Genomic DNA, 57,671 nt, shown 5'->3' with positions numbered 1-57,671 from the left:
CGATAGGTGCATTCAGCAACGCGTTTCACGGCATGAGTCTCGGGGCGCTCGCGGCCAGCGGCAACGCCGACAAACGTGCTGGCGCGGGTATGCCGCTCGGCAATGTCACCTTCTTCCCGTACGACGGCTATATGGGGCCGAACGTGGACACCGTCGAATATATCGAACGCCAGCTCAACGACCCGTCCAGTGGTATCGCCAAGCCGGCGGCCTTCATTGTGGAAACCGTGCAGGGCGAAGGAGGCATCAACATCGCGTCCTTTGAATGGCTGAGGCGTCTGTGCGCGATGGCGCGCCGCAATGACATTCTGGTGATCGTCGATGACATCCAGGCGGGTTGCGGCCGGACCGGGCGCTTTTTCAGCTTCGAAGTGGCGGAAATCAAGCCCGACATCGTCTGCCTGTCCAAGTCGCTCGGCGGCTACGGCCTGCCGCTATCGCTAGTGCTGATTGCACCGGAGCTGGATATCTGGAAACCCGGACAACACAACGGCACGTTTCGTGGCAACAACCTCGGATTCGTAGCTGCCACCACGGCGCTTTCCTTCTGGAGCGACGAGACATTCAAGGCGTCGCTGCAGCAGCGCGTGTCGCAACTTCATGCATGGCTGGAATCGCAGGTGCGGCGGTACGGCAAGGAGCGCGTCAGGGTGCGCGCCAGGGGACTCATCGCCGGGATCGAGTTTCATCGGGACGACATCGCCGCGGCTGTTTCAGCGGAAGCGTTCGAGCGCCGTGTAATCGTAGAGACATGCGGCGCACGGGATCAGGTGCTCAAGTTTCTGCCGCCGTTGACGATCGAGTCGGACATTTTCGAAGAAGGACTCGACCGCGTCGCCTACGCGATCGACAAGATCATCAGCAAAACAGGCAACTAAAAATACACGAATAGAAAATGAAACAGATCTTTGATGTAGTAGGTGTCGGTTTTGGTCCCGCGAATATTGCACTCGCAATCGCCCTCGAAGAGCTTCGCCCGGAACTCAAATGCATTTTTCTTGAGCGGAACGAGGAAGTCGTCTGGCAAAAAAATATGCTTTTCGAAAATGCGCTGGACGTTCACTCGAATATCCAGAATATTCCCCACCGGGATCTGGTGACGCCGCGCAACCCCCGCAGCCGCTACACTTTTCTGAATTACCTCCATGAAAATGGTTTGTTGTTCAAGCATTTGAACATGGACCTGATGTTGCCAATGCGTCCGGAATATGCCCGCTATATCAGTTGGGTTGCCAGGGAGCTGTCCAGCGTTTTTCGCGGCAGCGCGGCGGTTTCGTCGATCGCGGTCAGTGAGGACGAAACCGTCTACGAGGTTCGACTCGCGGACGGCGAGACCATCAGCGCGCGTAACGTCGTGCTTGGCACGGGCCGGCAAGCACGGATCCCAGAGATTTTCCGCAACCTCGGTTCGTCGAACGTGGTTCACTTCACACAATATCTGTCGGCGATCGAGCGTCTCGTGAACGAGGGTGCGCAAGCGGTTGCTGTGGTGGGCAGCAGCCAGACCGCCGCCGAACTGATGTTGCATCTGACCAAGCAATATCCGCAACTGAAGGTTGACGGGATCATGCGGCGCTTTGCGTTTCCGCTCAAGGACACGTCGCCGTTCATGAGCGAAATCTACTTTCCCGAGTTCACGGACGCCTACTACAAGGCCAGCCCGGCGCTCAAGAAACGCTTCGACCGGGATGTCTATCGCACCAACTATGGCGCGGCGGACATGGATGTGATCGAGGAAATCTACAAGCAGATTTATCACGATTCGCTCAGCGGTCGAAACCAGTTGACGCTGCATCGTATGACCGATATCTCGCAGGCTGCGATTGCGGACGGCAAGATCAGGTTGACGCTCGAGCATCATCTGGAATCGGCGACTCGAGACCACCACTATGACGGCGTGATTCTCGCAACCGGTTTTGTGAATTTCGGTTCGGGCGACGATGAAATCAAGGTGCCGGCGCTACTCAACAACGTGCGGGATTATCTGTCGCTCGAAGCGGGAGCCGTCGCCGTCAATCGGGATTACTCGGTGAGCACCTCGGCCGCGGCTCCGGGCCGCATCTTCCTGAATGGTTTGTCCGAAGCGATGCACGGAATGGGCGATGCCGGCTCGTTGAGTCTCTCGTCGATCCGTGCGAAGGATATCGTCGACGCGCTGACAACGCGCGTGCCGGCATAAACCGCGGCGACCTATGAACCTCCCAACTGCAACACCGGACATCGCTCGCGTGGTCGATTCTCTCCTTGCGGAGGCAATTCAGACCTGCGCGTGTCGTGGAGTCATCGCCCCCTCGCGCTCCCGGGATATCGAGCCGTTGATCAACGGAGTCGGCTCGCTCGGCATTTTTTACGTGAACGGTGACGAGCCGATCGTCATAAAAATTGGCTTGACCAGGATACTCGCGGATGAGGTCGCATTCTATGAAGCGGCAGAACGTCATTTTGGCGAGTTGCCCTCATGCAGTCTTCCGAAAGTGCTATGCCATGCATTCGGCGACGAATTCGCATGGTTCGCCATCGAGGGCGGTCTGAAAGCGACGCTGGAGAACCTGATTTACGCCGAGCCCACGGCCACTACGCTGAAGCCCGACTGGCGAGACGCGATGTGCGGCGTGCTGGACTCGATGGCGCCGGTCTATGGAACCACCATGGTGAAGGGAGGCTGGCCGCTCGAGCGCTACCATTTTCACGGCCGGCTCGATGAGCTGATTCGCGGCGACGAGATCGCGAGGTCGGCCGCGCACTTCCTCGGTGAAACGATCGCGCTCGAGCAACTACTACGTAGCGAACTCGTTATCAACGACCGGTGCTACCCGAGTCTGGACGAGATGCTGGCTGTCGCGGCCGCGGTCTATCCGGACCTTGCGCAGACGCACACGTCGTTCATCCACGGCGATCTGCAGATTCGCAATGTGATTCCGGGCGAACGCGGCAAAGGCTATCTGTTCGTCGATCCGAGAACCCGCTGGGAAAACCGCACGGTCGAACCGCTCGGACTGGGCTCGCCGCTCTACGACGCGGCCAACCTGCTGCATAGCGTGGCGGGCATGTCCACCATCCTCGCGCACGCGGACTGCGGCGAGCAGGATCGACTGTGCCGCCAGATCCACGTTCGTAGCGGCTCCATGGGGCTGTGGATGAACGAGCCGTTCCTGCTGCAAACCGATACGGCGATGACCCAGATGCGCGATCTGGTCGCGCAGCGACTCGCTCCCGAGTTTCTTGCGCGCGGTTGGGAGGCCCATCTGTTCGCTTATGCCGCGAACTCCACGATCGGATGGCTCAAGAGCATTCCCACCGTGCGAACGGCAAGGACATGGCTGAGCATCTACGCGAACGGAGTAAGGCTGTTGCACCACGCGTTGACGGCTATTCCGCCATCGATGAAGACGTTCCACCCAGGCCGCCGGCAAACCGGTGCCACCCTGCAACTCCTTGACGCAGTGAATGCATGATGAAACATCTCGTTTTTGTCGACGGCAACGGTCAGATTTTCAATGCGTTGAAAGCGGCGCTCGACTGCGGTTATCGGGTCTCGTTCGTGCAATCCGCCGAGTTCCAATACTATGAGCAGTCCGCCCAAAGTGCTGCCCTGCTGCAGCAACTCAACGCGGTGATCGTACTGCCTCGCACTACCGACGCAGAACTCGTCTACGGAGCGTTGCGCACGCTGCATCTGAGCCACCCCGTCGACGCGGTGTTCAGCTTGCTCGATCTGCCGATCGTCGCCGTTTCGCACGCGTGTCACCGCATGGGGGTTCGTTTCGCCGATGCCGCGGCGCTCGCCAGAGCCCGCGACAAGCATACGATGCGCGAGACCTTGCACGCATCGGGCATTCCGTCAGCCAGGTCCGCGCGCGTGACCGATCTCGACGCTGCACTGAGCGCCGCGCGGGAGATCGGCTATCCGGTCATTCTCAAGCCTGTCTCCGGTCTCGCAAGCATCGCGGCAACCTGTGTCGTCGACGACGCGCATTTGCGGCGAGCATGGGAGAGTGCCGAGGCTCGCATCAGCGCGTTTCCGGAGGACGTTCGACGCAATCTCGGCGGCGGCCTGCTGATCGAAGAACGTCTGAGCGGCCGGATGTTCTCGGTCGAACTCGCGCGCCGCGGCAGCGAACAGTTCCTGTTCATGCTCTCGGGCCGCGACCGCAATGCATTCGACGAAACCGACGTGCTCGGCATCACGATGCCCGCGTTGCTCGACCCACAGCAGAGCCGCGAGGCGGTTGCGTATGCGAATAGCGTGCTCGACGCGCTCGGCTTCGAGTTTGGATTCTTTCATATCGAAATGATGTGGACGAAAAACGGCCCCCGGCTGATTGAAGTGAATCCGCGCCCGATGGGCGGCAACATGCCGAAGCTTTACGAGCAGCTCACCGGCAAAAGCATTTTTCCGGCACTGTTCGCGCTGCATCTCGACGAACCGGTGGATCACGGCATCGACCCAAACTGGGGCGTGGTGGCATCGTGGCGGATGCGCACCGCGGCTCCCACCTTGGGGCCGGTGAAAGTCGACTGGCGCACTCTGCTCAATAACGATCCCGACATCGTCAACGTCACGTGGGATCCGCTTGCCGCGACCGACGGCGCGATCCAGGATCAGGCGCTGTTGGGCCGTTTCCAGATCCGCCGTCGCGACGGCGCAACCGCCGTCGCCGACGCGCGTCGACTCCTTGCCGAAGTGGAACGCCAGGCCGGCATCGAACTTTGCTACCCCAGCGATCGTTTTCTGCCAGCCGACCGCCCTCTCACGCCCGCATAAGGCGTTCGCGCGTTATCTGGAACACCACCATGCAAGTCGAAACTGTCGCTGTCCCTTCCTCGTTGCTGCGCGAGCGCAACTACGTGCTGCTCTCGATGTCCGCGTTCTCCGCGAACTTCGGCAGTGTCGCACTGCTGATGAGCCTGTCGCTGAAAGCCTTCGCGCAAACCGGATCGAGCCTGCTGGCGGGTGCCATCTATGGCAGCCAGTGGCTCATCCCGCTGTTCTTTCTACCGATGATCGGCTGGCTCGCGAACCGCTATCCGCTGCGTCGGCTGATGTCCGTTACGCTGGTCCTGTCGGTCGCGGTCACGGTCGTAGTCTGCCAGTGCTACCCGCATTACCTGTTGCCGTTCTTCGGCTTGATGGCGGTTCGCGGCGTGCTCGAGAATGTCTCCAAATCGGCGGCCGCGGTTGCCTTAAAGGTGTACATGCCGGGGCGGTTGCTCGAACGGGCATCGTCGTTTTACGATACCAATCGCTATGTCTCTTCGGCTACGGCGTCTTTAGTCGGTGTGCTCTTTCTCAACCGGATTTCGATTGCGCAGGTGGCTTTGCTCAGCAGCTCGGCTTTCGTGATCGCCGCGTGTTGCTATGCGGCGCTGCCGTACGTACCGGCGGTGAAACCGGATCAGCCGCGTCCCGACTTTTCATACTGGCGCGAGACGTGGCGGATTCTCGAAAGAAAACCCCTATTGCGGCGCTGCTTCGTCAATCTCAGCCTGATCACCGGCGTGTTTCAGGGCTTCTACTACATTGCCAGAAGCACGTTGCCGATCGGGCAGTTGGGATTGTCGATCAATGCGGCCGCCTTCGTACAGGCATTGATCAGCCTGACGTTTACCGCCGGCGCGATGTTCGTGGCCCGTTTCATGCCAGTCGGCGCACCGCCGCTGCGCTGGTTGTCTCCGCTCGTTCAGACCGTGGCCGCGGCGTTTTTCATGGCGGGTTCCGTGCTGACCCGGCAACCCGTATTCGGCATTGCCAGTTTTCTCGCCTGCCTGTTTTTCTACGAGGTCTATTACACTTTCACGAATAACCAGATCATGCTGACGTGCACTCCGGAGGAGATCAGCTATATTTCCTCCGCCAAGTACGGCGCGCTCACGTTTTGCATGCTCGTTGTTATCGTCGCGGGAGGCGCGGCGGCCGACGCGATCGGCTTCGCATCCATGACACTGGTACTCGCATGGAGCGTGGTGATCGGCTTTTATATCTTCAACAACCGTCTTTTGCCCGAATCTTCCGAGGTCGTCTGAATCGTGCTTTCGCTCATTATCGGTAACAAGAATTACTCGTCGTGGTCGATGCGTCCATGGGTTTTGATGAAAGAACTGGCGATTCCGTTTCGCGAGGAAGTACGCAACTTTCAGGAAGGATCGAGCCTTAGCGCCTTCCGTGCATTCTCTCCGAGCGGCATGGTGCCGTGCCTGCTCGACGGTGACGAGACCGTCTGGGACTCTCTGGCGATCGTCGAACATCTGGCGCAGAACAACCCGCGTGTCTGGCCCATCAAAGGACGCTCGTGGGCGCGTTCGGTCGCTGCGGAAGTTCACTCCGGCTTTGCCGCGCTTCGTCGCGGTTGTCCAATGAGTGTCGGCGTCCGGGTCGAGCTCGAGAATCCACCACCCTCGGTGGCAACAGATCTTGAGCGCCTCGTGGCCATCATCGAAACCGGCATTGGCCGGTTCGGCGGTCCATTCGTTTGCGGTGCCGAATTTACCGCGTGTGACGCATTTCTTGCGCCATTCGCGTTCCGCGCGCAGACGTATGGACTTGTCGTCGGCAAGACCACCCAGCAATATTTCGCGCATCTACTCGAACTGGCTTCGATGCAGAACTGGCAGCGCGACGCGATCGCCGACCCGTGGCGCGAATCGGGACATGAAGCAGAGGTCGCCGCTCTTGGACGCGTGACTGCGGACTACCGCCGCACTTAACGTCGATTGCCTCGCGGCGATTACCGGAAGTACGCCGCAGAGCCATTAAAACCAGAAGCCCGAACCACAATCATGCAAAACCTCGAAGCTGTCGTTTTCGATCTCGACGACGTTCTTTGCAACTACGACCGTCATGCGATGGCGACAAACCTCGCCAGGCATTCGGGATGCCAGGCGCAGGAAGTCTATGACGCGATCTGGAACTCCGGGCTCGATTCACGCAGCGACCGCGGCGACATCACGGCTGACGCTTTTCTCGCCGAGCTTGGCAAATCGATCGGGTTTCGCGTGACAGTCGACGCGTGGGTAGAGGCCAGGACTGCCGGAACTCGCATCGATGAAGCGGTATTGGAGATCGCCAGCACTTTGAACCGCTCGTACGAACTCGCAGTACTGACGAACAACAGCTCGCTCGTCGCCACGCATATGGAATCAATCTGCCCGCCAGTCGCGCGTCGGTTTGCCGGGCGCATTTATGCATCTGCCGCGCTCGGAGGAGCAAAGCCAGCGCGCCGCGCTTACCTCGGTTGTACCGAAGCCCTCGGCATCGATCCCGCGAACGTATTGTTCATCGACGATCTGCAGAAGAACGTCGAAGGCGCGAGACAGGCGGGCTTGCGTGCACTGCTGTTCCGCGGCGCAGCGCAGTTACGGGACGATCTGGCCGGGTTGGGCGTGCTGGACGAAGCGCCGTCGCGTGTTCAATAGCACGCAGGCTGACGCCGCTCATCATCCGAATTCCGCGCATCAAACCGTCATACACACGTACGTGATCAGCGGCTCAACTGGGATACGACGACCGATAGCCGCGATCGGTGAACATCGACAACTCGTACAGCGAATGATTTCCGACGTTAAAGTACACGTTCAAATAACGGAGCTACCCCGAGGGATTCATGCACTGGCCATCAGCCTTTAGCGGATCAAAGATCGCACTCTTCCTCGCGAGGTCTTTGAAGAGTTCGGAATAAGCATACCCGCCAATCGAATCAGCCGCTTGAGCCGACCAGGACCGCGACCTATCCGATTACAGGTCAAAGTTCCCCTACCGCCTCGCCGCCCCCCTCTCCCCAAGCCTCCCCTCAAGCAGCTTCACAAAGCTCGTCGCCGCTAGCGAAAGACTCGCATTCTCACGCCGAATCAGCGAAAGCGTTCGCGTCGTCTGTTCGCGTCTGACGAACGGAATCAGCCGAATTCCAGCGCGCGCGCAGAAGTCGTATGTGTACTCCGGCGCGAACGCAATGCCGGCGCCCGCCTTCACGAGCCCAACCACGGAACTCATCGCGCCGACCTCGATGACCGATGACATCGTCACGTTGCTCCGCGCGAGCGATGACTGCATGATCTTGCCGAGATTGTGGTCGTCGCGAAGCATAACGATCGCTTCGTCGCGAAGATCCTTCCACGACACCTGCCGCTTTTCCGCCAGCCGATGATGTGCCGGGCAGGCAAGATAAATGTGATCGGTATAGATCGGCTCGGCGATGAGTTTCGGTTCCACCTCGTCCAGCGCAACGACGCCCACGTCGACCTTGCCGTTTATCACGTACTCGATGGCGAGGTCGGTCGAGATTTCGAAGCCCTCGATGCGCACGTCCGGGTGCAGGCTGTGAAACTCGGCGATCACATCGCACAGCAGGCCATAAAAAATCAGCGGTGCCGCCGCGACGCTGATCGTTCCTTTCTGCAAGCTGCGCAAATCCGCGAGACTTCGCGAGGCGGCGGCCAGTGTGCCTAGCATTTCGGTCGCGAATGCATGGAAATCCGCGGCGCCGTCCATCGGTTCGACCCGACGTGTGGAGCGTTGAAAGAGCGGAAAACCCACCTCGCTTTCCAGTTCCTGACAGAGTTTGCTCACCGCGGATTGCGTCATATTCAGCGCCTGCGCGGTGGCCGTGAAGCTCCTCAGTTCGAACAGCTTCACAAAGACCTTGAGTTGCCGGAAGGTGACGTTCATCGTGAATCCCGGGAAAAAATTGGTGAACAACGGAGCGCGCGATTCGCAGCTGCGCCATGAACTTATTCTAGATCATGATGAATTCATAACAATAATTCCATTGTTGGAATAAGCATTCGAGGGCCATCATGCTGGCGAATGCGGACGTATGGAAGCGCACGAGACCTCTGCGCTATCGCGTACCGCACCGATTCAGGAGACAGCGACTTGGCACAAGCCAATACCCCATCATTCACCGACGCCACGTCGACGCAACCGCGCAGCGGCCCGCTCGCGGGCGTGAGAATCGTCGACCTGACCTCCGTCGGCATGGGCCCCTACGCGACGCAGATATTCGGCGACATGGGCGCGGAAGTCATCAAGGTCGAGGCGCCGGAAGGCGACGTGTTCCGGCAGCCGGCACCGGCGCGAACGCCGGGCATGAGCGCGATCTTTCTCAATCTGAACCGCAACAAGAAGTGCGTCACGCTCGATCTGAAACAGGCCGACGATCTCGCGACGCTCAAGGCGCTGATCGATACCGCCGACGTGTTCATCTCGAACGTACGGCCGAAAGCGCTAAAAAAACTCGGGCTCGACTACGAATTGCTCGCCATGACTCATCCTCGGCTGATTTACTGCGCGGCGGTCGGCTTCGGGCAAAGCGGTCCCTATGCGGCCAAACCCGCATTCGACGACATCATCCAGGCGATGAGCGGACTCGCCGCGTTGCAGGGCGCAGCGACCGGCACGCCGTCGTATATCAACACGATCATCGCCGACAAGGTGACGGGACTCACGCTCGCGTACGCGGTGCCAATGGCGCTGTACGAGCGCGAGAAGTCGGGCCGCGGCCAGGCGATCGAAGTGCCGATGTTCGAGACCCTCGTGTCGTTCTCGATGATCGAGCACATGGGCGGCCGCACGTTCGAGCCTGCCGAAGGCGGGATGGGTTATAGCCGCGTGCTGTCCGCGCATCGTCGTCCTTATCGCACCGCCGATGGATTCATCGGCCTGCTTCCCTACACGGATGGCCAATGGCAGCGCTTCTTCGACATCGCCGGTCGCGCGGACCTTGCTACTGATCCGCGCTTCGGTTCGGCACAACGACGAAGCGAGCACTACGACGTGCTCTACGAGGAACTCGCGGCCATCGTGCTCACGAGGACGACCGACGATTGGCTCGTGCAATTGGAAGCGGCGGACATTCCCGTCGCGCGCGTGATGGAGCTGGACGATCTGCTCGACGATCCGCATCTACAGGCGACGGGCTTTTTCGTGGAACGCGACCACCCGACTGAAGGCCGTGTGCGTCAGATGAACGTGCCGGTCTCGTTCTCGCGGACGCCGGGGCGAATCGACACGCTCGCCGAACGGCAGGGTACGAGTCAGCACGACGTGTTGCGCGAACTGCCCTCTCCACGAGTCGCCACCGAAGAACAGTAATCGCGGCGAATTTGCCGGACCCGGCGCATCGCGCCGCCTAACCCATGGACGGATTTCATTCATGACCGAAGCTACTCATCACGCGGATGCTGCGGAGCGTGCCTTCACGTTGTCGATCGACGATCGCGGCGTCGCAACGCTCGCGCTGCACATCGGCAAAATCAACGTATTGCATTCGAAGGTCGCGGCCGATCTGGTCAGCTGCCTCGCCGGGCTTTCACAAGACTCGCGCGTGCGCTGTCTGATTCTGCGCGGCAACGAGCGCGCGTTTATCGGCGGTGCGGATATCAACGAAATGGTTGCGCTCGATTCCGCGGCGGCGTGCGAGTTTATCGCGGGCCTTTATCACGTGTGCGAAGCCGTCCACAACGCGCCGTTCCCGGTGATCGCGCGCATCCATGGCTGGTGTTTCGGCGTCGGTGCGGAACTGGCCGCGGCCTGCGATATCCGCGTCGCGTCGCAGGAGTCGTGGTACGCGATGCCGGAAGTGAAGATCGGCATTCCGTCGGTTATTCAGGCTTCGCTGCTGCCGACTTTGATCGGCGCGGGCCGCGCGCGCTACTGGCTCATCACGGGCAGACGGATCGATGCGCGCACGGCCTTCGAATGGGGACTCGTGAACGAGGTGGTGTCGGTCGACGAACTCGACGATGCGGTGAACGCAGTCGTGCAGGACATCTGCGAATGCCCGCCGAACGCGATCCGTTTGCAGAAGCAGTTGTGCAACAGCTGGGAGTCAGCGTTCCCCGACGACGCCGCGCGTGCCAGCATCGATACATTTGGGGATGCTTACGAAACCAGCGAGCCCGCCGTCGCGATGCGCCATTTCCTCGATTCGCGCAAACGTAGATAAGACGGGCAGCGCATGTCGGATCGACTATCCGCATAGCCGCCGCATAGCAGGTGCAGTGCAGAAAGGACTGGAAATACAGGAGGAGACAGCATGGACAATACCTACAGCGAAACAACCGAAACATCGTCGCGAGAGACGGTCAGGATCATTGCCGCCTCGACGGCAGGCACGCTTTTCGAGTGGTACGATTTTTTTCTCTATGGCGCGCTGGCCAGCGTAATGGCGGAGCAGTTCTTTTCCGCGCTGAACGAAGAGACCAAATTTATCTTCGCGCTACTCGCGTTCGGCGTGGGCTTTGCGTTTCGTCCGTTGGGCGCGTTGCTGTTCGGTCGTCTCGGCGACATGATGGGACGCAAATACACGTTTCTGTTCACGCTCGTGCTGATGGGCGGTGCCACGTTCTGCGTGGGCCTGCTGCCGAGCTACAAGGAATGGGGCATGTGGGCGCCGGCCGTTCTGATCGCGCTGCGTATCGTGCAGGGCATCGGTATCGGCGGCGAGTATGGTGGGGCCGCGGTGTTCGTCGCCGAGCATGCGCCGGCCGGCAAACGTGGCGAGCACACGAGCTGGATTCAGGCGACGGGCGCGCTCGGCATGGTGCTGTCGCTCATCGTCGTGTTCGCGGCGCGGCAAATCGCGGGCGATTCGTTCGATACGTGGGGCTGGCGCATTCCGTTCCTGCTGTCCGGTCTGCTGTTGCTGATCTCGCTTTATATCCGCGCATCGATCAGCGAGTCGCCGTTGTTCGTGAAGATGAAAGCAGAAGGCAAGACCTCACGCGCGCCGATTCGCGAAACGCTTGGACAGTGGCGCAATCTGAAGGTCGTGCTGATCGCGCTGTTTGGGCTGATCACGGGCACGACGACCGTTATCTACACCGGTCAGGTGTATTCCTTCTTCTTCCTGTCGCACACGTTGCGTGTCGATGCGGGCATCGCCGGCGTGTACGTGGCGATTGCACTGGTCTTGTCGATGCCGCTTTTCTGGGTGTTTGGCCGCCTGTCGGATCGCATCGGTCGACGTCCGGTGATTCTCACCGGCTGCCTGCTTGCCGCGTTGACCTATTTCCCGCTCTTTCACGCGTTGACTCATTTCGCGAATCCGGCGCTCGAAGCGGCGATCGCCAACGCGCCGGTGCAAGTCATCGGCGATCCGTCGACGTGCGCGTTCCAGTTCGACATCCTCGGCAACCGGCAATTCACGAGCGACTGCGACAAGGCGAAAGGCCTGCTGGCCAGAAGCGGCGTGCCGTACAGTTTCGCGGCGAGCAAATCGGCAAACGAGGCGGCAGCGACGACGGTCGCGATCGGCAGCGCGCGCTTCGCGGCAACGGACGCCGACGGCATCAGAAAAGCGCTTGTGCAGGCGGGTTATCCGTCCAAAGCCGACCCGGCGCGCACTAACGGCGCGATGGTGGTGCTGCTGATCTGGGTGATGAGCGTGTATCTGGCGATGGTGTTCGCGCCGCTCGCGGCCATCCTCGTCGAGATGTTTCCGACGCGTATCAGACTCACGGCGCTGTCGTTTCCGTATCACCTCGGCAATGGCATTTTCGGCGGCTTTTTCCCGACGATCGCGTTCGCGGTGGTGGCACACACGGGCGACATCTATGCGGGGCTCTGGTATCCGGTCGTGTTCGCATTGCTGACGGTTGTTGTGGGTGGGCTGTTTTTGCGGCGGCAGGTCATCACGGGCAATGATGCGGAGCTGGATGGTTGACGATGCGCGGCGCGCTGCTCTCCAACCGCGTGTCGTAGCGAGGCGCGGTTGGGGCGAAGCGGCGCCGCCTTCGCACCTGCCCTGCTCGACCGCACACTGCCTGCCCCACCTCACACCAACGCCTGCCCCCGCGTCTCCCGCATAAAGAAAAACACAATCAACGCAGCCAGCAGAAAGAACCCCGCCGTCGCGCCCAGCGCGGTGGCCACGCTGCCGTTGCGCGACAGCAGACCCACAGCGGCCGGCGCGAGCGCACTCGTGGCTCGCCCCGTGTTGTAGATAAACCCTTGCGCGGTCGCGCGAACGTGAGTTGGAAACATCTCAGCGAAGGTCGGCGCGAAACCGCTATAGAAGCCCGTGCCGAATAGCGCGACGATCGGACCGAATACGAGCAGCAGCACCGGCGACGCAATCGATACATACAGCGGCACCGACACCGCGGACAGCAGAAAAAACAGCAGAAACGCGAGCCGCCGTCCAATGCGATCGGCCAGATAGCCGAAGCAGATGAAGCCCACCGCGGCGCCCGCCTGCATCACGACGATCCACGTCGTCGAATGCAGCATGTCGAAGCCGCGGCCGCCCTGCGCGACCGGCGTCGACAGATACGTCGGAATCCACGTGAACAAGCCCCAGTAGCCGCACATCGCCGCGGCCGTGAACGCGAGCCCGACGATCGTGTTGCGCGCGTACGGCCCGAACAGCGTCGCCAGCGTTTGGGGCAGCGACAGCCGTTCGCGCTGCTCGCGCCAGATCTGCGGTTCCTCGACATGGCTGCGCACCCAGACCGCGAGCAGCGTCGGCACGAGCCCCACCGCGAACACCCAGCGCCAGCCGAAGTGCGGCAGCACCAGCGCGGCGGCGACGGCGGCCGCCGCGTAACCCACCGCGAACGAACTCTGCGCCCAGGCCATGACCTTCGCGCGATGTTTGGCCGGCCACGTTTCGGTGATCAGCGCGGCGCCTGCCGACCACTCGCCGCCGATGCCGAGCCCGAGCAGCAGACGGAACGCGAGCAGTTGCCAGACCGAGGTCGAGAACCCGCACAGCGCTGTGCCGATCGAGTAGCAAAGAATGCTGAGGATCAGCGAACGCGTGCGTCCGATGCGATCCGCCAGATAACCGAAGATGAGCCCACCAAACGCGGTGGACACCAGCGTGAGCGAAGCAATCATGCCGGCCACGCCCTTGTCGAAATGCAGGTCGACGCTGATTTCGCGGATCACCATCGCGAACAGCATCAGATCCATGATGTCGAGCATCCAGCCGATATAGGCCGAGCCGAACGCGCGCCACTGTGCGCGGGTCGCGCCTCGATACCACGGTTGCCTGTCCGGGGCCGCCGCCCTGTTAAGGGTCGCCGCTCTTTCCATTCGCTGTCTCCTTCCCCAGTTTGCTGAGTATTCGTGTGTCGTATCGATGATCGATACGATCAAACATGTTTGTAGCGCCAATATTAACAGTGCATTTTTATGCGTAGGCTCGTGGTAAACCATAAATAGATCATCGCGTATCGATAATCGATACTGCTCGACATGATCCATTCGTATTCCTTGTCGAGGAGGTTTGTTCCGTGAAGCACTACCAACTGCGTCTGTACGAAGACGTCATTGCTCCGAACCACGCGCCGGTCTATCTGGCGGCCGCGCGTCGCGCGCTGTACGTCGTTTCCGGCGACGTCACAATCGAATATGGCGAAGGCGCGCAGCATCAGCGCGCCGACGGCGCCTGGCTCGGCGACGACGATCTCGCGCTGCTCGCCGGCGCGGAAGGCGTGAAGCTGTGGCGTTGGGAGCTGATATCGGCTGGGGCGTCCGGCGAGACGCTGTCTGCTGGCGAAATCAGCGCGGCGCCGGGCGCCCGCTCGACCCTGAAAATCGATGCGCCCATCGAGCTGGAGCCGCGCCAGCGCTGGCTGATGCGTTGCGACAAGGTACAATTTCCGCCCGGCGGCGTCGCACATACGCACGTCCACCAGGGGCCGGGCGTGCGCTGCACGCTGGAGGGCGAAATCACCATCGAAACGTTGGGTGACTCGCACACGCACGGTCCCGGTTCCGCCTGGCTGGAGCTCGGTCATGCGCCGGTGCTCGCGCCCACCACCGAGGCGTGCGCGACGACGTTCATCCGCTGCTTTATCCTGCCGCGCACATGCCGTGGACGCAGCTCGATCCGCTACGTGCATCCCGAGGACGCCAGCAAGAACAAGCCGCAGCGTTACCACGTCTTCGGCGAGCGCTTCATCACGCTCGACTGATCGACGCACAGCACGCCGCGGCCGCCAACGAGAGGACTGCAAGTGAAACGAACAAGTCGCGAAACACGCGACGAAACCGCCCTGGCCGACGAAGCGCGGCCACACGTCAACGGCGCGCTGGGCGACGAGCTCAACACGTCGTCGACGTCCGTGATTTCGCTGCGCATCCTCGAACTGCTCGCCGAGCGCGACGCCGAATGCGGCGTCACGCATCTGGCCGAAGCGCTCGGCGTACCGAAGGCGCGCGTGCACCGGCATCTGACCTCGTTGCGTCAGGAAGGCTACGTGGTGCAGAACGCGCGCACGAGCCGCTATCGGATCGGCTGGCGGCTCTTTCTGCTGGGGCAAAAGCTCGTGCGTCAGTTCGACGTGATCAGCCTCGCGCGTCCCATCATGGAGGAGCTACGCGACGCGGTCGGCCAGACCATCGTCATCAGTTCATTCACGGATAGCGACGTCGTCGTGCTCGACATCGTGCGCGGTCGCAGTCCGCTGGAGATCCTGCTGCATCCGGGCACGCAGTTCCGACTGCATACCGTCGCGCAGGGCAAGATCGCGCTCGCCTACGGCGCGGCCGAACGGCGCGAGGCCGCCCTCGCCGCCCCCCTCGAAGCGTGCACCCCGCATACGATCACCGACCCGATGCGTCTGTCGCACGAACTCGCGCTGGTGCGCGAGCGCGGCTGGGCCGACGCGCCCGAGGAAGTCTTTCTCGGCGTCAACGCGCTGGCGGCGCCGATCCAGCAAGGTGACGGCTCGCTGTTTGGCGCGCTGGCCATCGTCGGTTCGATTCATTATTTGCCGGCCCATGCGAATCCGCAGACCGTCGCGGCGCTGACCGAGGCGGCCAAGAAGGTGTCGCAACTGCTCGGTGGCGCGCAGGCAGCCTGAGCGTGCCGCGGCGCGCGATCACAACGAATGGGTGTCAGCGGGAAAAGTCATGAATGCGTTTCCCCCGATCGGGATCGGCCTGCGCGGCGCGCACTATCGCGCGATGCTCGATACCCGGCCACGTATCGACTGGCTCGAAGCGCACACTGAAAACTATCTGGCCGACGGCGGCTGGGATCTGCATGTGCTGCAGACGCTGCGCGCCGACTATCCGATCGCGTTGCACGGCGTGGGGCTCGGCATCGGTTCGGTGCACGGATTCTCGACGGAGCATGTCGAACGCATTGCCGCGCTCGCCGAACGGATCGAACCGCTCTTCATCTCCGAACACCTGTGCTGGGGCGCGACCGCCGCGGGCGTGCTGAACGAACTGCTGCCGCTGCCGCTGAACGCGGCGACCTTCGCACTCGTGGCGGAGCGCGTCGAACGTATTCAGGACCGGCTCGCGCGCCCGATCCTGCTCGAGAACGTGTCGACCTATCTGCGCTTTCACGGCGATACATTCAGCGAGACGGAGTTGCTGGCCGAGTTGGCGCGGCGCACGGGTTGCGGCGTGCTGCTCGACGTCAACAATCTGTACGTGAACCAATGCAACCACGGCGAAGACGCGTGGCGGGCACTCGATGCGTTCGCGCCCGGGATGGTTCGCGAGTTGCATCTCGCCGGGCATGAAGTCGATGGAGATGTTGTCGTCGATCATCACGGCGCGGCGGTTGCCGAGCCGGTGTGGGCACTGTACGCGCAGGCGCTGCGCCGGTTCGGGCCGGTACCGACGCTGATCGAATGGGACACGAATTTGCCGCCGCTCGACACGCTTCTCGACGAGGCGCGCAAGGCCCGCGACGTGGCCGGGGAGATAGGCGTTGACGGCTGAAGAACTCGCGCGTCTGCAGACGCTGTTCGGCACGCAACTCGCGCAGCGCACCGCGTCGCTGGAGGCACTGGCACCCTGGCTTGCTAACGACGACGCCACCGCGCGCCGCCTCGCGCGCTACCAGGCGTCGCTGCGTTATCACCATGCGCGCTCGCTGACGCTGATTTATCCGGTCCTGCAGTCGCTGGTCGGCGATGCGTTCTTTCGTACGTTGGCGTATGCGTACGGCGACGCGCACGGGTCGCGCGACGGCGACCTGCGACGCTTCGGTGCCGAGCTTCCCGCCTTCGTCGCGCAATTGCCGTCCGCGAACGATTACCCCTATTTCACCGATGTCGCGCGACTCGAATGGGCGCTGCACGAAGCGAATTACGCGGCCGATGCGCCGACGCTCCGCCTTGACGATCTCGCGGCTGCAGGTGTTGATGAGGCGCAAACGTGGCCGCTCGAACTACATCCCGCGGCAACACTGCACGCTTCGGCCTGGCAGATCGCGGCGATCTGGCTCGCGCATCGGCCGGACGGGCACGCGATACCGGCTTCGATCGACGCGCCGAGCCGCACGCTCGTCTATCGCGATGGCTGGACGCCGATGCTGCGCGAAATCGATGCATCGGAATGGGCTGCGCTGACGGCGCTCGCGCGCGGTGCGACGCTCGGCGATGCGTTGGTCGCCGGCATGACGCAGCAATCAGCGGACGACGACGTGCGCGGCACGCCGCCGTTTGATCTGATGGCGGCGTTGCGGCGCTGGTTTGCCGACGGGCTGCTGGTGCGTCGGCTCGTTCGATAACGGTCGTTGTCGGCGAAGGGGCCTCAAGAAACGGATTTTTCGTATGCCAAGACGGTCCATTCGACTTTCTGCCGCGTAGCAGCCGGAATTGCCCGTTGGCGACGCGTTTGCTGGCATGCCGTACATAGTCGCCGGTCAGGTCGATATGGTTTCAGCCGGGCGCACGACATCAGCGAAACGGTCGTCATCGTGCATTGCCTGATCGATACGGCCAAGCGACTCTGTTCTGCCCTGTTGTGAGCCCACGAGCGCGACCGCATCACGCCCAGGCACCGCCCAGGCGTCGCTATGAACCGTCTATCCCGGCAAGCCGCTGGCGGCCCAGCACACCGGCTGCTGCCCGCAGCCTCAGGCGCGCTGAGCGCCAGTCCGACTCGCTACGCACGCGCTCCTGCTGCGCATCCGCAAGCGCCGATTGGGCATTGAGGACTTCGAGAATATCGGCCACGCCGTAATCATAACGTCGGCGCGAAGACGTCAACGCGAGCTGGGCCGAGTCAAGCAGCGTGCGCGACGCATCCAGTTCGCCGAGCGAGGCGACAGCGTCAGCGTGTGCCTTCACCACGTCGCCCAGTACCTGCCGTTCCGTGTCCTGCATACGGGCTTCGTCCTGTTCCGCCTGGGCCTGCGCCTCCCGGACCTTGTAAGTCCGAGCAAACCCCTCGAACAGCGGAATCGTGAGTGTGACGCCGATGATCGTCGTATTCGAACGTGCCGTCTGGAGGCCTTGGTTCGGATAGCCGTTCTGGTAAAAGCTGACCCCGAGGTCCACTGTCGGCATCCCCTGCGAACGGACGCTCGCAATCCGGCTGCGCGTCGCCTGCCACTGCTTCTCGGCGGCGATGATTGCCGGGTGCCGCCGTTTCGCCTCGTCGAGCCAGGCGGCGAGGTCATCGACACCTTGTGCGGTTGGCGCAGGAGTGTCCTCCGGCAGCAAGAGTCGGGTTCCCGCCGCAATACCGAGCGTGTAGACAAGCGTGGCCATGGTTTTGTCCGCCTCGCCTGCCGCTCGCTCAGCAGCCAGCCGCGCACGCGCGAATGCCGTCTGCGCCTGCAGCGTGTCGTTGCGTCCGGTGGCTCCTTTCTCTTCACGGCGTTGCGCTGCCGCCAGCGTTTCGCCCGCCAGGCGCGACGCCTCGGTGCGGGCGCGACTCGCGCCCTGCGCCGTCACGGCATCGAACCAGGCTTGCACGGTGGTCCCGAGCGTTTTCTGGAGTGCGGCATCATAGCTGGCAAGCGCCGCGTCCAGCATGTCGTTTGCCGCCTTGCGGTTCGCTGCGCGCTCACCGAAGTCGAACAGCCGCCAGTTCAGCGCGGCATAGCTGGTGTGGCCGTTCACATGGCTGTCTGAGCCGGGAAAGGCCGGATAGCTCGTGTCGTTGCGCATGCCTGTGACCGACGCATTTAGCGTCGGCAGATACGCCGCGCGGGCCTCCCCTACCGTGGCGGACTGGAGCTTGATGTTGGCCCAGGCGAGCATCACACCGGGATCACTGCACAGTGCGACGTCAATAGCGTCCGCGAGCGAAAGCGGCGCCGCGAGGTTCACACCTGACGGACACGACGTGCGCTCGCGATCACCCGGCAGGGCGACGCCCGTATCAAGCACAGGCGGACGAGCCAGTAGTGGATCGGCCACCAGATCCGGCAGTCCCGTCACCTCAGGCAGAACATCGGACGCTTTCACATCGTGTGTCGTGAGCAGGACGGCGGTGGCCGCCAGCACCACCAGCGCCATTTGCCTTGCCTTCCCTGCACGGTCACTCACGCAGCGCATTTCCATGTATAGGTCAGCGCTCATGCAGGCTCTCCCGGGCATGCTGGAGCAATGGCGAAAGCACATACTGGATGACCCGACGCGTGCCGGTGCGAATCTCGACGCTCCCCGACATGCCTGGCGTGAGCGGCACCATGCGGCCATCCACCATCAGTTCAGGCTTGTCGAGTACGACCTTGACCGAATACCGCAGACCCTTCTTTTCATCCTCGATCGCGTCGCGCGAGACGTGGCTTACCACGGCGGGCACCGTGCCATAACGCGTGTACTCGAAGGCATCAATTTTCACGGCCGCACGCTGGCCTTCGCGTACGAAGCCCACATCCCGGTCCTCGATGAACGCCTCAAATTCCACGTTCGAATCGTGCGGCACGATCTGCATCAACGGCTGCGCCGCGGGCACCACGCCGCCCACCGTATGCACGGCGAGCTGTTGAACCGTGCCGTTCACGGGCGAGGTCAGCTTCAGCAACGAACCGTGTGCGCTCGCACGCTGCGCGTCCTGTGCAGAGGTCACCAGCAGCCGGTTGGCTTCCGCGAGCCTGTCCTGCGCGGCCTTGCGCGTATCGGCGGTGAGTTCCGCCTGCTGGTTGCGCGCGCTCGCAAGTTGCCCCGCGATCTCGATGCGAGCCTGCTGCTTCTGGAGCCACGCATCGGTCGATACATCGTGCGTCCTTGCCAGTTCCGCGTAGTCGGCCTCCTGACGGGTCGCCAGCGGCAACGCCGCGCCGTAGCGCGCGATGTCACCCGCAAGCCGCGCACGCTTGGCGACGTAGTCGCCCCACTGGTCATCCAGATAACCCGCTCCCGTCTGCCAGCGCTCGGGGCTCACGTCGGGCAGCGGGGCGAGATGTGGAGCTTTGCCGCTGGCGATGGCGGCGAGCAGGCTTTCTTCGCCTGCGACCTGAACACGCGCCATCTGGCGGCTCCCTTCGGCCTTGTCCCGTTCGCTGTCGGTTTCGCGCGTATCCAGCTCGATGAGCGTATCGCCCGCCTTCACCGTCCGCCCTTCCTCCACATGTAATGCATGGACGCTCGCGACCTCGACCGATGAGATCGTCTTGGTCCGGCCACTCGCCACAATCTTGCCTTGGCCGTTGACGATGATGTCCACGCGACCCAGCGTTGCCCACAGCACCGCAATGGCCACTAGCGCCATCAGGATGCGGGCGACCCAGCGACCTGCGGGCGAAACCGGTCTCGCCTGCAGCGACAGCGCGGCGGGGAGGAATTCGGCTTCGTCGGCACGCAGCACCGGCGTATCCAGTTCACGGCGCCGGGACCAGAAGTGCCGCCACACGTCGCGGTAACGTCTGAGGAGGTCGGCAGCCGCCTGCCAGCGATAACGCAGGCTCATGCTTCACACTCCACATGGCCCTGCTGCAACGCGTACAGATGTGCGTAGATACCGTCCGGCACGCGTAGCAACTGTGCATGGCTGCCCGTTTCGGCAATCTGGCCGCGCTCCATGACGACGATCCGGTTCGCCTCGCGTACCGCCGACAGCCGGTGCGCGATGATCAACACCGTACGTCCCTGGCAGATACGCCGCATGTTGTCCTGGACAATCTTCTCGGACTCGTAGTCCAGCGCGCTGGTCGCCTCATCGAAGATCAGAATGCGGGGATTGCTGATCAGTGCGCGGGCAATTGCGATGCGCTGGCGCTGGCCGCCGGACAGCCCCGTGCCATGCTCGCCCACCACCGTGTCATAGCCCTCGGGAAGTTCGCAGATGAATTCGTGCGCCCCTGCCAGCTTCGCAGCCTCCACGATCGCTTCGATCGGTAGCGTGGGGTGGGTCAGCGCGATGTTTTCGCGTACCGTGCGATTGAAGAGCGTGTTCTCCTGGAGCACGACCCCGATCTGCTGGCGCAGCGAGGCCGTGTCGATGATCGCAATGTCTTGCCCGTCGATAAGCACGCGACCCCGGTCCGGCACGTACAGCCGCTGGACCAGTCGTGTAAGCGTGCTCTTTCCCGAGCCCGAGCGGCCCACGATTCCAATCACCTCACCTGGCGCAACGGCAAGCGAGATGCTTCTGAGCACGTCGGCGGCGTCAGGCCGATAACGGAACGACACCTGATCGAACGTGACGGCACCCGCGAGTTGCGGCAGACGTGTCTTCTGCCCGGCTACTTCGGTGCGCGCATTGAGGATGTCGCCCAGACGCCCCATCGAGATACCGACCTGCTGAAAGTCGTTCCACAACTGCGCAAGCCGCAGGATCGGACTGGAGACCTGGCCCGCGAGCATGTTGAAAGCGACCAGTTCGCCCACCGTCAGCTTGCCGTCGATCACCTGCGTCGCCCCGATCCACATGATCGCCGCCGTCACCAGCTTGCTGATGAGTGTCACGCCGCCGCTGGCGAGCGTCGTCGCATTGGTCACCGACAGTCCCGCGCTCACATACGCCGCGAGTTGCTTCTCCCACTTCTGGATCCAGCGCGACTCGACTGCCATCGCCTTGACCGTGTCGATGCCGCTGATCGTCTCTACCAGAAACGACTGGTTCTCGGCGCTGCGGTTGAACTTCTCGTTCAGGCGCGCGCGGATGACCGGGGTGAATAGCAGCGAAAGCAGCAGGTACAGCGGAATGGACGCGACGACGATGAGCGTGAGCCACACGCTGTACCACAGCATCACTGCGAGAAATACGACCGAGAACGTCATGTCGAGCACGAGAGTCATCGCGTTGCCGGTCAGAAACGAGCGGATGTTCTCGAGTTCGCGGATGCGCGCAACCGAATCGCCTACGCGGCGCGCCTGAAAGTACGCGAGCGGCAACGCCAGCAGATGACGGAACAGACGCGCGCCCAGTTCAACATCGATCTTGCTGCTCGTATGAGCGAACACCCAACTGCGGATGCCGTTCAGTACCGCCTCGAACAGCGTCGCGAAGATCAGGCCGATCGCCACGACATGCAGGGTCTTCATGGCATGATTGACCAGCACCTTGTCCATCACGACCTGGAAAAACATGGGCGTCACGAGGCCGATGATCTGCAGCACCAGAGAGATGAGCAGGATTTCCCCTAGCAGCCGGCGATAGCGGACGATGGACGGGATAAACCACGAGAAGTCGAACTTCGCCATCGCGCTGACAAAGCTGGCCTTGCTCGCGAAAAAGATCAGGTCTCCCGACCATAGCGCCAGAAAATCCGCCAGAGCAATCACGCGCGGCGGCTCGCCCGCGGACTGCACGAGCAGATGGACCGAGCCATCCGGTCGCGTCTGGTACTGGCCGACCACAAAATAGCAGCCGCTCGCCTGCTCCTGCGCGATTGCCGGCAGCGGAGCCTTGTCCAGCCGCACGGGATCTTGCCGGATAGCCCGCGCGCTCATACCCAGCGACTGCGCCGACAGAAGAATCCGCTGGGTGTCGAAAAGATCCTGTCCGAACGTGTGGCGCAGTTGCGCCTCGTCTACTGCGATACCGTGCAAGGCTGCCATGGACTTCAGCGCCCACAAACCTGAATCCGGAAATGCCGTCATGATTGGAATTGCATTGGGGAAAATCTCACCGCGCGGGGCGTATCTGCCGGCACAGAAACAGGCAGCGCCCTTGGCGGGATGAACCCGGCTCTCATGGTCCGAGCCTTGAACGAAGCGTCGGCCCGCCAGTCAGGAAGCAACTGGCGGGCTTGAGGCTTACATCAGGTTGGCGGCCAGGACCGGCTGCACTGCCGCCTGCTGTGCGGCAGTGAGCGTCGTCTGGCCGGATGCCGGTGGAGCAAAAGCTGCCATCGCCTGGACAAGTTGCTCAACACCCGTGTCGGACAGCATATGGCCGTCGCCGGTCGTGAGGGTACTGGCGTGCTCCCCTGCGCCTGCGTACCAGTTCTTCAGCGTGACCTTCTCGGTCGAGCCCAGCACATCGATCTCCAGATCCTGGCCAACATGCTGGAACCACAGTTGGTCAGCGTTCACGTCCGCGCCGAAGTGCAGCACACCGAAGCCTCCGCTGTATTCCAGCTGATAGGTGCCATGCCCGACAGTCACCTGATCGACATCCCCAGCGAGCGTCACCATGTCCGTCCCGTCACCAAGCGTCAGGCTCACAGAGCGGCCTGTTACCGTGACTGAATTGTTGCCTGTCCCCACCGTGGCCGTGTCCAGAAACCCGCCAATCGAGATCACGTTGTCGCCGTTCCCCGCGTTCAATGTCGTCATGGTTCCAGTGCCCATGATCACGACATTGCTGCCATTGCCAACGGTTACTGTGCCGGTTCCAAGCATATGCACCGTGTTGTCGCCATCGCCCAGTTGCAGTGTCCCCATCTGTCCGCTGAGGACGACCTGATTGTTTCCGTTGCCCAGTGTGGCCGAAGCGCTCTGACCCGTGACAAGCAGGACATGATCATCGTTACCCGCGCTCACTTTCGCGAGGAGGCCGCTTTCTACGATCGCTGTATCTGCGGCCTGTGCAGTGACGGACTGGAACGTCCCGGCGACGCTCAAGACGTGAGCCTGCACCTGCAGATTCAGCGTGGTCGAGGACGAGAACCCGTCTGCGCCGGAAGCCGTGATGAGGATGTTCTCAGGAGCCAGCGTTTGCGTCGGCGTGCCGCTGAAGGTCAGTGTGGCGGGATTAAATTGCATCCAGTCCGGCAAAGCGCTACCGTCCGCGAGGGTCGCCGTATAGCTCAGTGGCTCGCTCACCGCCGGCTGGCTAAACAGGGCGGCGGGCAACGCATAGCTCCACGAAAGCCCCTGCGCGATCAACTGGTAAGCGTCTGCAGCCGGCAGCGGCACGACGGGAACCGGATCCTGATGGACCGGATCAACCTGAAGGTTCAAGGTCGTCTTCGCGGACAGGCCGAGCAGATCGCTGGCGGTGATCGTCACTGCGAGTGCCCCGACCGCCAGATCGGTCGGCGTCCCGCTGAAAGTCAGGTTGACTGGATCGAATGTGAGCCAGGCAGGTAGTGGCTGGCCGTTCGACAGCGTTGCCGTATAGCGCAGGGAATCACCCGCGATCGCCTCGTTGAACAGGGTATCCGGCAGCGCATAGCTCCACGCATTCCCAACTGAAAACGTCTGCGTCGTGAGCGTCTGCGTCACGGTCGGCGCCTGGTAGACCGCGCTGACCAGCAGATTCATCGTTGTGCTAGTAGACAGGCCGCCAAGCTCGGTCGCCGTAATCTTCAGCGCGAACGAGCCAGTAGCCTGATCGGTAGGCATACCACTGAAGTGCTGCGTCAGCGGATCGAACGTCAGCCAATCGGGAAGCGGCTGCCCGTTCGCTAGCGTGGCCGTATAAGTCAGGGTATCGCCCGCCACCGGCTCGGTGAAGAGATTGGTAGGCAGCGCAAAATCCCATGCGGTCCCCGCGTTGAGCATCTGGAATCCGAGGAAACCATTGACAACCGGCGTGTGGTTGACGGCGGTGACCTGCAGACCGAGGGGTACGCTGGTTGACAGTCCACCCAGGTCGGTCGCGGTAATCGTCAACGCGAGCGATCCGGTAGTCTGGTCGGGCGGCGTGCCGCTGAAGCTCTGCGTGAGCGGATCGAACGTCAGCCAGTCGGGCAGTGGCTGGCTGTTCGACAGAGTAGCCGTATAGGTCAGCGTGTCGCCAACGACTGGCTCAATGAAAAGACCGGCAGGCAGTGCGAAAGTCCAGGCCATCCCTGCTGCGAGGGTCTGCGCAACAAGAGGGTACGCGACAATCGGGGCCTGCGAAGTCGGGTTTGCGCCATTTCCCGGCGACGTGTCGTCGGTAACAGGATCGGTGATTTCACCCGCGAGATCCGGCGACGATTGTGAGAACAGGAAATCGGAAGCATTGAGCTGCGACGGGTCCAGCGCGTCGAGGTACACCAGCGGCAACGGCTGGCCGGTCGTACCCAGCGAAATGCTGCTCACATACACACCGTGGATACTTGCCACCCCGTTCATGACGCCGCGATCCGATTGCGCGAGCACCAGGTCGCTGAAGTCCGTAATGCCGAGGGCGCGCAGATCCAGCTTGTCAATGCCCTCCCGGAAGCCGCGCAGCGCATTCCGGTAATCACTGACGCCATTCTGCTTCGCGATCACAAAGAGATCCGAGCTCGCCGAATCATGGCTGTAGACGGTACCGGCCAGCGACCAGCTCGAGCCTGTCAGCGACACGCCAGCCGCGCCGCCGTCAAGCGTGACGACGCCCATCCCCTCGAGGGGCGTGGTGTCGGTTGCGCCGCTGGTTACATAGGCTGCGGGCGCGACAAACGTATCCTGGAAGGCAAACCGGTCTGCCGTGAGCGACGCCATGTCTATGTTCTGCAGCACGATGCGCTGGCCAGCGCCGAGGTCGATCACCACATCTGTGCCCTGCTGGGTCAGCACCAGGTCGCTAAAGTTTGCGCCGGTGAACCCAACAAGGTCGATCATCTCGCCGCGCGCGGCGCTGAAATTGACAATCGTGTCCAGGCCGCCATCACGCCGGTGCACAACGAACAGATCCTTGCCCGCACCGCCCATCAGCGTATTCTGGCCGCGTCCACCGTCAAGTAGCGCATCCGCGTCGTTGGCAACCAGCGTATCGTTGCCGTCACCGGTGACGATATTCTGCATCTGGTCCGGGTTGACGATCGACAGCGCGGTGCCGCCAATACTGGCGACGCCAGTACGCAGATTGATCGTGGTGTCCCCCGTCACTGCGGCCGCATTGATCGTGTTGCGGCCGCCGGCCACCCCGTCCACCGCATCGTTGAGCACCGCGCGCGACGGATCCGATGCGACCAGCGACGCATACTCGTCGGTGTAGAAGTAGGTATCGTCTGCCGTGGTCGCGCTGCCATACGTGCGCAGCCCCCAGCTGTTGAGCGTGACCGGCTCGCCGGTCGCCGCGTCGGTAACCTCCAGCGTCCAGGTACCACTCGACTGTTCGCCCCAGTCGTGTGTGGTCATGAAGGTGTACTGAAGCTCGCCCGAGCGGGTGTCGCCCACATCCGAGTCGCTTGCACCCGTCACGCCGTCCGGAATCTTGCCCTCGCGATCCAGCAGGATGCTGCGCGTGCCGTCCGGCGCGATCAGCGTCACCACCACGTCGCCCAGACGTCCAACGAGCAGGTCGAGGTCAACCTCAACGTGTTCGACGCTCAGGCCGGCATTGAGCGTGAGGCTCGATGCGAGCGTGCCACCCGCTGTAATGGTCTGTGCAGGCGCGGTGCTCTGCGCAGCGTAGACGCGCTCGTTGGCCCCCGTCTGCTGGGTCATCCATGTTTCGGCAAGACGCACGGCCGCACGCGCATCGACCTCACCGAAGCCGTAGTCATTGCTGACATGCATGCCGCCGCCATTCAGGTTAGTCGCGCCGTTCGTGCTCCAGCTTGTGGCTGGATCATTGATCTTGCGCGCGGTCAGCGCCAGGATTTCCTGCACGTCGCGATAGCCAAGGTTCGGGTTCGCCTCCAGCATCAACGCGATGATGCCCGACACGATCGGCGTCGCAAAACTGGTGCCCTGCATGGTGCTGTAGTCGCTGCCGAAGGTCGAACCCTGATCGGTCAGCAACATCTCGCTGGTGCTGGTGATATTGCTACCCGGCGCCGATACCAGCAGGCTCGCGCCCGGGCTGGAGAACGGCGTCGAACCGATCTGCAGCGTCGACAGATCGCCCTGCGCGTTGATCGCACCGACTTCAATCGTGAACCGGTTGTTGTTGGTGATCGAGCCTTGGGCACTACCACCTGTCGCCCGTGAGTTGCCGCCCGCGGCAACAATCACGGTACCAAGACCTCCCCGACCGTTGTCGGCAGCGTACTGTGCATTCGAGAGCAGGGACTTGTCCTGTCCACCCGCGAAATCCTGGGTGAATGCCCAACTGTTATTCGCGATATCGTAGCTGACCATGTGGCCAAGCCCCGACAGATCGCTGCCGTCGTTAGCCAGGTAGTAGCCAGCAAGCGTGGCATCGTAAGCGACGCCCACGCCGCCGGTTCCATTGTTCGCGGCGACCATGACACCCGCCACCATGGTCGCATGATTGGAGATGGCATCGGGTAGCGTACCGTTGGCCTGCTGCGTGGCCAGCCACGCCGGATCGACATTGGCCGCCAGGTCGGCGTGGTTATAGTCGAAGGTTTCCGGGCCGGTGGCGAATGTGCCGCCAGGCTCGAATTCGCCGATGCGCACACCCTTGCCGGTGTAGTCGGCCCAGACGGGCAGGATGTCTGCATCGGTCAGGTACCACTCCTGCGACAGCAGCGGATCGGCGGGCAGTTCCTCGGTGAGCAGCGTCACGCTCGCACGCATCGGCGCAGTCTGGCCGTTCGCAAGGTTCTCCACTGTGGCTGCCACGTTACCATTGGCATCTGCGACGCCGTACTTGAAGCTCATCATGCCGGTGAACGTCGGATCCGGCGTGAAAAGTACGTCACCTGCCTGCGTGAGGCTGACTGTGCCACCAATGGCATCCCCCACTTCCGTGATATGGAGCGGCCCCTGACTCGCCATGCGCTGGTCATTCGCCAGCAGTTGGGCCGCCGAGATCAGGTGGACCTGCGCGTGATCAAATGCCTGCCCCGCCGCATCCTGCGTGAGGTTATCGGCAACCGGCATGGCATTGGGCAAGGTCAGATCGACTGCGGAGATATCGGCAAAATTCAGTTTCTGGATGTTGGTCAGAAACACACTGCCGTCGCGATCGGCGATCTTGTCTGTTACCCGGTAGCCGCCATTGACCGCGACAATCTCATAGTCGCCATAGCTGCCGTGGAAGGTGACCATATTGATGCCGCCACCACCGTCGATGGTGGCATTGCCGCGCCCGACCACGATCTCGTCGTTGCCATTGCCCGCATAGATGTGGTCATCGCCGCCGCCAGCGTAGATGATCGAGTCGCCCGCCGCCCCGTAAATGGTATCGCCATTGGGACCCGCATAGATGACCGCCTGACCGGTGCCGCCAATGATCGTGTTGTGGCCCGAACCGCCGACGATCACATCGCTACCGGCCCCACCGATCAGCGTGTCGTCGCCCGATCCCCCCTTGATATAGACGCCCGCGCGACCGCCGCTCATGATCACGTCGTCACCCGCACCGCCTTCTGCGATGGTGAGGCCCGCCTGCGCCATATTCAGTGTGACGCCTTCGTTGCCGACGATGATCGCGGTATCGATGCCCCCATTGCCGTGGATGTTCTGCGGGTTATCCTTTGCGCTGACCACGAAAACGTCGTTGCCCGCTCCGCCAATGTAGTTGTTGCTACCGCCACCGCCCACCAGCCAGCTGCCATCCGCCGCTGCGATGAGGGTGTCGTTGCCACGGCCCGCGTAGATGTTGTTCACGCCCAGCGCGCCTGCGTCGAGTGTTTCATCCGCTGCGCTGCTGCTCGTGTACGCCGTCGTGGTCGACGCCCCGCTTGTAGACGTGACCATGGTGCCATCGCCCTGCGTGGCAAACGTATTGCTGACCGGCGCGCTCAGGAAATCAACCGCCAGCGCCTCTCGGGTCTGGCCGTTGATGACGAAACTGGCACTGGCAAGGACTTCATTACCGTCAAGCGTCTCGCCGATGGGGGCCGCGACCGCCTTCACATTGATTTGGGTAATACCGAGCTGGTCGAGCGTCATCAGTTCGCCCGCATCGGCCTTGCCGTCGTGGTTTGCATCGACCCAGACCTTGAGCTGATTCCAGACGGGATCGCTGCTGTCGATCACACCATCGTGATTGGCGTCGAGGCTCGCCAGCGCCGCGAAACCGTCCTTGAACGGCGTCTGGCCGGGACCGCCGTTGCTGCCCGCCTGACCGCCGAAATACTCGGAGAGCATCTGGCTTACGTCATGGATCTGCCCGCTGCCGTCGTCATACACCAGCATGCCGGTGGTCGTATCGGCCCAGCCGGTGCGCTTGAGGGTACCGCTATGATCTGTATCGAACAGCACGCCATTGGCGATGTCCGTCATATGTACGCCGTTGCCCGTCAGATCAAGCAGGATCGGATCGACGTAGGTATTGACCGTGGTCATCGCCGCGAGCCCGTTGAGCGTGGCGGCATTGATCAATCCCGCGTAGGGATCGTCGGTGGTAGCGGGATCGATATAGAACTGCCCCAGGTAGCTGCCCGGCTGCGCGTTCGGATCCAGTTGCACCTCTCCCGGGCGCACACCGCCAGAAGCGAGGCTACCCATCTGCGAGGAAGCAAAATCTGTATTGTTGAGCGTGCTGTCGGTAAAACCGATGCTGCTAGTTGCGCTCTTTTCGACGTAACCGCCAGCTGCGTTGTCGGCCAGCTGGTTCTCATTGCTAACCGAAGTCTGCGCCTGCGGATTCGGGTTGACCGTGATTGTCGGCGACTGGCTGTTGTCTGCCGCCGGAAGGTTGATGATCTGGCCAACCGCAATCTGCTGTGAGCTTGACAGCAAGCCAAGGTCGCTGTTCAGGCCCATCAACGCCGAAATGGAAACTCCGGTCACGGCAGAGATCACATCGAGAGTGTCTGCAATCGGATCAACATAAAACTGGTTCGGATTGAGGGTTACCCCGACAGGTACGGCCGGCAGATAGCCAACAATGGTACCCAGTGCATTGACCGTATATTGGCCTATCGTACCGTCCGGTGTGCGCACCACTTCCGTGTAGCTGCCATCGGCTTTCACGGTGAGCTGCGTTACGCCGAAGAACCCGCTCTGCTGGACGATCGTTTCGCCAGTTTTAGAATCAACGCTGATCCATTGAGTTGAGCCGTCCTGCCGCGTTACGGTGTACGTCCCGTCCGAGTCGGACACGACGTTGACAACCGGGCTCGAACTCAGTTGCGAGAGCTCATCCCTCGCCGAACTTGGCACCGCTGCAAAATCCTGCTGCCCAGCAGGGATAATGTAGTTTCCAGTGGCCGGGTCGATGCTCAGTCCAGCCTGGGCTGCAAACAGCATCCCCATCGTATGATCAAGGCCGAATGCCGGCAATGACAGCGGTAAAAGGCCCGTTAGCGCGACAGTCTTCAATGCTTCTGGCAGGTACGCGCCCGGCAGGTAGGTAACGGGTTGCCCCGTTTCCTGTGAAAGGTAAGGTCCCCAGATCGGGGCCTGATAGAAAAACGTTGCAATATCGTTTGGCGTGCGAACATCGGACACGACATGCCCATCCGCCTGCCATTGCCCGATCAGGGCATCGATATCGGTCGAGCCGAAATACCCGTTCGCGATAATCGAAGGGGGGATGGGAAGACTGTTGTAAACCTGCGTATCCAGCCCGTTCGCAAGCGCAAACGTTTGCGCCATTGCGCCGCCGAGACTGTGGCCGGTCGTGGAGAACGAGTAGCCTGCGAACAGAGGATCGCCTACCAGTTCATCATATACAGCTTGCACTTGCTCAACGATTTTGAGGTATTCACTCGCGCCTCCATTGGTCAAATCCGATGTCCAGTTGGACAACGCATCCGAACCCTTAAAGCAAATCACAATCTGCTTCGTATTCTGGTTAATCTCTACAACAAAGCGGTTTTCCAAAACCCCAGACGAATTCACCTGATCACCGTAACCGTCCGCAAAATCACTTACAACAGCCGTAATATCCAACCAGCCCGGTGGCACTTGCTCATCGATCGGAAGCGAGTTTGTCGGAGCAGGGTATGCCGCCATCGCGAGGCGCAACCCCGTAGCCTGATCAGGAAGTGAATTTGTCGTTGTTGCCATTACTTGGATTTTCCTTTTTTACCGATTGGGACGTTATTCGCTTGTCGCGCCAGAGGCGAGGCATTTCGAATCTAGGTCACGCCACTCTTTTTCCAGACGAGGATCTTTATCAAGGATGGTTATGTAGTTGCCATTTGCCTCTTTCCGATATTGTCCATCCCGAAAGTATGGCCAAATCCTTGACGCAGCAGAGATGTAACGTAAATATGCGCGATTGCCATACGCAGAAACTACGGGTTCCCCATAGGTACAGCGAGCTTGCATACCCTCACGAATAAGTTGAAGTCCGTGTTGATGATCACGGAGACTGTCAGGGAGCCAAATTGATCTTGTCCCTTGATGAGGAATTGCGCCGACAAAATAGTAAATCCCCAAAACAATCTTCGCGTCACTCGATCCTTCTTGCGCCGCTTTGGCGAGCAAATCGCGGATCTTCAATGGGTCGCTCGTATCCTTAATCCACCCCTGAGCATTCCCAAGCGCGTAGAGATAGTCTCCCATCGGGTCGCCTCGCGCCTGCATCTCTCGCATTTCAGCAAGCTGCTGATCCCACAGTTTTTCCGCCCGCTTCCCGGCTGCATGCTGATCCGCTACGTTTGCGACGTGCATCGCCGTCACGACGGGCACTCCAGCCAGTTGGCAGCCAGATATCGAAATGAGCAACAGCAGTGAAATCGTTGCGCCAACCAGAATTTGGCAATGAGTTTTTTTCACGCTCGATTAAAGATCTCTTGTGCGGGTTATGCAGTCCTTCGTTTGAAGACATTCGCGAGAAATCCAGCCTCGCATCGAAATCTTACGTCTATACAACGAATAGTAAATAATCACATAAATCCATAATTAAGTTTGTTAAACAATGGAAAATATTTAATTCGCATAAAATTCGTGAATATATGAGCGACGCCATCGTGATCGATAACGAATACGGGGCAATGACAACGGCAAAGGGTCAGTTAACGCGGCTGTCTTCAATGTTTTGGGCAGGTACGTACCCGGGAGATAAGTAACAGGTCGCCCCGTTTCCGATGAAAGGCAAAGTCCGCGGATCGGTTCCTGCTAGAAAAACGCTGCGATGTCATTTGGCGTGCGAACATCTGACACGACATGCCCATCCGCCTGCCACTGCCCAATGACGGCGTCGATATCAGTCGAGCCGAAATACCCGCTTGCGATAATCGCAGGGGGGATGGGAAGACTGTTGTAAACCTGCGTGTCCAGCCCGTTCGCAAGCGCAAACGTTTGCGCCATCGCGCCGCCGAGACTGTGACCGGTCGTGGAGAACGAGTAGCCCGCGAACAGAGGACCGCCTACCAGTTCATCATATACGGCTTGCACTTGCGCAACGATTTTGAGGTATTCACTCGCGCCACCATTGGTCAAATCCGATGTCCAGTTGGACAATGCATCTGAGCCTTTGAAGGAAATGACGACCTGTTTGGTATTCTGATTTATCAGGATGACAAATCGGTTTTCCAAATCGCCGGACGAGTTTATTTGATCACCATAGCCGACAGACAAATCATTTACAACAGTTGCAACGTCCTTCCATCCCAACGGCATTTGCTCATTGGCAGGACGCGATTGCGTCGGATCGGGATATGCAGCCATCGCAAGGAGCATCCCCGTGGCCTGATCAGGGAGTGAACTTATTGCTACCATGTCTTGCCTTCTCCTTTTTTATTGCCGTTTTGAGTGCTACTCGCGTGCCGCACCAGAAGCGTGACATTGCGTATCTAGGTCATGCCACTCTTTTTCGAGACGAGGATTTTTTTCAAGTATGGTTACGTAATTTCCGGCGGCATCTCGTCGGTATTGACCATCTCTAAAACTCGGCCATATCTCATCCGCAGCGGAAACATATCGCAGATAGCTGCGATTGCTATACCCGGAGACAACTGGCTCCGCATATGTACAGCGAACACGCATACCCTCACGTATGAGCTGCAGACCACGTTGATGATCGACAAGGTTATCTGGAAGCCAGACCACGCGCATTCCAACGAATGAACTCGGAACCACTCCACGGAAATAGTAAATCCCCAAAACAATCTTCGCGTCGCTCGATCCTTCTTGCGCCGCTTTGGCGAGTAAATCGCGGATCTTCAATGGGTCGCTCGTATCGGTAATCCACCCCTGAGCATTTCCAAGCGCGTAAAGGTAGTCTCCCATGGGATCGCCCCGAGCCTGCATCTCCCGCATTTCAGCCAGTTGCTGATCCCACAGTTTTTCTGCCCGCTTTCCGGCTGCATGCTGATCCGCTACGTTTGCGACGTGCATCGCCGTCACGACGGGTACTCCAGCCAGTTGGCAGCCGGATATCGAAATGAGCAACAGCAGTGAAATCGTTGCGTCAACCAGAATTTGGTAATGAGTTTTTTTTCACGCTCGATCAAAGATCTCTTGTACTGGTTATGCAATCCTTCGTTTGAAGGCATGCGCGAGAAATCCAACTCCGCATCGAAACCTTACGTCTATACAACGATGCATTAAATAATCACATAAATTCATCGCTCAGTTTGTAAAAAAGTGACAAATATATAATTCGCATAAAATTCAGGAATATATGTTCGACGCCATCGTGTGATCGATAACGAATACGGGCAATGACAACGGCAAAAGGCCAGTTAGCGCGATTGTTTTCAATGTTTCGAGCAGGTACGTACCCGGCAGATATGCGACAGGTCGCCCCGTTTTCGATGAAAGGCAAAGTCCGCAGATCGATGTCGGCTAGAAAACGTTGCAATGTCATTTGACGTACGAACATCTGACACCATGCGCCCATCCGCCTGCCATTGCCCGATCAGGGCATCGATATCGGTCGAGCCGAAATACCGTTCGCAACAAGCGAAGATGGTATGGGCAGGCTGTTATAAACCTGCACATCGAGTCCGTTTTTGAGGGCAAACGTTTGCGCCATTGCGCCGCCAAGACTGTGGCCAGTGGTCGAGAACGTATATCCAGCGAAAACCGAATCGGCACTTAATGCGTCGTAGGCAGCCTGTACCTGGTCAACGATCTTCAGGTATTCACTGGCGCCACCGTCGGTCAGGTCTGATGTCCAGTTCGATAATGCGTCAGATCCCTTGAAAGAGATAACAATCTGTTTCGTGGATTGATTGACCTTAATGACAAACTGATTTTCTAGAGTGGTCGAGGGTGTCCCATCTGAGTTCAATTTGTACTGTGTGTTATAGCCCGGCTGAAGAAAATTCACGAGCACAGACACATCGACCCAATCCGACGAAACCTGTTCGTTCGCCGGAAGTGGGTTGTTCGGATTGGTGGGGTAGGCGGCTTTCGCCAGTTGCATACCCGTTAGCTGGCCGGGGAGCGTACCTTCAGTAGTCATTCGTTCTCCAGATAACACTAATCAATGAGGTTAACTTTTTCCCGCTTATTCACTGGTAGCACCAGATGCCCGACACGCCATATCAAGGACGTGCCACTCTTCTGCGAGTCGCGCATCTTTCTGTACTACAGGGTAAAAATGGCCTGCCGCATCCCTACTATTTTGACCGTCCCGAAACAGGTACGAGATTCTTGCGGCCCCGGAAACATAACGGAGATAGGTCTGGTTGCTATACGCCTTAACAACAGGTTCCGCGTAAGTACAACGGGTCTGCATGCCTTCACGAATTAGCGCAAGACCTCGTCCCTGGTCTCGAAATTCTTCTGGAAGCCATATCGCACGTGCCCCTTGGCCCGGCACTGCGCCTGCGGCATAGTAAATCCCCAAAACAATCTTCGCGTCGCTCGATCCTTCTTGCGCTGCTTTGGCGAGCAAATCGCGGATCTTCAATGGGTCACTCGTATCGTTAATCCACCCCTGAGCATTTCCAAGCGCGTAAAGATAGTCCCCCATCGGATCGCCCCGCGCTTGCATCTCCCGCATTTCAGCCAGTTGCTGATCCCACAGTTTTTCCGCCCGCTTTCCGGCTGCATGCTGATCCGCTACGTTTGCGACGTGCATCGCCGTTACAACCGGCACAGCAGCTAACTGACATCCCGTTAGTACCACGAGTAACAGCGAAACTGCTGCTACTCGAAAACTTTGCCTTTTACCCCTCAATTTTTACGCTCCGAAGTACCAGCATAAACTCGACTAACGTCGTTTTAATAGCATCGCTCTGTTAAAAACGCCTTTGCATTAGTGCCGTGCGAAACAAGCACCGTTGGCATCGAAGAAGTGCCATTGATATGCTGAAGTTCATCTAGATTAGGGATGTGCCGAGGGGATCTTATGATCGCGACCATACCTGGTACTAACTGAGCAAACAATAACGGAGCCCTTATATGCTCTCTTCATAGTCGCTCTTGGCAGCCCGTGAATTTTTGGCCGCGTTCGAAAATTTCAAGCGGAAAATTCATATTCATACGTTTACGTTACCGCGCCACTTAGAAAATAGCGACGAACTGCCAATAAATTCAGACACGCCTGTCATTGTTTAACATTAATAATGCATAATAGATAAAAATATTTCAGTACAAACGTTCAACACAACATCCATGTCGCCGAGTTAAGGAGAGTTCTCTATCGCTGGTCTTCGGGGTACTGAGATGCGATGTGGATTATCACCACGAAAAAAGAAGAACGCTGACTCAGTACTGCACTGCGCACGAGGGCCGTTCGAGACCGCGGGTGCCCGATGATGTTCCACGTCTCCACGGCCGGCTGATCGGCTCGTTTTTTGCCAAGGCCAGGTACAAGTATGAGAAGCGTTTGGCAGCCGAGCGCAACGCGATCAATGACAAGGTGCCTCTATATGAAGGTCGGCGCGGCATTGATCCGGCAAGGGACGCCGCCGATTTATTCCAGGCTATCGAAAACGTCGTGCAGTGGGAGATCTTCGCGGCAAGCGTGCGTGAAGCGGAATAGCTCACGTGTGGCGCCGAATTCGATTCGACGCCTCTGTTTGCGGATATTCTCCGACGTTTCCGAGCGCCTTCGATTTCCGCGTTGCACCTGCCCGACAGAGCCTGATGAATGTGATCGCCGTGCCGCGTGAGTTATCCGTACCGTAGCGCGCACGGTAACCGACGACGGGCCTTGTCAAACCACGGTGAGCGCGATTCGTGTTCCAGGAAGGCGGCATCGATCGCAAATATCTACGAACTGACTGCCATAAGCGAGTTGAAGAACGCTCTGCGTCTGATAACGTGCCGGCCGTTGGAAGTCGCCAGTTCAAGGACTTCAATAAATACCCAATGCCACGCCCCGGTGTTCGATGAGCAGCATCGGCAGCGCGTTGGGCCGGCAGTCGAATCGTCCGCGGCAAGCTATCTGGATGAGCGCGTCGAGCATCCTCGCGCATGAGAAATTCGAATCTGAGGATGCGCTGCGAAGCGCGCGACCGCCAGTTGTGGCAGCGTGGCGGCCTAGGCACCGGATGCGCAATCAACCGAAACTGCGCACCCGCCCGCGAACCGCGCTGCCCCGCCCCGTCGCATCAACCCGCAACCGACGACCGCTCCGGCCGCCGCGCCGCCGAGCCAGCGAAAATCGCATTGCTCACAGCACTCGCGAGCAGCAGAACACAAGTCATCAGGAACACATAACGCATCCCCACATGACCGCCGACGAAACCGCCCGCCACCGGCCCCAGCACCTGTCCCGCGTACTGCGACGAGGTGGAATAGCCGAGCACGCGCCCGACCGAGCCGTCCTGCACGTTGTGACGAATGATCGACGTCAGACACGGCAGCAGCCCGCCCAGCGACAGCCCCATCAGGAAGCGCAGCACGATCAGTTGCCACGCATGCGTGACGAACGCCTGCGGGATCAGCAACAACCCCGACACCGCGAGGCAACAGATCACGACCTTCATCGCGCCGATCCGGTCCGCGATTTTCCCGAGTCGGGAGGCCGACGTGATGCTGCCGAGCGCTGCCGCCGACATCGCGACGCCCGCGTAGAGCGTCACGTTGGCCGGTTCACCGAGCAGTTGCTGCATGTAGACGGTGATGATCGGCTCGATCGACATGTTCGCGAACATCAGCAGCGCGGCGGTCGCGAGCATCGACAGCACGAGACTGCGCGCGCCGGAAATCGCGCTGCCTCCCGCGGCCGCGCTGGCTTTCTTCTTCGCGGCCACGATGCTGCGATCCTCGCGGATCAGCGTCGCGGTGGCAATCAGGTTGAGCAGGATGAAACCGCTCGCGACGAAGAACGTCATCCGGATGCCGAGCCATTGCGGCAGCACGCCGCCCAGCAGCGGTCCGAGCAGATTGCCCGCCATGATGCCCGAGGCCAGCATCCCCAGCGCCCACGCTGAACGATCCTTCGGCGTCTGCGCGGCGACGATCACGTACGAGCCGGACGTGTAGCCACCGGCGAGCCCGACGAACAGACGCAACGCGACGAGCTGGTAGATGTTCTGCGACAGCCCGATCAGCGACATCGCCACGACCATGCCGAAGCTCGCGCGAATCAGGTTCAGCTTGCAGCCGTAGCGGTCCGCCAGCCGTCCCCACACCGGCGCGACGAGCGCGGCGGACAGGAACGTCGCGCCATAGGCGATGCCGGACCATTGCACGATCGCGGCGTGCCCCTGCACCCCGAGCTGCTCGACGTACAGCGGCAGGAACGGCAGCAGCAGCGTCATCGCGACGATGTTGATGAAGGAGCCGAAGAAGCAGACGGCCAGATTGCGCTGCCACGCGGCGTCCGTTGCGCCGGGTGCGGGGGTGGAAGTAGTCATCGACGGTAGAAAATGGGCCTCTAGACGGTTGCGACGGGCGTCACGGGAGAAGCGACCGCGCCCGTCAGCCGCAACGGCGGAGCAGTGAGCAAAAAGCGGCTCCGCGCATTGTCGCGCAACCAGCGCGCGAGCGGGGTGAGATACCACAGTTCGCCGAGGTGAATCCCGAGTTTGAACAGGCAGAGCTCGTGCAGCGGCAACGTAGGATAACGCGCGGCGTCGAGTTTGCCGCCGGGATAGGCCTCCACCGCGTGATTGTCCGCCGCGATCGCGGCGATTTGCGCTTCGTCGATCCAGCGCAGCAGCGCGGGGTCGCGGCCGTCGAGGTCGGCGCACGCGTGTTCGAGCCGCTCAACGTCGGGGTCGCCGTTCATGTCGACGAGCATCTGCCCGAAGCCGGTATGGAACAGCACGATGTCGCCCGGCTCGACGACGATCCGGTCACGCTCCATCACGTGCATCAGGTCGCGGTAGCCGACCTTGCGTTTCTCGCAGCCGAAATGGGCTTCGAGATCGATCAGCACGCCGCGGCCCTGCACACCGGTCGCCGCCATGTGTTCGATGCCGAGCGCGCGCGTGGGTGCGGGCGGCAGGCTGCCATGCGCGTCGGGCTCGCGCACGAGCGGGCCGAACATATCGCGCTCGGCCGCAAAGCCGTTGTAGAAGCAGCTGCGCACGTTGCCGTCGCCGTCCAGGTCGTACAGGCTGCCGACCTGCGAGAGCGCATCCCACTGCGTCGAGTACTGGGTATCGAGTGTCACGCGATGGTCGCACAGCACGTCGGTCAGATACGGTTCGTCCTGACGCAGCTCATAGCCGATATTCGACTTGTTGTTACGCAGCACCGGAAACAGCGACGGCGGACGGCGACGGGGATTCCACTTGCTGCCGCCGGGCAGATCGAGCGGCAGGCTCAGGCAGAACGACTTGCCCTCGCGCACCTCGGCCGCGCCCTCACGGACTTTCTGTGCCGTAAGCAGATTGAGTCGGCCGAGCTGATCGTCGGCTCCGAAGTCTCCCCAGTTCGATCCTTCCGGACGTCTGCTGAATCTCATCGATGCTCCGTGGTCTGTTTCGTGAATGGCCATTTCGTGCCGGCGCGAACGGATGTCCGCGCCGGCGCACCGCGACTTCGCTTAGTGATTCGACGTCGGGTCCGGTTCCGGCGGCAGCACCGCGTAGCGCTTGAAGCCGGGGCGCTCGGAAATGCGCTCGTACCACTTGTTGAAATTCGGCAGATCCGGCTTGCCTTCGAGTTCGAACGTGCTGTAGGTCTGCGCGAGCACGCCCAGCGCGATGTCGGCGATCGTGAAGTCTTCGCCGGTGATGTACTTCTTGCCTTCGAGGTATTCGTCGGCGATCGACCAGTTCTTCATCAGGCGCGCGCCCTGGGTGCGGACCGCATTCATGTCGCGCTTTTCCGGCGCCGTGCGGATCAGCGACGTGAACAACGGCACGATGTCCGGCCACAACGCGCCCATCGACCAGTCGAGCCAGCGGTTCACGTCCGCATGCAGCTTCGCGTTCGTCAGCGGATAGAACGACGCCGGACCGTACGTGATCGCCAGATAGCGCATGATCGAGTTTGATTCCCACAGCACGTAGCCGTCGTCGACCAGCGTCGGCACGAGGCCGTTGCGGTTCATCTTCAGATATTCCTCTTCGTTGGTGCGGCCGTACTGGCGGCCGGCATCGATCCGGTCGAATTTCAGCTCCAGATCTTCCAGGCACCAGAGGACCTTCTTCACGCACAAACCGCGCTCTCTGCCCCACACGCTGATCATGACAACCTCCATCAAATGACTGCACAGGAAAATGATGGCGACGGCTCGCAGGGAGCGTCGCCTGACTTGCTCAGGACTGCTTCAAGGTCTCGCGAAATTCCGGCACCGGCAGACCGCCCATGCCCCAGTTGTCGACGTTGATTTCATCGATCACGACGGTCGTCGTTTTCGGGTTCTTGCCGAGGGTTTTCTGCAGCACTTCGGTCACGCCCGCGATCAGCTGCTTCTTCTGTTCGCGCGTCACACCTTCATCGGTGATCTTGATGTTGACGTAGGGCACTTTGTTCTCCTGAAAGAAGTGAATCAGTCACACGGCACGAGATCGGCCACGCTGCGTTTGAGTCGCGTCACCGCCTGTTCGAGACGGCGACTGTCCTGCGCGAAACAGAGGCGGATAAAACCTTCGCCGCCGAGGCCGAACGCCCCGCCCGGCGCCACCGCGATCCGCTGTTCCCGTACGAGCCGCATCGCGAGTGCGCCGCTGTCCGTGAGCCCTTCGATCTGCACGAACGCATAGAAGGTCGCGGCCGGCGATCGATAGCGCACGCCGGGCACGTCGGCGAAGGCGGCGTCGACGATCGCGCGGCCTCTCGCGCAATACGCGCGGAAGTTCGCGACGAACGCGTCGTCCGCCAGCGCGGCGATTGCCGCACGTTGCGCGAACGGGGCCACGCCCGAGTGCGTGACCTCGATCAGTTCGCCGATTTCGTCGCGCAGGCCGTCGGGCACCACCAGCCAGCCGACGCGAAAACCCGTCATCGCCCAGGCCTTGCTGAAGCTGTTGCAAACCATCACGCGATCGTCGGGCTCTGCGTGATCGAGAATCGACGGCGCCGCTTCGCGACCGTCGAACACGAGGCGCGAGTAGACGTCGTCGGAGACGATCCACACGCCGAGCTTGCGGCACAGCGCCAGGATCGCCGCCAGATCCGCGTCGCTCGCGCACCAGCCGGTCGGGTTGTTCGGCGAATTCAGGAACAGCAGCCGGGCGCCGGCCAATGCGTGTTCGAGCGCGTCGAGATCGACCGTGAAGCCGGCCTCGCCGTGGACGAGCGCAACCTCCCGCACGACCGCGCCACGTGTGCGGGCCAGATTGGCCGGATTCGGCCAGGACGGCGACACCACAACCGCGACATCGCCTTCCCGAAGCAGCGCCGAAAAGGCGACGTTCACCGCGGCCATCCCCGATGCGGTTACGGCGATACGCGGCTCGGCCACCACGCGCCGGTGCAGCGTCGACAGATACGCGGCGAGGGCCGTGCGCAACACGGGCAGGCCGCGAATGTCCGGATAGCGCGTCTCGCCTCGCTCCAGCGCGTCCCGGAGCGCCGCGACCGCGCTCGCGGGCGCCGGGTGATCGCTTTCGCCGAAGCACAGGAAATCGACGTCGCCAAGACGGAACGCCTCGCGCGCGACCCCAACGAGCGGCGACGCCGTGCCGACCCGGACGATGTCGTCAGGCGCGCGCATCAGACGGCCAACGATTCCGCGCATGCGCTGGCATCGCGCGAGACCAGCGTGCTCTGCAGTTTGTCGAGATAGCGAGCCGACGAATTGAGGCGGATCAGCGCGCCGAGTGCGATCTCGCGCGCCACGCGCGGATCGTGATCGACGAGCGGCCGGATCACGTTGTCGAGCCACGCGCGGCCGTGAATCGCGTCGATGCGGATATGCAGATCGTGGTACGCGATCCCCTCCTCCGGCAAACCCAGTCGACGCCAGCCGGCGACCAGATCCTTGAAGCGGCGCGGCGCGAGATATTCGGTCACGCCGAAATAGCCGACCGCCTTGTAGTGATGCCGCTGGCTCAACACGAGACAGGCGGACAGGTTGCCCGACACGCGCGAATCGGGCAGCAGCGTGCCGTTCACGTAGTCGCTATCGATGCCGAGCGCGTCGAGCGTCTTGCTGAACAGATAGGTATGCACGCCGCTCGCGTCGCCGCAGCCCATCTCGTCGTAGTAGTTCTTGGCGATTTCCATTTTCTCGGTGCCGCTGGTGCCGACCTGCATCAGCGCGAGAATGTCGTCGAAACGCGGATCGAGCGTGGTTTCCTGAGCGAGAAAGACTTTCAGGCTCTCCACATTGGCGGCGTCGCGCAGATATTCGCGGTAGAACGTATGGACCGCCGCCGGATGGTCGGACATCGTGCGCTTCAGCCATTCGACAAAAGCCTCGCCCTCGGTCGGCATCGCCCAGAAAATGTCTTCGTCGATCGGATTGAGTTCGGCGTCGAGCATCGCGGCTTCCAGCAGGCTGGCGATATCCGCGAATAGCGGCGAAAAATCGATGTCGACGGTCGCGACGTCAGGAACCGAAAAGCGATAGTCGTAAATCGCGGCCAGCACGCGATGCAGATATTCCAGCCGGGCCGGATCGTCGCAACGCGCATCCAGCGCCAGGCGCCGGGTCGCATCGACGATGCGTTGGCGCAGCGGCATATCCAGCACATAAGCGGCGGTATGCCCCTGTTCGCGCCAACGCGCCGCCTGATTTCCCAAAGTATGCTGTTTTGCGAAGTCTTCGATAAAAGACAGGAGACAAATTTGCGGTTCCGTCATTTTCAGCGCTCCATTATGCTATTTGGGAAATAAGGCCTTGGAATAAATAGCATCGACCCGATTGCTTCCGTCGGCCGACCTCGTACGAATAAATGGGATGACGACGTCTGTTCTATCGACCCGGCGCCAAATGAAGTTCGGTCATAAGTTAATGAATGAGAATGGAAAGGGCCAGTCGCAAATTTTCAACCTCAGTTTCTTTTTCGAGAACGATATTCCGGCACTGTTTTTCGCGGATTATTTATGCGGGCTGGTTATTAATGAGGTAAATCCCTTGGGTCTTAAAGTTAATTCGCCGTGATACGCTGGCGACCTGATTTAAAACCGCGCTTCGCATTCAGGTCTCGTTCCACGCTATGACGCAACTGCTTAGAAAATTCGATCTCACGTCGTTGCGCCTGTTCGTTGCCGTTTGCCAGGAGCGCAGCATCGCGCGCGCCGCCGAACGCGAATGCATTACGCCGTCGGCGGTGAGCCGGCGCATTGCGGAAATGGAAGCGCTGATCGGGCTGCCGGTGGTGATCCGCGAGTCGCGCGGCATTTCGGTGACGCCGGTCGGCGAAGCGGTCGCGCGCTACGCGGAAGCGGTCATCACGAACCTCGAGAGCATGGAGGCCGAGCTGTCCCGTTACGCGACGGGCGCGAAAGGCAGCGTGCGCATCGTCGCGAATCTGTCGGCGGTGGTGCAGTTTCTGCCCGAGGACATTTCCTCGTTCAAACGGGTCTTTCCCGAGGTCGACATCGAGATCGACGAGCAGACCAGCGCCAACGTGCTGCGCAGCGTGCGGGAAGGCGACGTCGACTTCGGTATCTGCAATGCCATTCCCGGCACTGAGGGGCTCGATCTGCGCCGCTATCGGAGCGACCGGCTGGTATTGATGGTGCCTGCTGGCCATCGGCTCTGCGGCGCGACGACCGTGCGTCTGCACGAGCTCATCGGCGAACAGTTCGTCGGGCTGCGCTGCGATGCCGCGTTGATGAAATTGCTGGCGGAGCAGGCGCAAAAGCTCGACGCGACGCTCGACGTCAAGATCCGCGTCGGCAGTCTCGATGCGCTGTGCCGGATGGTGCATGTCCGGCTCGGCGTCGCGGTCGTGCCGCAGCAGATCGGCGAGTTGTACATCAACACGCTGAACGTGCAGCTCGTGCCGATCGCCGAGGATTGGGCGGTCCGCACGCTGATGATCGCGTGCCGCAACCACGAACGGCTCGCCGCGCCCGCGGCCGCGCTGGTCAATTTCCTGACCGGCAAACGCTGAGCCCCAGCATTCTCGTTTGGAGAATGCTGACATTACAACTTGGCAGGGGTCGGCGCGGCACCCGCGCACTATCATCGTTCGGCCTACACCTGAAAGGTTGGACCAGCGATGTTGCGGACTCTCCACGACAGCGCATGTGACGCGATGCGCCCGGCCCGATGTGGGCGCTGGCGCACTCGCGCGAACTTCGGCGTGCTCTGACGAGACGCCCCCCCGCCCGGCCAGGCGGCGAATCCGACCGAAAACCAGACGATAAAGAGAGACAGCGGCGATGCAACTCAAAACCCTCTTGAAGCATCTGGATCTGACGACCCTGCAATTGTTGTTGTCGATCCACCAGCACGGAACCCTCACTCATGCCGCGCGCCGCGAAGCCATCGCCGTTTCGGCTGCCAGTAAACGTTTGCATGAGCTCGAGCAGGCGCTCGGCGAACCGCTCTTCCTGCGCGAACGGAGCGGCATGACGCTGACGTTGGCCGGCGAGATCGTGCTGATGCATGCGCGCGAAATGATTTCGAGCGCTCAGCGGATCAACGCCGAACTGAGCGAGCGCGGCTTGCGAGAACATCGCACGGTGCGAGTCGCAGCCAATCTGTCGGCGATCATCCAGTTCTTTCCGGACGATCTGAACCGTTTCATGGAATTGCACCCGGACATCCAGATCAAGCTGAACGAAATGCCGAGCAGCAACGTGCTGCAGACGATCCGCGACGGCAACGCGGACCTGGGAATCTGCACGAATCCGGATTTCATGGACGAGTGCACCCACCTGCATCCGTACCGGCGCGATCGGCTCGTTCTCATCGCGCGAAGCACGCATCCGCTCGCGCAACGCCCGAGCGTGTCGTTCGTCGATACGCTCGATACCGACTACGTCGGCCTGCAAAGCGACTGCTGGGTCAATCGACGCTGCCAGCGCGCCGCGAGCGCGGTGGGCGACGCGTTCAAGGTGCGAGTCCAGGTCTCCGGCTTCGACGCGCTATGCCGGATGGTGCAGGCCGGGGTCGGTGTCGGGCTGGTGCCGTATGAGGTGTTTCGCTCGATCGGCCAGCCGCTCGGACTCGTCGCCGTCACCCTCGACGACGCATGGGCGGTACTCGAACTGCAGATCGCGGTGCCGCGCAGTCAGCCGATGTCGGTGCAGACCGCGATGCTGCTCGATCATCTGCGACGGACCGCGCGAGACGAGCCGTCCGGCACCGGCGACGCGCCCTGCCGTCTGCCGCCCCCGGCCGCGCGGATGCTTCACCGGCATGACGCGCTGCGCGGAGCGGCGGCATGACGACTGCGCCTATCCAAACCAGCCAGGCAACCCAGGACACCCAAACCACTCCGGCAAACCCAACCACTTCCGCGCAGCAAATGCTGGCCCGCGCGGCGCTCGCGGCCCTCTGCGCCGGCGTGGCGGCCTCGCCCGCACAAGCCGCCGACGCCGGCAATCAGGAAGTCTGCTACGGCGTCGCGACGGCGGGTCATAACGATTGCGCGAACACCACCTGCTTCCATTTGTGCTCCGGCCTGTCGCAGCACGACCGCGATCCGACCGAATGGACGATGGTCCCCAAAGGGACCTGCACGCAACTCGGCGGCAAGGTGCAAGCCGCGCCGCTCGCCTGCCATGCCGATGCAGCGTCGGACGCGTCGGAGGTCGACGCTTCCGCCGGCGCGTCGCTGTATGCGCACGGCGATACGGCTCGCGCGATCCCCGCGTGTGCCGCATGCCATGGACCCGCCGGCAATTCGGAGACGCCGGGCTACCCGAAGCTCGCCGGTCAGTACGCCGGCTATCTGGGCGAGCAACTGGGCGCATTTCGCAGCGGCGCCCGCAACCAGCCGCTGATGACCACCGCAGCCCGCGCGTTGACGGACGCGGATATCGCCAATCTGTCGCTGTACCTGTCCGCGCAGTTGCCCGCGCTCGGTCATGCCGGCGCCACGCATAGCGCCGCGGCGTCGGGCAAGCCGTTTCGCGACTGCCCCGATTGCCCGGAACTTGTGCCGCTACCGCCCGGCCGCTTCGTAATGGGTTCGCCGCCTAGCGAGACCGGGCGCTTTGGCAATGAAAAGCAGCATGTCGTCGATATCGCGGCGTCGTTTGCGATCGGCCGGTTCGACGTGACCTTCGCGCAGTGGGATGCCTGCGTGCGCGACGGCGGATGCCGCGCGTACAACCCGAGCGACGATGGGCACGGCCGCGACACCTACCCGGCCGTCAACGTCGATTGGGACGATGCGCGCGCGTATCTGGCGTGGCTGACGCAAAAAACAGGCGTCCGCTATCGCCTGCCGAGCGAGGCCGAATGGGAATACGCGGCGCGTGCCGGCACCTCGACCGCGCGCTGGTGGGGCGATGGACTCACGCGCGACGACGCCAACTACGGCCCCGACGTGTGCGAGCAGCAGACCAATTGCGGCGGCTATGCGCAAGGCGCCGACAAGTGGATGTACAGTTCGCCCGTCGGCAGTTTCCCGGCGAATCCGTTCGGCTTATTCGACGAACTGGGCAACGTCTGGCAATGGACGGCCGACTGCTGGCACGACGACTACACCGGCGCGCCGGGCGACGGCAGCGCGTGGGATGCTGCAGCCTGTAGCCGTCACGTGATACGCGGCGGGTCCTGGTCGAACGTGCCGTCTTTCGTGCGCGCGGCGAGCCGTGCCGCCGTCCCGACGACGGTACGGCGCGGTTATCTCGGCTTCCGGGTCGTGCGCGAAATGCCGGAGGGCGAAGTCGGGCAGCTTGCGAAATCGCCGTGATGACGAGCGGGAACGCATCGCGGTTGCAGTGAGGCGCGCATCGCTGTGCTTAGAGCTTTAAAACATTAGGGCATTGAGCGTTAGGACAGATGCGTAGGCGCCGATAAACGCCTACGCCTCACGCCTGCCGCGCATACGCCAGAAAATCGATGAACGCGCGCGTCACGGCCGAGCGCGAGCGCGTCTTATGCCAGAGCATGCCGACGTCCATCTCGGGAATCGGCGTTCTCAATTCTCGCGCTTCGATGCGCTTGCCTTCGAGCGACCACGGCCTGAAAACCATGTCGGACAGAATCGTGACGCCGAAGCCGTGCGACACGAAAGCGCGCATCGCTTCCATCGACCCGGTCCGCAGGATCACGTTCGGCGCGAGCTTTTCCTTCGTCCAGTAGCGCATGGTCGAGGCCTCCCCTTCATCGACGGTAATCATCACGTAGGGGTACTCGGCGATTTCGCCGAGGCTGGGCCGTTCGATCTTCGCGAGCGGATGGGACGGCGACACCCACAGCTTGCGAGGCGAACGGATCAGGCTGCGGTGGCCGAACCGTCCGATCTCGATCACGTTCGACAGCAGCGCGACGCCCACATCGACATCGCCCGCGAGCACCGCCTGTTCGAGACTCACGCGTTCGAGGTCGTGCAGTTCGAAGAACACGTTCGGGTAGCTGGCGCGAAACCGCGCGAGCACTTCCGGCAGGAAATAGCCCATCACCGTGTACGACGCCGCGATGCGCAGCACGCCGGCGACTTCGTGCGCGCGCGAGCGCGATTTGTGGACCGCGTCGTTCAGCGAGTCGAGCACGTGGCGCGCGTGATTGTAGAAATCGTTGCCGTCGAGCGTAATCGTGACGCCGTGCGCGTGCCGCTCGAACAGGCGCGTGCCCAGTATCTCCTCGAGCGCGCCGATGGCGGCCGTCACCGCCGACTGCGACACATGTTCTCTCGACGCGGCCATCGATACCTGTCCGCACTCGGCGGTGGCAACGAAGTACCGGAGCTGCTTCATGGTGATGTCGGCGGCCATCTGAAATTCAGATATCAGGTTGGTGAAAAATTGATTTTACGATGAAGACATGCATTCCTATACTGCGACCATCAAAAACATGGACGGAGACGACTCGATGGAATCGAGTGGCCGGGAAAGCAGTCCGACGGACAGCGGCAGCGACGGAAGCAACAGCAGCAATGGCAACGGCAACGAAAAGCCGGCCGTCACGCTGGAGGACAAATATCTGAAACCCAAGGGCCGCGTCTACATGACCGGCACCCAAGCGCTGGTCCGGATGCTCCTCGCGCAAAAGCTCCGCGACGAAGCCGCGGGCCTGAATACCGGCGGTTTCGTCTCCGGCTACCGCGGCTCGCCGCTGGGCGCGGTCGACCAGGAACTGTGGAAAGCGAAGCGCCACCTGGCCGGCAGCAACATCAAGTTCGTGCCCGGCCTGAACGAGGAACTGGCGGCTACGGCGGTGTGGGGCACGCAGATGGTCAACCTCGACCCGAACGCGACCGTCGATGGCGTATTCGCGCTGTGGTACGGCAAAGGCCCGGGTGTCGACCGCAGCGGCGACGTCTTCAAGCACGGCAACATCGCCGGCACGTCACGTCACGGCGGCGTGCTCGTCATTGCCGGCGACGACCACAGCTGCAAATCGTCGAGCCTGCCGCATCAGAGCGAACACGCGTTCATCGCCGCGATGATGCCGGCCCTGAATCCGTCCGGCGTGCGCGAATTCGTGGAGTTCGGTCTGCACGGCTGGGCAATGTCGCGCTACTCCGGCTGCTGGGTCGGCTTCAAGGCCATCACGGATACGATCGAAACCTCGGCGTCGTTCGAGATCGATCCGCTGGCCGTCCCCATCACCATTCCGGACACCTACCCGATTCCGCCCGACGGCTTTTCGATTCGCTGGCCGGATGCGCCGCTCGCGCAGGAGAACCGCCTGCAACGCGAGCGCCTGTACGCGCTGCTCGAATATGTGCGCGTGAACGGCCTGAACCGCCAGCCGTGGCACGCCCCCGATGCGAAGCTCGGCATCGCGACCACCGGCAAAAGCTATCTGGATACGCTCGAAGCCCTCGCGTTGCTCGGTCTCGATGAAACCACCGCCGCGTGCGCCGGCATCCGCCTGCTGAAAATCGGCGTGTCGTGGCCGCTCGAACCGCAGTGCGTGCGCGAATTCGCCGAGGGTCTGTCGGAAATCCTCGTCGTCGAAGAGAAGCGGCAGATCATCGAATATCAGATCAAGGAGCAGCTTTACAACGAACCGGTTGCGTCGCGGCCGCGCGTCGTCGGCAAATACAGCGAGGCGGGCGAATGGGTGCAGGTGCCGAAGGACGGCATCCTGCTGTCTCCGAATGGAGAGCTTGCGCCGGCCACGATTGCCGCGGTGATTGCCGCGCGGCTCGCGCGCATCGTCGGTGGCGCATTGCCGGCTACGGTGTCGAAGTTTCTGCTGCCCGACCACTGCGCGATGGCGGCTCACGCGAGCATGGACCCCACGCTGCCCGCGCGGGTGCCCTATTTCTGCTCCGGTTGTCCGCACAACACGTCCACCAAGGTACCCGACGGCAGCCGCGCGGTCGCCGGCATCGGCTGTCACTTCATGGTCATGTGGATGGACCGGCGCACGGAGACCTTCACGCAGATGGGCGGCGAAGGAGTGACGTGGATCGGCCAGGCGCCGTTTACGTCTACGCCGCACCTGTTCGCCAATCTCGGCGACGGCACGTACATGCACTCGGGGTCGCTGGCGATTCGCGCGTCGGTGGCGGCGGGCGTGAACATCACCTACAAGATCCTCTACAACGATGCAGTGGCGATGACCGGCGGTCAGCCGGTCGAGGGCGCGCCGTCGCCGTTGCAGATCCTGCAGCAGCTTGCGGCCGAGGGCGTCAAACAGGTCCATCTGGTCTCCGACGATATCGAACAGTTCGCCGACGCGACACTGCCGGCCGGCACTCGCCTGCTTCACCGCAGCGAGATGGATGCGCTGCAGAGGGAACTGCGCGAAGTGAAAGGCGTGACGGCCATCGTCTACGTGCAAACCTGCGCGGCGGAAAAGCGTCGTCGACGGAAACAGAAGAAGCTCGCGGACCCGGCGCGGCGCGTGCTCATCAATCATCAGGTCTGCGAAGGGTGCGGCGACTGCGGGGTCCAGTCCAATTGCGTGTCCATCGTGCCGTTCGAAACCGAACTCGGCCGCAAGCGGACAATCGATCAGAGTGCCTGCAACAAGGACTATTCGTGCGTGAACGGCTTCTGTCCGAGCTTCGTCACAGTCGAAGGCGGCAAGCTGAGAGCGGCGACGCGCACGAGAGCCGCCGCGCCGACCGGTCTGCCCGCGCCGCTTCAGCGGCCGCTCGAGCGGCCCTTCAATATTCTCGTGACCGGCGTTGGCGGCACGGGCGTCGTGACGATCGGCGCGCTGCTGGGGATGGCCGCGCACATCGAAAGCAAGGGCGTGCTCGTGCTCGACATGGCGGGCATGGCGCAGAAAGGCGGCGCGGTGATGTCGCACGTGCGCATCGGCGCGAGTCCGCGGGATCTGCATGCGGCTCGCGTGGCAGCGAACGAGGCCGACCTGATTCTGGGCTGCGACATGATGGTCGCGGCCGGCAGCGACGCGATCGCGATGGCGAACCGCTCGCGCACCATCGCGCTGCTCAATACCGACGTCGCGCCGACCGGCGCCTTCGCGCGAGATCCGGACTGGCAGGCATCGCCGGACGGCTTGCGCGCGCAGGTGGCCGCCAACGTGTCCGTGGTCGAGTCGGTGCAAGCGACCTCGATCGCCACCGCGCTGCTCGGCGACGGCGTCGCGACCAACATGTTCCTGTTGGGTTTCGCGTGGCAGAAAGGCTGGATTCCGCTGACGGAAGCATCGTTGCTGCAGGCCATCGAGTTGAACGGCGCGGCGGTCACGATGAACAAGGAAGCGTTCGCGTGGGGACGTCAGGCCGCGCTCGATCTCGCCGTGGTGCGCGAGGCCGCCGGTATGGAAAAACTCGCGCCGGTCCTGTTTATGCCGAGCCGCTCGAAGTCGCTCGCGCGTATCGTCGAGGATCGGATTGCGCGTCTGATCGCCTATCAGAATCGCCGCTACGCCGACCGCTATGAAGCGTTCGTGAACCGCGTCGCGGCGATCGAACGTGAACGCGTCGGCGGCGACGCCTTCACGCGCGAAGTCGCCGTCAGCCTCTACAAGCTGATGGCCTATAAGGACGAATACGAAGTCGCGCGGCTCTACACCGATGGCGAATTCGAGGCGACGGTGAAGGCTCGCTTCGAGGGCGAGGTCTCACTCAAATTCCACCTTGCGCCGCCACTGTTTGCGAAGCGCGACGAGCAGGGCCGTCTCATCAAGCGTCAGTACGGTCCGTGGATGATGACGGCGTTCCGTGCGCTGGCCGCTTGCCGACGACTGCGCGGCACCGCGCTCGACCCGTTCGGCTACAGCGAAGAACGTCGACACGAGCGCGCCGCGATCGAGGATTTCCGTGCGCTGGCGATGCAGCTTGCGCAGCAGCTGAACGGCGACAACCTGAAAACCGCGCTCGAACTGGCTGCCCTGCCGCAGTCGCTACGGGGTTTCGGTCACGTGAAGGAGCGCAATGCCGAAGCCGTGGCCGGCAAGCGAACGCGGCTTCTGAGCGAATTCGGGCAAGGTGGCGGGATCGCACATAGCGAGGGTGAGACGGTGGCTCAGGCGCTCGAACTGAATGGTTGAGCAGGCGGCCGGATCAGTCGTACCGGAACTAACAAGGCTAAACGCCGCTCATCGTCACGCTCAGCGCCGCAACTCCGCGACGATACGCTCCGCCAGAAATTCGCACGGCGGACGGTTCGACGCGGCGCTGCGCGCGAGCACGACTTCGAGGTTGCCGATCTCGGGCAAGCCATGCGCCTGCCCCAACAGCGTGAAGTGAGACGGCACCGCGCATTGGGCCAGCGGCGTAACGGCGAGACCGGCTTCGGCCATCGTCAGCAGCCCGAGCAGGCTCGGACTTTCGTACGAGGTTCGGTACGGAATCCGCGCCTGTTCGAGGCTGCGGATCGCCTTCTCGCGCGCGACGCTGCCCGGCAGAAACACGGCGATCGGCAACGGCCGCTCGCGCCAGATGTCGGTCGCACCAGGCGCGGCCGCCCACACCATCGGCTCGTGGCGCAGAAACTCGCCATGCAGACCCTTGACCCGGGTCGCGCAGACGAGGTCCACCGTGCCTTCCTTCAGCATCGGCTGCAACGCCATGCTGGGTAGGCCGATCACCTGAATCTCCACCTTCGGATAAGTCGCCGAGAATTTCTTCAGGATCGGCGGGAACAGCGACGACGCGTAGTCGTCCGGCACGCCGATCACGACGCGCCCGGTCACGTCCGGACGGACCACGGCGGCCCACGCTTCGTCGCGCAGCGCGAGCATCCGGCGCGCGTAGGTCAGCAGCACCTCCCCTTCCTGGGTCGGCACGACGCTGCGCGGGTGGCGCACGAACAGCGTCTTGCCGAGCACCGCCTCCAGCGCGCGGATCTGCATGCTCACCGCCGATTGCGAACGATGCACGAGTTTAGCCGCGCCGCTGATCGTGCCGGCATCGGCAACAGCGACCATCATCGATAGCACGTCGAGGTCAAGTGCCTTGATTTCGTTGGGCATTCGGGCAATCTATCAGAAAACCTGAACGATACCATCAAAATTATGCGATTTTCATTGTGGTTGCGGCGCAGCATAGTGTCGAAAAGGAACCAACGATGAACGCACGCACCCACCACACGACCCTGGCCCTGGCTGGCGCCTTCCCCATGCCGTCCTTCGTCACGACGGCATCGAGCCTCTCGGTGCCTTACGTCGAGGCCGGTCAGGGCGAACCGATGGTCTTCGTGCACGGCTCCCTGTGCGACTACCGTTACTGGACACCGCAACTCTCGGCGCTCGGCGAACACTTCCACTGTCTCGCGCCCAGCCTCGGCCACTACTGGCCCGAAGCCGACGCGTACGGCCGCGCGGAATTCAGCTGGGAAGCGCACGTCGCCGAAGTGGCCGAGTTCATCGTCGCGCTCGATCTCGCACCCGTGCATCTGGTCGGCCACTCGCGCGGCGGCTGCGTCGCGTTCCATCTCGCGCGCGAATTCCCGCGGCTCGTCAAGACGCTCACGCTCGCGGACCCCGGCGGCCCGTTGCAATCGCCGTCGGATCGCGCGCCGGCCACGATGCCCGCCGCCACCAATGCGCTGCGCACGCGCGTCGCGGAACTGATCGACCAGGGCGAGTTCGACGCGGGCCTGACGATGTTCGTCGACTCGGTCAGCATGCCGGGATTCTGGAGCAAGAGCACTGACAGCTTCCGCCGAATGGCGCTCGACAACGCGCTCACGCTGCCCAAGCAGTTTCTCGACCCGCTGCCGCCCTATACGCCGGAAAGCGCGCGCGACATCAAGTGCCGGACCTTGCTTATCGACGGTCAGAAAAGCCCGCGTATGTTCCGCAATAACGTCGACCGGCTCGAACAATGGATCGAGTTCGCCGCGCGCGAAACGATTACGGGCGCATCGCACGGCATGAACGTCGCGAACCCCGGCGCGTTCAATCGCGCGCTGAAGGCGTTCGCGAGCTAAGGCGCACGCTCTTCCAGCACAACCTCAGCGTCCGACGCGCGCCTGCAAGTGCGCGGGATACCGGTCGCCTTGCACGGTGATATCGGCGAACGCGGCTTCGATCTCGCGCAGGTTGTCGGCCGTCAGCGCAACGTTGGCGGCGCCGATATTTTCATTCAGCCGATGCAGCTTCGTCGTGCCGGGAATCGGCGCGATCCAGGGCTTTTGAGCCAGCAGCCACGCAAGCGCGATTTGCGCCGGCGTTGCGTTCAGCCCAGCCGCGATCTGCTTGAGCACGTCCACCAGCACCTGATTGGACTGGCGGTTCGCTTCCGAAAAACGCGGCACGACATTGCGGAAGTCGGACGGGTCGAAGTGCGTGCTTCTCGTGATCGCGCCGGTCAGAAAGCCTTTGCCGAGCGGACTGAACGGCACGAAGCCGATGCCGAGCTCTTCGAGCAAAGGCAGAACCTCTTTCTCCGGCTCGCGCCACCATAACGAATATTCGCTTTGCAGCGCGGCGACCGGTTGCACCGCATGCGCGCGACGGATCGACTGCGCGCCCGCTTCCGACAGCCCGAAGTGCTTCACCTTGCCCTGCTCGATCAGCTCCTTGACCGTCCCGGCGACCTCTTCCATCGGCACATCGGGATCGACGCGGTGCTGATAAAGAAGGTCGATGCGATCGGTGCGCAGCCGCTTGAGCGCGGCGTCGGTCACCGCGCGGATGTTGTCCGGCTTGCTATTCACGCCGTTCTGCACCTCGCCGCCTTCGAAGCCGAACTTCGTCGCGATCACGACCTCGTCGCGAAACGGCTGTAACGCCTCGCCCAATAGCGCTTCGTTCGCGCCTTGCGCGTAGGCTTCGGCCGTGTCGAAAAACGTCACGCCGTGATCGAAAGCGGTACGGATCAATCTGATCGCATCGGCCTTGTCGGTGGCGGGACCATAGCCATAGCTGAGTCCCATGCAACCGAGACCGATCGCGGACACTTCCAGTCCGCTGCTACCAAGAATACGTTTTTGCATCGCTCGACTCCTTATTCCTGCACGGCCACGTCGGCCCGATATTGCGCGTCCGTCACCTTGTCCAGCCACGTAGCGGGACTGCCATTCAGCGTTTCGGCGATGGCGATATGCGTCATCGCCGTGCCCGGGGTCGCGCCGTGCCAGTGCTTTTCTCCCGGCGCGATCCAGACGATGTCGCCCGGCCGGATTTCCTCGACCGGTCCGCCTTCGCGCTGCACCCAGCCGAGCCCCGCGGTCACGAGCAGCGTCTGACCCAGCGGATGTGTATGCCATGCGGTGCGCGCGCCCGGCTCGAAGGTGACGGTCGCGCCGCCCGTGCGGGCCGGCTGCTGCGCCGCGAACGGCGCATCGATTCTGACCGTGCCGGTGAAATAGTCGGCAGGTCCGGTCACGGACGGCTGCGAGCCGCATTTCCTGATATCCATCGATGATCCTTGTGTCGAAGAGCTAACCTGACTGCCAATCTAACAGCGCGGATTCCTGAGAAAAAGAGCTAGAATCGGCATGAAGTTAGAAGACAGGCTTATCAATGGCGCGCTCCGACCTGGCCGATATCACGGCCTTTCTCTCCGTTGCCCGCGAGGGCAGCTTCACGAAGGCAGCCGCCAAACTCGGCGTGTCGCAATCGGCGTTGAGCCAGACCGTGCGGAATCTGGAAGCTCGGCTCGGGCTGCGGCTGCTGACGCGAACCACCCGCAATGTTTCGCCGACGCAAGCCGGCGAGCGGTTGATCGAGGCAGTCGGCCCGCGGCTCGATGAGGTCGAAGCCGAACTGGCCGCGTTGAGCGCGTTGCGCGACAAGCCGGCCGGTACCGTGCGCATCGCCGCCGGGGACTACTCGGCGGAATGGCTGCTGTGGCCCGTTATCGAACGTCTGCTGCCCGACTATCCGGACATCCACATTGAAATCGTCGTCGACAACGGTTTGACCGACATCGTCGCGCAGCGGCTCGATGCCGGTGTCCGGCTCGGCGAACGGGTCGCCAAGGACATGGTGGCGGTGCGCATTGGACCCGACATGCGGATGGCGGTGGTCGGCACGACCGCTTATTTCAAGCGATACCCGAAGCCGAAAACGCCTTGGGAGCTGACCGCGCACAACTGCATCAACCTCCGGCTACCGACGGCCGGAGGACTCTACGCTTGGGAGTTTGCGAAAGGCGGGCGTGAGTTGAAGGTGCGCGTGGAAGGGCAACTCGTCTTCAATACCGCGACGATGGCGCTCAAGGCCGCGCTGGCCGGCGCCGGTCTCGCCTTCGTGCCGGAAGAACGCGTGATGCCGTATGTCGGCAGCGGCGAGTTGGTGCGGGTACTGGCCGACTGGTGCCCGTCGTTCGCGGGCTTCCATCTGTACTACCCGAGCCGGCGACAGCCGACTCCGGCTTTTGTGGTGGTGGCGGAGGCGTTGAGGAAGGGGGTGTAGGAGCGAGGCGCCTACGATTGCGCGAGCCGGGGCGCCCTAACGTCTCTCACGTAATAGATATCCCATTCCGCTTCTTCGATCTTCAGGAAGCCATGCCGCTGATAGAAACGATTTGAAGCGCTACCGCGAAGCGCGCCGACCTTGACCGGCATCGATCGGGCATCGGCATCGGCGAAGACAGACGCCAGCACCGCCGAACCGATTCCCTTTCCCTGATGTTGCGGGACGATGTACAGGTGGTCCAGCGCGAGATAGTCGTCGACCGGTCTTGCGAGAACAAAGCCGGCGCATGCGCCATCGACCAGAATGAATCTGCAGAACGCCGGATCGAACGACGCCAGGAAGCGATCCCTCGCCCGTTGAGGATCGAAGCGTCCGATCTGCTCCAGACTCTCGCGCATGGCCTCGATGCGAATCTGTACCAAGGCGTCCACATCATGATGCGTGGTACCGACGAACGTTACTTTCATCTGCTCTACCCTCTCACAACGTCATCACCATCTCATGCCACGCCATCCCACCGTGGTCGGATTCGGACGGCCGCACGTACTGATAGCCGAATCTCTTGTAGAGCTCGACGTGGCGGTCTTTGCACATCAGGTGGATCGTCGCTTTACCCATCGCGCGCATCGAGTCGATGAACGTGCGCATCATCAGGCTCGAATAGCCCTTGCCCTGCTCGGCCGGGTCGAGCACAACGGACATGATCACGACGTTGGGCGCGGCGGCATCGTGACCGACGAGTTCCTTGAACGCCTCATCCGACATAACGACATCGTAGGCGCAACCCGAATTGATGAAGCCCGTCACACGTTCATCGATTTCCATCACGAGGAAACCCTCCGGATACTGCGCGATGCGCGTGGCGATTTTTTCGCGCGTTGCGGCTTCGTCGCCCTCGTATGCGGAGATTTCGATTTCATAGCAACGGTCGACGTCGGTCGGCAGCGCGTGACGAAAGCGGATGGTGTTGCTCATGGCGGTGCCCGATATGCGGATTCGAACTCGCGATGATAGCGCGACGCGAGCGACCGAACGCCCCCCTCATGCGAACTCGTCGTGTTGAGGCAAATCGTCCGTAATGTCATGCCACGGTGCCTTCGAGCCCACAAACATATGGGCGGTGGGACGAATGGCGGGCGCATCCGTCAACGTCCCCAACGTGACGTGGGCATATTCGCCATTTCGAACCACCGAGAACAGCAGGCTTCCGCACACCTTGCAATGCACGTCGTGCGATGCCTGTGCATCGCCGAAAATCAGCAACGTGTCTTCGCCCTGCGTGATACGCAGCTTGTCGCGCTCGATCCCCGCGAACGGCTTGAACGCAGAGCCGGTCGCGCGTCGGCAGTTCGAGCAATGGCAGTTCAGCGCGTAGACGAATTCGTCTTTGACCGCGTAATGGACGGCACCGCAAAGACATCGGCCGGCGAGTGACGGTTTCATGGCTGAGGCTCCAGACATTCAGACAGACGGCAAAAAGCGCCGCGCATCGATGGGTAGACAACACAGCCATGATTATCGACGCGCCGAACGCGCGATGTCGAACGATCGAATCCAGACGCTTCCGCTTCACCAACGGATCAGCGTAGGGCATCAGCGCCTGAAAAGCACCTGCGCGGTCCCGGTCTCGATCGGCGAAGACGTGTGCTGATGCACGATCTTCCACCCTCCACCGGCCTGCCTGAGCGCGAGACTCAGCCGGTTGTCCATCGAGCGCAACGCCGCGCCGTTGGTATCGACGGCCTTGTAATTCACAAAGGCATGCGCAACGGCAAGCTCTCCGGCGACGCTCGTTTGCACGTCGCTGAAATCGACTATCACGCGTTCCGTGCCGAGCGAGCCGAACCAGCCCTCCACCATCTGCCGCCACGACGCGACATCCTCGTACGACCAGGCGCCCCACATGTCGAAGATGCGCACCTCGCGATCGTATAGCGCGACGAACGCGTTGACGTCCTTAGCGAATACCGCGGCCTGATAGTCCTTCAGTACCTGTAGAACCGGATTGTCGAGTGTGTTCACGGCGGGTCCTCCCGGGTTCGATGACGATGGCGGTCAGCATTCGCGGAAAGCGGCAAATCCGCGGCACTGACCGGTTGCCCTGCAAAAATCACGACGATCGACTCACCACGAAATCGACATTCAGGCCGAGAAAATCTGCGGATTCTTTCACCCTACTCCTCCCCCACCTTCGCCCTCCGCCCCTGCCTCACCTGATCCGCGAACAGATCGATCACCACTCCGCGCAACCAGCGGTTGCCCTCATCCTGCTGGACCCGTTCGTGCCACAGCAGATGGATCGGCGCGGCAGGCAGCGTCATCGGTAATCCGCGCAGACTCAGCGAGAATGGCTCGGCCAGTTGCAGAGCCCGTCGCTCCGGCACCGTCGCGATCAGATCGGTGCGCTGCAGGATGTAACCGACGCTCATGAAATGCGGCACCGTTAGCCGCACCTGACGCCGAACGCCGCGCCGCTTCAGCGACTCTTCCACCTGACCGTGCCCGGTGCCGGCCGATACCACCACCAGATGCTCGGCCTCGCGCCAGCTGGCGAGCGTGAGCGGCACCTCTTCGAGCGGATGACCGCGTCTGAACAGGCAGACGTAGCGCTGATCGAACAGACGGCGCTGATAGAAACCGCCCTTCAGTTGCGGCAGCAAACCGATCGCGAGATCGACCCGGCCATCGGCCATCT

General features: G+C 61.7%; 47 protein-coding genes (2 of these 47 only partly in view). 21 read left to right on the top strand and 26 right to left on the bottom strand.

The genetic code is table 11. The features are described 5' to 3' along the window. The 7 genes from ectB to HHL14_RS13015 form a co-directional block, all read left to right on the top strand. Window positions 1-878: the 3' portion of a diaminobutyrate--2-oxoglutarate transaminase gene (ectB, locus tag HHL14_RS13045; RefSeq protein WP_169498206.1), read on the top strand. The gene continues 385 nt to the left of window position 1, outside the view; only the last 878 of its 1,263 coding nucleotides appear in the window; its start codon lies beyond the left edge, outside the window; its stop codon occupies window positions 876-878. Window positions 879-895: 17 nt separating this feature from the next. Then, entirely contained in the window at window positions 896-2,179 is a 1,284-nt protein-coding gene (locus HHL14_RS13040) for a lysine N(6)-hydroxylase/L-ornithine N(5)-oxygenase family protein (protein WP_169498024.1), read from the top strand. 13 nt (window positions 2,180-2,192) lie between these two features. After that, window positions 2,193-3,455, top strand: a complete 1,263-nt coding sequence (locus HHL14_RS13035; protein ID WP_169498023.1) for a hypothetical protein — start codon at window positions 2,193-2,195, stop codon at window positions 3,453-3,455. Further along, complete coding sequence (locus HHL14_RS13030; RefSeq protein WP_169498022.1) at window positions 3,452-4,765, top strand: ATP-grasp domain-containing protein; 1,314 nt, start codon at window positions 3,452-3,454, stop codon at window positions 4,763-4,765. Before HHL14_RS13035 ends, HHL14_RS13030 begins: the two co-directional genes overlap by 4 nt. Window positions 4,766-4,827: 62 nt before the next feature. Continuing rightward, window positions 4,828-6,024: an MFS transporter gene (locus HHL14_RS13025; protein WP_206002305.1), complete on the top strand. Its 1,197-nt coding sequence runs from the start codon at window positions 4,828-4,830 to the stop codon at window positions 6,022-6,024. A 3-nt stretch (window positions 6,025-6,027) separates the two neighbouring features. Then, a complete protein-coding gene (locus HHL14_RS33795; protein ID WP_206002304.1) occupies window positions 6,028-6,705 on the top strand; it encodes a glutathione S-transferase in 678 nt (225 codons plus the stop codon). Between the two features lie 72 nt (window positions 6,706-6,777). Beyond that, a complete protein-coding gene (locus HHL14_RS13015; RefSeq protein WP_169498020.1) occupies window positions 6,778-7,413 on the top strand; it encodes an HAD family hydrolase in 636 nt (211 codons plus the stop codon). Between the two features lie 337 nt (window positions 7,414-7,750). On the opposite strand, the gene HHL14_RS13010 is transcribed toward HHL14_RS13015, so the two are convergent. After that, the gene (locus HHL14_RS13010; RefSeq protein WP_169498019.1) at window positions 7,751-8,662 is read right to left on the bottom strand and encodes a LysR family transcriptional regulator; all 912 of its coding nucleotides are present in this window, start codon (window positions 8,660-8,662) and stop codon (window positions 7,751-7,753) included. Window positions 8,663-8,869: 207 nt separating this feature from the next. Here HHL14_RS13010 and HHL14_RS13005 point away from each other — a divergent pair, with 207 nt between their 5' ends. The 3 genes from HHL14_RS13005 to HHL14_RS12995 all read left to right on the top strand — a co-directional run bounded on the left by HHL14_RS13005 (window position 8,870) and on the right by HHL14_RS12995 (window position 12,659). After that, window positions 8,870-10,087, top strand: coding sequence for a CaiB/BaiF CoA transferase family protein (locus HHL14_RS13005; RefSeq protein ID WP_268966613.1), 1,218 nt, complete (start codon window positions 8,870-8,872; stop codon window positions 10,085-10,087). Between the two features lie 61 nt (window positions 10,088-10,148). After that, complete coding sequence (locus HHL14_RS13000; protein ID WP_169498017.1) at window positions 10,149-10,940, top strand: enoyl-CoA hydratase; 792 nt, start codon at window positions 10,149-10,151, stop codon at window positions 10,938-10,940. A 90-nt stretch (window positions 10,941-11,030) separates the two neighbouring features. After that, window positions 11,031-12,659 carry an MFS transporter gene (locus HHL14_RS12995; protein WP_169498016.1) on the top strand — a complete coding sequence of 543 codons (1,629 nt, stop codon included), beginning with the start codon at window positions 11,031-11,033 and terminating at the stop codon, window positions 12,657-12,659. Between the two features lie 110 nt (window positions 12,660-12,769). On the opposite strand, the gene HHL14_RS12990 is transcribed toward HHL14_RS12995, so the two are convergent. Next, entirely contained in the window at window positions 12,770-14,032 is a 1,263-nt protein-coding gene (locus HHL14_RS12990; protein WP_169498015.1) for an MFS transporter, read from the bottom strand. A gap of 200 nt (window positions 14,033-14,232) precedes the next feature. On the opposite strand from HHL14_RS12990, the gene HHL14_RS12985 reads away from it, so the two are divergent. The 4 genes from HHL14_RS12985 to HHL14_RS12970 are packed head-to-tail and all read left to right on the top strand — an operon-like array spanning window position 14,233 to window position 17,474. Further along, window positions 14,233-14,916, top strand: coding sequence for a cupin domain-containing protein (locus HHL14_RS12985; RefSeq protein ID WP_169498014.1), 684 nt, complete (start codon window positions 14,233-14,235; stop codon window positions 14,914-14,916). A 42-nt stretch (window positions 14,917-14,958) separates the two neighbouring features. Further along, complete coding sequence (locus HHL14_RS12980) at window positions 14,959-15,807, top strand: IclR family transcriptional regulator (protein WP_169498013.1); 849 nt, start codon at window positions 14,959-14,961, stop codon at window positions 15,805-15,807. 49 nt (window positions 15,808-15,856) lie between these two features. Further along, window positions 15,857-16,681 carry an MNIO family bufferin maturase gene (bufB, locus tag HHL14_RS12975; RefSeq protein ID WP_169498012.1) on the top strand — a complete coding sequence of 275 codons (825 nt, stop codon included), beginning with the start codon at window positions 15,857-15,859 and terminating at the stop codon, window positions 16,679-16,681. Continuing rightward, window positions 16,671-17,474: an HvfC/BufC N-terminal domain-containing protein gene (locus HHL14_RS12970; RefSeq protein ID WP_169498011.1), complete on the top strand. Its 804-nt coding sequence runs from the start codon at window positions 16,671-16,673 to the stop codon at window positions 17,472-17,474. The genes bufB and HHL14_RS12970 overlap by 11 nt, the downstream gene beginning before the upstream one ends. Window positions 17,475-17,760: 286 nt before the next feature. Here the strand turns inward: HHL14_RS12970 and HHL14_RS12965 are convergent, their stop codons facing one another. The 9 genes from HHL14_RS12965 to HHL14_RS12925 all read right to left on the bottom strand — a co-directional run bounded on the left by HHL14_RS12965 (window position 17,761) and on the right by HHL14_RS12925 (window position 34,843). Further along, window positions 17,761-19,275 carry a TolC family protein gene (locus HHL14_RS12965; RefSeq protein WP_230413017.1) on the bottom strand — a complete coding sequence of 505 codons (1,515 nt, stop codon included), beginning with the start codon at window positions 19,273-19,275 and terminating at the stop codon, window positions 17,761-17,763. Continuing rightward, window positions 19,265-20,608, bottom strand: coding sequence for an HlyD family type I secretion periplasmic adaptor subunit (locus HHL14_RS12960; RefSeq protein ID WP_169498010.1), 1,344 nt, complete (start codon window positions 20,606-20,608; stop codon window positions 19,265-19,267). Before HHL14_RS12960 ends, HHL14_RS12965 begins: the two co-directional genes overlap by 11 nt. Continuing rightward, window positions 20,605-22,743, bottom strand: coding sequence for a type I secretion system permease/ATPase (locus HHL14_RS12955; protein ID WP_169498009.1), 2,139 nt, complete (start codon window positions 22,741-22,743; stop codon window positions 20,605-20,607). The genes HHL14_RS12960 and HHL14_RS12955 overlap by 4 nt, the downstream gene beginning before the upstream one ends. A 156-nt stretch (window positions 22,744-22,899) precedes the next feature. After that, window positions 22,900-30,873: a putative Ig domain-containing protein gene (locus HHL14_RS12950; protein ID WP_169498008.1), complete on the bottom strand. Its 7,974-nt coding sequence runs from the start codon at window positions 30,871-30,873 to the stop codon at window positions 22,900-22,902. A gap of 33 nt (window positions 30,874-30,906) precedes the next feature. Beyond that, the gene (locus HHL14_RS12945) at window positions 30,907-31,587 is read right to left on the bottom strand and encodes a hypothetical protein (protein ID WP_169498007.1); all 681 of its coding nucleotides are present in this window, start codon (window positions 31,585-31,587) and stop codon (window positions 30,907-30,909) included. Window positions 31,588-31,929: 342 nt separating this feature from the next. Continuing rightward, complete coding sequence (locus HHL14_RS12940; RefSeq protein ID WP_169498006.1) at window positions 31,930-32,532, bottom strand: alpha/beta hydrolase family protein; 603 nt, start codon at window positions 32,530-32,532, stop codon at window positions 31,930-31,932. Window positions 32,533-32,568: 36 nt separating this feature from the next. Beyond that, entirely contained in the window at window positions 32,569-33,159 is a 591-nt protein-coding gene (locus tag HHL14_RS12935) for a hypothetical protein (RefSeq protein ID WP_169498005.1), read from the bottom strand. Window positions 33,160-33,673: 514 nt separating this feature from the next. Continuing rightward, window positions 33,674-34,222 carry an alpha/beta hydrolase family protein gene (locus tag HHL14_RS12930; protein ID WP_169498004.1) on the bottom strand — a complete coding sequence of 183 codons (549 nt, stop codon included), beginning with the start codon at window positions 34,220-34,222 and terminating at the stop codon, window positions 33,674-33,676. Window positions 34,223-34,267: 45 nt separating this feature from the next. Next, entirely contained in the window at window positions 34,268-34,843 is a 576-nt protein-coding gene (locus HHL14_RS12925) for a hypothetical protein (protein WP_169498003.1), read from the bottom strand. A 594-nt stretch (window positions 34,844-35,437) separates the two neighbouring features. Here HHL14_RS12925 and HHL14_RS12920 point away from each other — a divergent pair. After that, entirely contained in the window at window positions 35,438-35,749 is a 312-nt protein-coding gene (locus tag HHL14_RS12920) for a hypothetical protein (RefSeq protein WP_169498002.1), read from the top strand. Window positions 35,750-36,320: 571 nt separating this feature from the next. Here the strand turns inward: HHL14_RS12920 and HHL14_RS12915 are convergent. The 6 genes from HHL14_RS12915 to HHL14_RS12890 form a co-directional block, all read right to left on the bottom strand. Next, window positions 36,321-37,571, bottom strand: coding sequence for an MFS transporter (locus HHL14_RS12915; protein ID WP_169498001.1), 1,251 nt, complete (start codon window positions 37,569-37,571; stop codon window positions 36,321-36,323). A gap of 20 nt (window positions 37,572-37,591) precedes the next feature. Continuing rightward, window positions 37,592-38,626 (bottom strand): cyclase family protein, encoded by a 1,035-nt coding sequence (locus HHL14_RS12910; protein WP_206002303.1) that lies wholly within the window; start codon window positions 38,624-38,626, stop codon window positions 37,592-37,594. A gap of 81 nt (window positions 38,627-38,707) precedes the next feature. Then, a complete protein-coding gene (locus HHL14_RS12905) occupies window positions 38,708-39,355 on the bottom strand; it encodes a glutathione S-transferase family protein (protein ID WP_169497999.1) in 648 nt (215 codons plus the stop codon). 70 nt (window positions 39,356-39,425) lie between these two features. After that, window positions 39,426-39,635 carry a 2-hydroxymuconate tautomerase family protein gene (locus tag HHL14_RS12900; protein WP_169497998.1) on the bottom strand — a complete coding sequence of 70 codons (210 nt, stop codon included), beginning with the start codon at window positions 39,633-39,635 and terminating at the stop codon, window positions 39,426-39,428. A 23-nt stretch (window positions 39,636-39,658) separates the two neighbouring features. Further along, window positions 39,659-40,849: a pyridoxal phosphate-dependent aminotransferase gene (locus tag HHL14_RS12895; RefSeq protein ID WP_206002302.1), complete on the bottom strand. Its 1,191-nt coding sequence runs from the start codon at window positions 40,847-40,849 to the stop codon at window positions 39,659-39,661. Further along, window positions 40,825-41,916 (bottom strand): iron-containing redox enzyme family protein, encoded by a 1,092-nt coding sequence (locus HHL14_RS12890; RefSeq protein WP_169497997.1) that lies wholly within the window; start codon window positions 41,914-41,916, stop codon window positions 40,825-40,827. Before HHL14_RS12890 ends, HHL14_RS12895 begins: the two co-directional genes overlap by 25 nt. Before the next feature lie 356 nt (window positions 41,917-42,272). On the opposite strand from HHL14_RS12890, the gene HHL14_RS12885 reads away from it, so the two are divergent. The 3 genes from HHL14_RS12885 to bufA1 all read left to right on the top strand — a co-directional run bounded on the left by HHL14_RS12885 (window position 42,273) and on the right by bufA1 (window position 45,932). Continuing rightward, window positions 42,273-43,175 (top strand): LysR family transcriptional regulator, encoded by a 903-nt coding sequence (locus HHL14_RS12885; protein ID WP_169497996.1) that lies wholly within the window; start codon window positions 42,273-42,275, stop codon window positions 43,173-43,175. A 271-nt stretch (window positions 43,176-43,446) separates the two neighbouring features. Next, on the top strand, window positions 43,447-44,457 hold the full coding sequence (locus tag HHL14_RS12880) for a LysR family transcriptional regulator (protein ID WP_169497995.1): 1,011 nt from the start codon (window positions 43,447-43,449) through the stop codon (window positions 44,455-44,457). Continuing rightward, window positions 44,454-45,932, top strand: coding sequence for a BufA1 family periplasmic bufferin-type metallophore (gene bufA1, locus HHL14_RS32835; RefSeq protein ID WP_206002301.1), 1,479 nt, complete (start codon window positions 44,454-44,456; stop codon window positions 45,930-45,932). Before HHL14_RS12880 ends, bufA1 begins: the two co-directional genes overlap by 4 nt. 118 nt (window positions 45,933-46,050) lie before the next feature. Here bufA1 and HHL14_RS12865 read toward each other — a convergent pair whose 3' ends face one another. Then, window positions 46,051-46,956: a LysR family transcriptional regulator gene (locus tag HHL14_RS12865; protein ID WP_169497994.1), complete on the bottom strand. Its 906-nt coding sequence runs from the start codon at window positions 46,954-46,956 to the stop codon at window positions 46,051-46,053. Between the two features lie 97 nt (window positions 46,957-47,053). Between HHL14_RS12865 and HHL14_RS12860 the strand changes: the two genes are divergently transcribed. Beyond that, entirely contained in the window at window positions 47,054-50,659 is a 3,606-nt protein-coding gene (locus HHL14_RS12860; RefSeq protein ID WP_169497993.1) for an indolepyruvate ferredoxin oxidoreductase family protein, read from the top strand. Window positions 50,660-50,719: 60 nt separating this feature from the next. On the opposite strand, the gene HHL14_RS12855 is transcribed toward HHL14_RS12860, so the two are convergent. Then, a complete protein-coding gene (locus HHL14_RS12855) occupies window positions 50,720-51,583 on the bottom strand; it encodes a LysR substrate-binding domain-containing protein (protein ID WP_169497992.1) in 864 nt (287 codons plus the stop codon). A gap of 95 nt (window positions 51,584-51,678) precedes the next feature. On the opposite strand from HHL14_RS12855, the gene HHL14_RS12850 reads away from it, so the two are divergent. After that, window positions 51,679-52,542, top strand: coding sequence for an alpha/beta fold hydrolase (locus HHL14_RS12850; RefSeq protein WP_169497991.1), 864 nt, complete (start codon window positions 51,679-51,681; stop codon window positions 52,540-52,542). Between the two features lie 24 nt (window positions 52,543-52,566). Here HHL14_RS12850 and HHL14_RS12845 read toward each other — a convergent pair whose 3' ends face one another. Together HHL14_RS12845 and HHL14_RS12840 are read right to left on the bottom strand one after the other, a co-directional pair. Next, window positions 52,567-53,550, bottom strand: coding sequence for an aldo/keto reductase (locus tag HHL14_RS12845; RefSeq protein ID WP_169497990.1), 984 nt, complete (start codon window positions 53,548-53,550; stop codon window positions 52,567-52,569). Between the two features lie 11 nt (window positions 53,551-53,561). Next, window positions 53,562-53,975, bottom strand: a complete 414-nt coding sequence (locus HHL14_RS12840; protein ID WP_169497989.1) for a (R)-mandelonitrile lyase — start codon at window positions 53,973-53,975, stop codon at window positions 53,562-53,564. 104 nt (window positions 53,976-54,079) lie between these two features. Between HHL14_RS12840 and HHL14_RS12835 the strand changes: the two genes are divergently transcribed. Then, window positions 54,080-54,973: a LysR family transcriptional regulator gene (locus HHL14_RS12835; protein ID WP_169497988.1), complete on the top strand. Its 894-nt coding sequence runs from the start codon at window positions 54,080-54,082 to the stop codon at window positions 54,971-54,973. Between the two features lie 11 nt (window positions 54,974-54,984). Here the strand turns inward: HHL14_RS12835 and HHL14_RS12830 are convergent, their stop codons facing one another. The 5 genes from HHL14_RS12830 to HHL14_RS12810 form a co-directional block, all read right to left on the bottom strand. After that, window positions 54,985-55,443: a GNAT family N-acetyltransferase gene (locus tag HHL14_RS12830; protein WP_169497987.1), complete on the bottom strand. Its 459-nt coding sequence runs from the start codon at window positions 55,441-55,443 to the stop codon at window positions 54,985-54,987. 13 nt (window positions 55,444-55,456) lie between these two features. After that, window positions 55,457-55,951, bottom strand: a complete 495-nt coding sequence (locus tag HHL14_RS12825; RefSeq protein WP_169497986.1) for a GNAT family N-acetyltransferase — start codon at window positions 55,949-55,951, stop codon at window positions 55,457-55,459. A gap of 66 nt (window positions 55,952-56,017) precedes the next feature. Further along, entirely contained in the window at window positions 56,018-56,419 is a 402-nt protein-coding gene (locus tag HHL14_RS12820) for a GFA family protein (RefSeq protein WP_169497985.1), read from the bottom strand. A 150-nt stretch (window positions 56,420-56,569) separates the two neighbouring features. After that, window positions 56,570-56,998: a YybH family protein gene (locus HHL14_RS12815; protein ID WP_169497984.1), complete on the bottom strand. Its 429-nt coding sequence runs from the start codon at window positions 56,996-56,998 to the stop codon at window positions 56,570-56,572. A 152-nt stretch (window positions 56,999-57,150) separates the two neighbouring features. Beyond that, on the bottom strand, window positions 57,151-57,671 hold the 3' portion of the coding sequence (locus tag HHL14_RS12810; protein ID WP_169497983.1) for a LysR family transcriptional regulator. The gene runs 421 nt beyond the window's last position; the window shows 521 of its 942 coding nt (coding positions 422-942); its start codon lies beyond the right edge, outside the window; the stop codon is at window positions 57,151-57,153.

It is taken from the genome of Paraburkholderia antibiotica (genome assembly GCF_012927125.1).
Classification (GTDB): Bacteria; Pseudomonadota; Gammaproteobacteria; order Burkholderiales; family Burkholderiaceae; genus Paraburkholderia; species Paraburkholderia antibiotica.
This window is presented reverse-complemented; position numbering and strand designations above follow the sequence as displayed.

What these genes read in the sequence shown, in the direction of transcription:
- HHL14_RS13040 (WP_169498024.1), top strand. Translation starts at nt 896, where the DNA reads ATGAAACAGATCTTTGATGTAGTAGGTGTCGGTTTTGGTCCCGCGAAT.
- HHL14_RS13035 (WP_169498023.1), top strand. Translation starts at nt 2,193, where the DNA reads ATGAACCTCCCAACTGCAACACCGGACATCGCTCGCGTGGTCGATTCT.
- HHL14_RS13030 (WP_169498022.1), top strand. Translation starts at nt 3,452, where the DNA reads ATGATGAAACATCTCGTTTTTGTCGACGGCAACGGTCAGATTTTCAAT.
- HHL14_RS13015 (WP_169498020.1), top strand. Translation starts at nt 6,778, where the DNA reads ATGCAAAACCTCGAAGCTGTCGTTTTCGATCTCGACGACGTTCTTTGC.
- HHL14_RS13010 (WP_169498019.1), bottom strand. Translation starts at nt 8,662, where the DNA reads ATGAACGTCACCTTCCGGCAACTCAAGGTCTTTGTGAAGCTGTTCGAA.
- HHL14_RS13000 (WP_169498017.1), top strand. Translation starts at nt 10,149, where the DNA reads ATGACCGAAGCTACTCATCACGCGGATGCTGCGGAGCGTGCCTTCACG.
- HHL14_RS12995 (WP_169498016.1), top strand. Translation starts at nt 11,031, where the DNA reads ATGGACAATACCTACAGCGAAACAACCGAAACATCGTCGCGAGAGACG.
- HHL14_RS12990 (WP_169498015.1), bottom strand. Translation starts at nt 14,032, where the DNA reads ATGGAAAGAGCGGCGACCCTTAACAGGGCGGCGGCCCCGGACAGGCAA.
- bufB (WP_169498012.1), top strand. Translation starts at nt 15,857, where the DNA reads ATGAATGCGTTTCCCCCGATCGGGATCGGCCTGCGCGGCGCGCACTAT.
- HHL14_RS12965 (WP_230413017.1), bottom strand. Translation starts at nt 19,275, where the DNA reads ATGAGCGCTGACCTATACATGGAAATGCGCTGCGTGAGTGACCGTGCA.
- HHL14_RS12960 (WP_169498010.1), bottom strand. Translation starts at nt 20,608, where the DNA reads ATGAGCCTGCGTTATCGCTGGCAGGCGGCTGCCGACCTCCTCAGACGT.
- HHL14_RS12955 (WP_169498009.1), bottom strand. Translation starts at nt 22,743, where the DNA reads ATGACGGCATTTCCGGATTCAGGTTTGTGGGCGCTGAAGTCCATGGCA.
- HHL14_RS12950 (WP_169498008.1), bottom strand. Translation starts at nt 30,873, where the DNA reads ATGGCAACAACGACAAATTCACTTCCTGATCAGGCTACGGGGTTGCGC.
- HHL14_RS12940 (WP_169498006.1), bottom strand. Translation starts at nt 32,532, where the DNA reads ATGGTAGCAATAAGTTCACTCCCTGATCAGGCCACGGGGATGCTCCTT.
- HHL14_RS12930 (WP_169498004.1), bottom strand. Translation starts at nt 34,222, where the DNA reads ATGACTACTGAAGGTACGCTCCCCGGCCAGCTAACGGGTATGCAACTG.
- HHL14_RS12925 (WP_169498003.1), bottom strand. Translation starts at nt 34,843, where the DNA reads ATGCACGTCGCAAACGTAGCGGATCAGCATGCAGCCGGAAAGCGGGCG.
- HHL14_RS12915 (WP_169498001.1), bottom strand. Translation starts at nt 37,571, where the DNA reads ATGACTACTTCCACCCCCGCACCCGGCGCAACGGACGCCGCGTGGCAG.
- HHL14_RS12910 (WP_206002303.1), bottom strand. Translation starts at nt 38,626, where the DNA reads ATGAGATTCAGCAGACGTCCGGAAGGATCGAACTGGGGAGACTTCGGA.
- HHL14_RS12905 (WP_169497999.1), bottom strand. Translation starts at nt 39,355, where the DNA reads ATGATCAGCGTGTGGGGCAGAGAGCGCGGTTTGTGCGTGAAGAAGGTC.
- HHL14_RS12895 (WP_206002302.1), bottom strand. Translation starts at nt 40,849, where the DNA reads ATGCGCGGAATCGTTGGCCGTCTGATGCGCGCGCCTGACGACATCGTC.
- HHL14_RS12890 (WP_169497997.1), bottom strand. Translation starts at nt 41,916, where the DNA reads ATGACGGAACCGCAAATTTGTCTCCTGTCTTTTATCGAAGACTTCGCA.
- HHL14_RS12885 (WP_169497996.1), top strand. Translation starts at nt 42,273, where the DNA reads ATGACGCAACTGCTTAGAAAATTCGATCTCACGTCGTTGCGCCTGTTC.
- HHL14_RS12880 (WP_169497995.1), top strand. Translation starts at nt 43,447, where the DNA reads ATGCAACTCAAAACCCTCTTGAAGCATCTGGATCTGACGACCCTGCAA.
- bufA1 (WP_206002301.1), top strand. Translation starts at nt 44,454, where the DNA reads ATGACGACTGCGCCTATCCAAACCAGCCAGGCAACCCAGGACACCCAA.
- HHL14_RS12865 (WP_169497994.1), bottom strand. Translation starts at nt 46,956, where the DNA reads ATGGCCGCCGACATCACCATGAAGCAGCTCCGGTACTTCGTTGCCACC.
- HHL14_RS12860 (WP_169497993.1), top strand. Translation starts at nt 47,054, where the DNA reads ATGGAATCGAGTGGCCGGGAAAGCAGTCCGACGGACAGCGGCAGCGAC.
- HHL14_RS12855 (WP_169497992.1), bottom strand. Translation starts at nt 51,583, where the DNA reads ATGCCCAACGAAATCAAGGCACTTGACCTCGACGTGCTATCGATGATG.
- HHL14_RS12850 (WP_169497991.1), top strand. Translation starts at nt 51,679, where the DNA reads ATGAACGCACGCACCCACCACACGACCCTGGCCCTGGCTGGCGCCTTC.
- HHL14_RS12845 (WP_169497990.1), bottom strand. Translation starts at nt 53,550, where the DNA reads ATGCAAAAACGTATTCTTGGTAGCAGCGGACTGGAAGTGTCCGCGATC.
- HHL14_RS12840 (WP_169497989.1), bottom strand. Translation starts at nt 53,975, where the DNA reads ATGGATATCAGGAAATGCGGCTCGCAGCCGTCCGTGACCGGACCTGCC.
- HHL14_RS12835 (WP_169497988.1), top strand. Translation starts at nt 54,080, where the DNA reads ATGGCGCGCTCCGACCTGGCCGATATCACGGCCTTTCTCTCCGTTGCC.
- HHL14_RS12830 (WP_169497987.1), bottom strand. Translation starts at nt 55,443, where the DNA reads ATGAAAGTAACGTTCGTCGGTACCACGCATCATGATGTGGACGCCTTG.
- HHL14_RS12825 (WP_169497986.1), bottom strand. Translation starts at nt 55,951, where the DNA reads ATGAGCAACACCATCCGCTTTCGTCACGCGCTGCCGACCGACGTCGAC.
- HHL14_RS12820 (WP_169497985.1), bottom strand. Translation starts at nt 56,419, where the DNA reads ATGAAACCGTCACTCGCCGGCCGATGTCTTTGCGGTGCCGTCCATTAC.